At 61.6% G+C, this 56,432-nt stretch carries 51 protein-coding genes, 2 tRNA genes and 2 riboswitches (1 of these 55 running past the window's edge); of the genes, 24 read left to right on the top strand and 29 right to left on the bottom strand.

Features of this window, described 5'->3' with window-relative positions; all coding sequences use genetic code 11:
- Positions 1 to 125 precede the first annotated feature (125 nt).
- Positions 126 to 212, bottom strand: a tRNA-Leu gene (locus VWY60_RS18890).
- Between the two features lie 337 nt (positions 213 to 549).
- Between VWY60_RS18890 and VWY60_RS18895 the strand changes: the two genes are divergently transcribed.
- Complete coding sequence (locus tag VWY60_RS18895; RefSeq protein WP_416541434.1) at positions 550 to 1,539, top strand: complex I NDUFA9 subunit family protein; 990 nt, start codon at positions 550 to 552, stop codon at positions 1,537 to 1,539.
- An 87-nt stretch (positions 1,540 to 1,626) separates the two neighbouring features.
- Here VWY60_RS18895 and VWY60_RS18900 read toward each other — a convergent pair whose 3' ends face one another.
- Positions 1,627 to 2,433, bottom strand: a complete 807-nt coding sequence (locus tag VWY60_RS18900; protein ID WP_416541435.1) for an undecaprenyl-diphosphate phosphatase — start codon at positions 2,431 to 2,433, stop codon at positions 1,627 to 1,629.
- A 238-nt stretch (positions 2,434 to 2,671) separates the two neighbouring features.
- Here VWY60_RS18900 and VWY60_RS18905 point away from each other — a divergent pair, with 238 nt between their 5' ends.
- The 6 genes from VWY60_RS18905 to VWY60_RS18930 all read left to right on the top strand — a co-directional run bounded on the left by VWY60_RS18905 (position 2,672) and on the right by VWY60_RS18930 (position 13,586).
- Complete coding sequence (locus VWY60_RS18905) at positions 2,672 to 4,117, top strand: NAD(P)-dependent oxidoreductase (protein WP_416541436.1); 1,446 nt, start codon at positions 2,672 to 2,674, stop codon at positions 4,115 to 4,117.
- 61 nt (positions 4,118 to 4,178) lie between these two features.
- Positions 4,179 to 8,711 carry a glutamate synthase large subunit gene (gene gltB, locus VWY60_RS18910; protein WP_416541437.1) on the top strand — a complete coding sequence of 1,511 codons (4,533 nt, stop codon included), beginning with the start codon at positions 4,179 to 4,181 and terminating at the stop codon, positions 8,709 to 8,711.
- Positions 8,712 to 8,865: 154 nt separating this feature from the next.
- On the top strand, positions 8,866 to 9,636 hold the full coding sequence (gene mtgA, locus VWY60_RS18915) for a monofunctional biosynthetic peptidoglycan transglycosylase (protein ID WP_340547031.1): 771 nt from the start codon (positions 8,866 to 8,868) through the stop codon (positions 9,634 to 9,636).
- A 66-nt stretch (positions 9,637 to 9,702) separates the two neighbouring features.
- Positions 9,703 to 10,368, top strand: a complete 666-nt coding sequence (locus tag VWY60_RS18920) for a glutathione S-transferase family protein (protein ID WP_340547030.1) — start codon at positions 9,703 to 9,705, stop codon at positions 10,366 to 10,368.
- 80 nt (positions 10,369 to 10,448) lie between these two features.
- Positions 10,449 to 11,501, top strand: coding sequence for a tRNA epoxyqueuosine(34) reductase QueG (queG, locus tag VWY60_RS18925; RefSeq protein WP_416541438.1), 1,053 nt, complete (start codon positions 10,449 to 10,451; stop codon positions 11,499 to 11,501).
- A 78-nt stretch (positions 11,502 to 11,579) separates the two neighbouring features.
- Complete coding sequence (locus tag VWY60_RS18930) at positions 11,580 to 13,586, top strand: hydantoinase/oxoprolinase N-terminal domain-containing protein (RefSeq protein ID WP_416541439.1); 2,007 nt, start codon at positions 11,580 to 11,582, stop codon at positions 13,584 to 13,586.
- A gap of 87 nt (positions 13,587 to 13,673) precedes the next feature.
- Here VWY60_RS18930 and msrA read toward each other — a convergent pair whose 3' ends face one another.
- The 7 genes from msrA to VWY60_RS18965 form a co-directional block, all read right to left on the bottom strand.
- A complete protein-coding gene (gene msrA / locus VWY60_RS18935; RefSeq protein WP_416534398.1) occupies positions 13,674 to 14,195 on the bottom strand; it encodes a peptide-methionine (S)-S-oxide reductase MsrA in 522 nt (173 codons plus the stop codon).
- Positions 14,192 to 14,641, bottom strand: coding sequence for a peptide-methionine (R)-S-oxide reductase MsrB (msrB, locus tag VWY60_RS18940; protein ID WP_340547249.1), 450 nt, complete (start codon positions 14,639 to 14,641; stop codon positions 14,192 to 14,194). Before msrB ends, msrA begins: the two co-directional genes overlap by 4 nt.
- A 116-nt stretch (positions 14,642 to 14,757) precedes the next feature.
- The gene (locus tag VWY60_RS18945; protein ID WP_416534399.1) at positions 14,758 to 15,636 is read right to left on the bottom strand and encodes a DMT family transporter; all 879 of its coding nucleotides are present in this window, start codon (positions 15,634 to 15,636) and stop codon (positions 14,758 to 14,760) included.
- 197 nt (positions 15,637 to 15,833) lie between these two features.
- A complete protein-coding gene (locus VWY60_RS18950) occupies positions 15,834 to 16,121 on the bottom strand; it encodes an HU family DNA-binding protein (RefSeq protein ID WP_014876311.1) in 288 nt (95 codons plus the stop codon).
- Between the two features lie 141 nt (positions 16,122 to 16,262).
- Positions 16,263 to 17,744, bottom strand: coding sequence for an AMP nucleosidase (locus VWY60_RS18955; RefSeq protein ID WP_416541440.1), 1,482 nt, complete (start codon positions 17,742 to 17,744; stop codon positions 16,263 to 16,265).
- A gap of 96 nt (positions 17,745 to 17,840) precedes the next feature.
- Entirely contained in the window at positions 17,841 to 19,661 is a 1,821-nt protein-coding gene (gene ade / locus VWY60_RS18960) for an adenine deaminase (RefSeq protein ID WP_416541441.1), read from the bottom strand.
- Between the two features lie 108 nt (positions 19,662 to 19,769).
- Positions 19,770 to 20,714, bottom strand: a complete 945-nt coding sequence (locus tag VWY60_RS18965) for a GlxA family transcriptional regulator (protein ID WP_416541442.1) — start codon at positions 20,712 to 20,714, stop codon at positions 19,770 to 19,772.
- Between the two features lie 89 nt (positions 20,715 to 20,803).
- Between VWY60_RS18965 and VWY60_RS18970 the strand changes: the two genes are divergently transcribed.
- From VWY60_RS18970 to VWY60_RS18980, 3 genes are all read left to right on the top strand, one after another.
- Positions 20,804 to 21,967: an acyl-CoA dehydrogenase family protein gene (locus tag VWY60_RS18970; RefSeq protein ID WP_416541443.1), complete on the top strand. Its 1,164-nt coding sequence runs from the start codon at positions 20,804 to 20,806 to the stop codon at positions 21,965 to 21,967.
- A 285-nt stretch (positions 21,968 to 22,252) separates the two neighbouring features.
- Positions 22,253 to 24,313 (top strand): acetate--CoA ligase family protein, encoded by a 2,061-nt coding sequence (locus tag VWY60_RS18975; protein WP_416541444.1) that lies wholly within the window; start codon positions 22,253 to 22,255, stop codon positions 24,311 to 24,313.
- The gene (locus tag VWY60_RS18980) at positions 24,306 to 25,091 is read left to right on the top strand and encodes a carnitinyl-CoA dehydratase (RefSeq protein ID WP_416541445.1); all 786 of its coding nucleotides are present in this window, start codon (positions 24,306 to 24,308) and stop codon (positions 25,089 to 25,091) included. Before VWY60_RS18975 ends, VWY60_RS18980 begins: the two co-directional genes overlap by 8 nt.
- A gap of 171 nt (positions 25,092 to 25,262) precedes the next feature.
- Here VWY60_RS18980 and VWY60_RS18985 read toward each other — a convergent pair whose 3' ends face one another.
- Complete coding sequence (locus VWY60_RS18985; RefSeq protein WP_416541446.1) at positions 25,263 to 25,898, bottom strand: class I SAM-dependent DNA methyltransferase; 636 nt, start codon at positions 25,896 to 25,898, stop codon at positions 25,263 to 25,265.
- Positions 25,899 to 25,971: 73 nt separating this feature from the next.
- On the opposite strand from VWY60_RS18985, the gene VWY60_RS18990 reads away from it, so the two are divergent.
- On the top strand, positions 25,972 to 26,859 hold the full coding sequence (locus VWY60_RS18990) for an SDR family oxidoreductase (RefSeq protein WP_416537813.1): 888 nt from the start codon (positions 25,972 to 25,974) through the stop codon (positions 26,857 to 26,859).
- Here VWY60_RS18990 and dxs read toward each other — a convergent pair.
- The 6 genes from dxs to VWY60_RS19020 form a co-directional block, all read right to left on the bottom strand.
- A complete protein-coding gene (dxs, locus tag VWY60_RS18995) occupies positions 26,856 to 28,784 on the bottom strand; it encodes a 1-deoxy-D-xylulose-5-phosphate synthase (RefSeq protein WP_416541447.1) in 1,929 nt (642 codons plus the stop codon). The genes VWY60_RS18990 and dxs overlap by 4 nt on opposite strands.
- 59 nt (positions 28,785 to 28,843) lie before the next feature.
- Positions 28,844 to 29,728, bottom strand: coding sequence for a polyprenyl synthetase family protein (locus VWY60_RS19000; RefSeq protein ID WP_340547015.1), 885 nt, complete (start codon positions 29,726 to 29,728; stop codon positions 28,844 to 28,846).
- 3 nt (positions 29,729 to 29,731) lie between these two features.
- The gene (locus VWY60_RS19005) at positions 29,732 to 29,989 is read right to left on the bottom strand and encodes an exodeoxyribonuclease VII small subunit (protein WP_061050169.1); all 258 of its coding nucleotides are present in this window, start codon (positions 29,987 to 29,989) and stop codon (positions 29,732 to 29,734) included.
- Positions 29,986 to 30,912 (bottom strand): histone deacetylase family protein, encoded by a 927-nt coding sequence (locus VWY60_RS19010; RefSeq protein WP_416541448.1) that lies wholly within the window; start codon positions 30,910 to 30,912, stop codon positions 29,986 to 29,988. The genes VWY60_RS19005 and VWY60_RS19010 overlap by 4 nt, the downstream gene beginning before the upstream one ends.
- 79 nt (positions 30,913 to 30,991) lie before the next feature.
- Complete coding sequence (locus VWY60_RS19015) at positions 30,992 to 31,693, bottom strand: response regulator (RefSeq protein ID WP_260102750.1); 702 nt, start codon at positions 31,691 to 31,693, stop codon at positions 30,992 to 30,994.
- Positions 31,690 to 32,202 (bottom strand): MarR family winged helix-turn-helix transcriptional regulator, encoded by a 513-nt coding sequence (locus tag VWY60_RS19020; RefSeq protein WP_260102749.1) that lies wholly within the window; start codon positions 32,200 to 32,202, stop codon positions 31,690 to 31,692. Before VWY60_RS19020 ends, VWY60_RS19015 begins: the two co-directional genes overlap by 4 nt.
- Positions 32,203 to 32,361: 159 nt before the next feature.
- On the opposite strand from VWY60_RS19020, the gene VWY60_RS19025 reads away from it, so the two are divergent.
- The gene (locus VWY60_RS19025; RefSeq protein ID WP_260102748.1) at positions 32,362 to 33,228 is read left to right on the top strand and encodes a branched-chain amino acid aminotransferase; all 867 of its coding nucleotides are present in this window, start codon (positions 32,362 to 32,364) and stop codon (positions 33,226 to 33,228) included.
- A 107-nt stretch (positions 33,229 to 33,335) separates the two neighbouring features.
- Here VWY60_RS19025 and VWY60_RS19030 read toward each other — a convergent pair whose 3' ends face one another.
- Positions 33,336 to 33,764: an organic hydroperoxide resistance protein gene (locus VWY60_RS19030; RefSeq protein WP_416541449.1), complete on the bottom strand. Its 429-nt coding sequence runs from the start codon at positions 33,762 to 33,764 to the stop codon at positions 33,336 to 33,338.
- A gap of 119 nt (positions 33,765 to 33,883) precedes the next feature.
- Between VWY60_RS19030 and VWY60_RS19035 the strand changes: the two genes are divergently transcribed.
- Positions 33,884 to 34,330: a MarR family winged helix-turn-helix transcriptional regulator gene (locus VWY60_RS19035; protein WP_340547012.1), complete on the top strand. Its 447-nt coding sequence runs from the start codon at positions 33,884 to 33,886 to the stop codon at positions 34,328 to 34,330.
- A 9-nt stretch (positions 34,331 to 34,339) separates the two neighbouring features.
- Here the strand turns inward: VWY60_RS19035 and VWY60_RS19040 are convergent, their stop codons facing one another.
- A complete protein-coding gene (locus VWY60_RS19040; RefSeq protein WP_340547011.1) occupies positions 34,340 to 35,275 on the bottom strand; it encodes a DMT family transporter in 936 nt (311 codons plus the stop codon).
- A 116-nt stretch (positions 35,276 to 35,391) separates the two neighbouring features.
- On the opposite strand from VWY60_RS19040, the gene VWY60_RS19045 reads away from it, so the two are divergent.
- Positions 35,392 to 36,894 (top strand): malonate--CoA ligase, encoded by a 1,503-nt coding sequence (locus VWY60_RS19045; protein ID WP_416541450.1) that lies wholly within the window; start codon positions 35,392 to 35,394, stop codon positions 36,892 to 36,894.
- Between the two features lie 54 nt (positions 36,895 to 36,948).
- Here VWY60_RS19045 and aroC read toward each other — a convergent pair whose 3' ends face one another.
- The gene (aroC, locus tag VWY60_RS19050; RefSeq protein WP_416541451.1) at positions 36,949 to 38,055 is read right to left on the bottom strand and encodes a chorismate synthase; all 1,107 of its coding nucleotides are present in this window, start codon (positions 38,053 to 38,055) and stop codon (positions 36,949 to 36,951) included.
- Positions 38,056 to 38,335: 280 nt separating this feature from the next.
- A riboswitch (TPP riboswitch) is annotated at positions 38,336 to 38,428 on the top strand.
- A 43-nt stretch (positions 38,429 to 38,471) separates the two neighbouring features.
- Between aroC and thiB the strand changes: the two genes are divergently transcribed.
- Genes thiB through VWY60_RS19065 form a run of 3 tightly spaced genes read left to right on the top strand, consistent with a single transcriptional unit; the run spans position 38,472 to position 41,660 of the window.
- Entirely contained in the window at positions 38,472 to 39,449 is a 978-nt protein-coding gene (gene thiB, locus VWY60_RS19055) for a thiamine ABC transporter substrate binding subunit (protein WP_416534411.1), read from the top strand.
- Entirely contained in the window at positions 39,425 to 40,981 is a 1,557-nt protein-coding gene (locus VWY60_RS19060; RefSeq protein WP_416541452.1) for a thiamine/thiamine pyrophosphate ABC transporter permease ThiP, read from the top strand. The genes thiB and VWY60_RS19060 overlap by 25 nt, the downstream gene beginning before the upstream one ends.
- Positions 40,968 to 41,660, top strand: a complete 693-nt coding sequence (locus tag VWY60_RS19065) for an ATP-binding cassette domain-containing protein (protein ID WP_416534413.1) — start codon at positions 40,968 to 40,970, stop codon at positions 41,658 to 41,660. Before VWY60_RS19060 ends, VWY60_RS19065 begins: the two co-directional genes overlap by 14 nt.
- Positions 41,661 to 41,710: 50 nt before the next feature.
- Here VWY60_RS19065 and VWY60_RS19070 read toward each other — a convergent pair whose 3' ends face one another.
- Entirely contained in the window at positions 41,711 to 42,148 is a 438-nt protein-coding gene (locus tag VWY60_RS19070) for a 6,7-dimethyl-8-ribityllumazine synthase (RefSeq protein WP_340547005.1), read from the bottom strand.
- Between the two features lie 79 nt (positions 42,149 to 42,227).
- Positions 42,228 to 42,435, bottom strand: a riboswitch (FMN riboswitch).
- A 170-nt stretch (positions 42,436 to 42,605) separates the two neighbouring features.
- Here VWY60_RS19070 and VWY60_RS19075 point away from each other — a divergent pair.
- From VWY60_RS19075 to VWY60_RS19090, 4 genes are all read left to right on the top strand, one after another.
- Entirely contained in the window at positions 42,606 to 43,208 is a 603-nt protein-coding gene (locus tag VWY60_RS19075) for a glutathione S-transferase (RefSeq protein ID WP_416537707.1), read from the top strand.
- A 225-nt stretch (positions 43,209 to 43,433) separates the two neighbouring features.
- Entirely contained in the window at positions 43,434 to 43,994 is a 561-nt protein-coding gene (gene petA / locus VWY60_RS19080; RefSeq protein WP_340547003.1) for a ubiquinol-cytochrome c reductase iron-sulfur subunit, read from the top strand.
- 11 nt (positions 43,995 to 44,005) lie between these two features.
- Complete coding sequence (petB, locus tag VWY60_RS19085) at positions 44,006 to 45,340, top strand: cytochrome b (RefSeq protein ID WP_416541453.1); 1,335 nt, start codon at positions 44,006 to 44,008, stop codon at positions 45,338 to 45,340.
- Positions 45,341 to 45,358: 18 nt separating this feature from the next.
- Positions 45,359 to 46,150 (top strand): cytochrome c1, encoded by a 792-nt coding sequence (locus tag VWY60_RS19090; protein ID WP_340547001.1) that lies wholly within the window; start codon positions 45,359 to 45,361, stop codon positions 46,148 to 46,150.
- Positions 46,151 to 46,298: 148 nt separating this feature from the next.
- Here VWY60_RS19090 and VWY60_RS19095 read toward each other — a convergent pair whose 3' ends face one another.
- From VWY60_RS19095 to dapF, 3 genes are all read right to left on the bottom strand, one after another.
- Positions 46,299 to 46,820 carry a chloramphenicol phosphotransferase CPT family protein gene (locus tag VWY60_RS19095; protein WP_416541454.1) on the bottom strand — a complete coding sequence of 174 codons (522 nt, stop codon included), beginning with the start codon at positions 46,818 to 46,820 and terminating at the stop codon, positions 46,299 to 46,301.
- 108 nt (positions 46,821 to 46,928) lie between these two features.
- Entirely contained in the window at positions 46,929 to 48,191 is a 1,263-nt protein-coding gene (mtaB, locus tag VWY60_RS19100; RefSeq protein ID WP_416541455.1) for a tRNA (N(6)-L-threonylcarbamoyladenosine(37)-C(2))-methylthiotransferase MtaB, read from the bottom strand.
- Positions 48,188 to 49,033: a diaminopimelate epimerase gene (gene dapF / locus VWY60_RS19105; RefSeq protein ID WP_416534418.1), complete on the bottom strand. Its 846-nt coding sequence runs from the start codon at positions 49,031 to 49,033 to the stop codon at positions 48,188 to 48,190. Before dapF ends, mtaB begins: the two co-directional genes overlap by 4 nt.
- 211 nt (positions 49,034 to 49,244) lie before the next feature.
- Here dapF and VWY60_RS19110 point away from each other — a divergent pair.
- Positions 49,245 to 49,320 (top strand) — tRNA-Lys (locus tag VWY60_RS19110).
- Positions 49,321 to 49,609: 289 nt separating this feature from the next.
- On the opposite strand, the gene VWY60_RS19115 is transcribed toward VWY60_RS19110, so the two are convergent.
- From VWY60_RS19115 to gstA, 4 genes are all read right to left on the bottom strand, one after another.
- On the bottom strand, positions 49,610 to 51,640 hold the full coding sequence (locus tag VWY60_RS19115) for a M10 family metallopeptidase (RefSeq protein WP_416541456.1): 2,031 nt from the start codon (positions 51,638 to 51,640) through the stop codon (positions 49,610 to 49,612).
- A 346-nt stretch (positions 51,641 to 51,986) separates the two neighbouring features.
- On the bottom strand, positions 51,987 to 52,208 hold the full coding sequence (locus VWY60_RS19120; protein ID WP_416541457.1) for a tautomerase family protein: 222 nt from the start codon (positions 52,206 to 52,208) through the stop codon (positions 51,987 to 51,989).
- Between the two features lie 3 nt (positions 52,209 to 52,211).
- Positions 52,212 to 52,592, bottom strand: a complete 381-nt coding sequence (locus VWY60_RS19125) for a nuclear transport factor 2 family protein (RefSeq protein WP_416541458.1) — start codon at positions 52,590 to 52,592, stop codon at positions 52,212 to 52,214.
- A complete protein-coding gene (gene gstA / locus VWY60_RS19130; RefSeq protein WP_416541459.1) occupies positions 52,589 to 53,200 on the bottom strand; it encodes a glutathione transferase GstA in 612 nt (203 codons plus the stop codon). Before gstA ends, VWY60_RS19125 begins: the two co-directional genes overlap by 4 nt.
- 108 nt (positions 53,201 to 53,308) lie before the next feature.
- Between gstA and VWY60_RS19135 the strand changes: the two genes are divergently transcribed.
- Both VWY60_RS19135 and VWY60_RS19140 read left to right on the top strand, forming a co-directional pair.
- A complete protein-coding gene (locus VWY60_RS19135; protein ID WP_416541460.1) occupies positions 53,309 to 54,226 on the top strand; it encodes a LysR family transcriptional regulator in 918 nt (305 codons plus the stop codon).
- 72 nt (positions 54,227 to 54,298) lie between these two features.
- Positions 54,299 to 54,901 (top strand): exopolysaccharide biosynthesis protein, encoded by a 603-nt coding sequence (locus VWY60_RS19140; RefSeq protein ID WP_416541461.1) that lies wholly within the window; start codon positions 54,299 to 54,301, stop codon positions 54,899 to 54,901.
- A 169-nt stretch (positions 54,902 to 55,070) separates the two neighbouring features.
- Here the strand turns inward: VWY60_RS19140 and VWY60_RS19145 are convergent, their stop codons facing one another.
- Entirely contained in the window at positions 55,071 to 55,805 is a 735-nt protein-coding gene (locus VWY60_RS19145; protein WP_340546992.1) for an ATP-binding cassette domain-containing protein, read from the bottom strand.
- Positions 55,802 to 56,432, bottom strand: the 3' portion of a protein-coding gene (locus VWY60_RS19150; protein ID WP_416541462.1) for an alanine racemase. The gene runs 587 nt beyond the window's last position; the window shows 631 of its 1,218 coding nt (coding positions 588–1,218); its start codon lies off the right edge, out of view; its stop codon occupies positions 55,802 to 55,804. The genes VWY60_RS19145 and VWY60_RS19150 overlap by 4 nt, the downstream gene beginning before the upstream one ends.

A 56,432-nucleotide genomic window follows, 5' to 3' on the forward strand; every position in this document is an offset into this window, starting at 1 on the left:
TTACGGCTGGCGGTTTTTCGGGTCTGGCGCGTGGTGTATGAAACCGGTCGGCAGCCGACAATCGACATATCGCGCCTGGAGTGTGGCTCCCTATGGGGGCCTTATTTTATTCACTGTCGGGGATATGGTGCCCAGGAGAGGACTCGAACCTCCACGTCCATACGGACACTAGCACCTGAAGCTAGCGCGTCTACCAATTCCGCCACCTGGGCAGGTGTCGTGAGGGGCGTATAAGCAGAAGCGACGGGGCCGTCAAACGGAAAATTCACTGCTGCGATATGTTCTGTTCTGACGATGGTATTCACAGAATACAGCTACCTGTGCAGAGCTTCTGTGTCGTCATGATCTGCGCTCTCCGATCTGATTTGGAAATCACCGATACGATCCGCTGGCGTCGCCAAAGCATCATAGCAAGGGAGATCAAATCGGGCGTTAAGCAACGATATCTTGCAGCGTTGCACCTATTGCCTCGACTTTGGTCGATTTGCGCCTTGTTCCAAAGGGCGCGGGGCGGTAAATCGAAGCAGCAGCTAAGGTAGGAGCCAAAAGATGTCCAAACTGGTCACGATCTATGGCGGGTCCGGTTTTGTCGGCCGTTACATTGCGCGCCGCATGGCCAAGGAAGGTTGGCGTGTGCGGGTGGCCGTGCGTCGGCCGAACGAAGCCATGTATGTCAAACCCTACGGTGTCCCGGGGCAGGTTGAGCCTGTGTTGTGCAATATTCGCGACGATGCGTCTGTTGCGGCGGTGATGCAGGGGGCAGATGCAGTGGTGAACTGCGTTGGCATCCTGAACGAACTGGGCAAGAACACCTTTGATGCGGTTCAGGCCGATGGCGCTGGTCGAATCGCGCGGATCGCTGCTGCACAGGGCGTCGGAGCCATGGTGCATGTCTCGGCCATCGGTGCGGATGAAGACAGCGACAGCGATTATGCCCAGTCCAAAGCGGCCGGGGAGCGGGCTGTTCTGGAGCATATGCCCGAGGCCGTGATTTTGCGGCCGTCGATCATCTTCGGGGCTGAGGATCAGTTCTTCAACCGTTTTGCCGCGATGGCACGCCTGTCGCCGGTGCTGCCGATTGCCCATGCCGACACAGAATTCCAGCCGGTGTACGTCGACGATGTTGCCAAGGCTGCCGTAGCCGCGGTTGTCGGGAGGGCAAAGCCTGGCGTGTATGAGCTTGGCGGCCCCGAGGTGAAGAGCTTCGGCGCACTGATGCAGCAGATGCTCGATGTGATTGACCGTCGGCGCCTTGTGCTGTCGCTGCCGGGCCCGATTGCGAAGCTGGTCGCGCTTGGCTTCGATATTCTGCAGTTCGTCAGCTTTCAGCTGTTCGAGAACAAGATGCTGACCCGTGACCAGCTGAAGAACCTCGAGAACGACAATGTGGTTGCCGAGGGTGCAAACGGGTTCGAGGCGCTGGGCATCCACCCGGTTTCATTGGCGTCTGTGCTGCCGGACTACCTGTGGAAGTTCCGCCCGGCTGGTCAGTACAGTGAGTTGATGGATTCAGCCCGCAACTTGCGCAACGACCTCTGAATTCGCTTAGATGTCAAGGTCGGCTAAGATTTGAAAGGCGCGGGTTTGACCCGCGCTTTTTTGGTTCTGATGGCCGGATCCGGTCGATCAGGCCTGATAGGCGATCATCAGGAGAATCGCGCCCAGAACGACGCGATAGATCACATAGGGTGTGAAGCTGACCGAGCGCAGCATGCGCATCATCAGCGACAGGGCAGCAAGGGCGGCCAGCATTGAGAGCGCCGCAGCGATAGCTGCATCGCGAATGAGTGCCGGATTTGCCTCGACGGCGACTTCGGCACCCAGCAAAACACCAGAGGCCACGATTGTTGGGATCGACATTAGCATTGACAGCCGTGCTGCGTCGATCCGGGCGTAGCCCAGCTGGCGGGCGCCCGTAATAGTGATGCCCGAACGGGAAGTGCCGGGGATTAGCGCCAGCATTTGCCACAGCCCCATGATCAGCGCATCTCGTGGCCCCCAGTTCGCGCTTTCCTTGTCGGTTGGGCCAAACCGATCTGCCACATAGAGTACCAAGCCAAAACCAAGCATCGTCCAGCCGATGACTTTCATCGACCTGAGTGCGTCACTCCATCCGCTGAAATGCAGAAAGGCGCCAAGCAGGATTGTAGGGATGGTCGCGATGATCAGCCCCATCGCCAGCCGTGCCCCGGGTGTATCGAGGCGTCCTATGAGGGCGCGCGGCAGACCGATCAGCCCCACCCGCACCTCTTTCCAGAAGAACAGGACCACGGCGACCAGTGTTCCGACGTGAACGGCGACGTCGATAACCTGCCCCTGATCGTCGAGCCCGGTCAGCCCTGGCAAAAGGATCAGGTGCCCGGATGAAGAGACGGGCAGGAATTCCGTGATGCCCTGAATCAGGGCGATAAGGATCAGCTGAAAAAGCGGCATGATATAGGTCCGATTGGGGTTCCGCAGGGATGGCAAAGAACGGTCTGGGTGTAAATCCGTTGATTTCATTGGCGGGATTGCGTTAATGGTCCGTATCGGACCTAAAATGTCTGTACATTTCTGCTGGAGAAGGTATCAGGACATAACTTCTGACATATTAGGTCAGCAAAGTTGACTTTTAATTCGCTCCGCTCCGATGGATCATTTATCGCAGCCAGCCCAACATGGAGTCCGCCCCGTGGCCAAGCAACCGATGCTCAAATTCGTGCAGATCGACCGCGACATGCCCAGCAAACGGGCCGCAGAAGATCGCCGGGAAGATTTCGACGAAATCTACGCAGAATTCGCGGCCGCCAAGGCCGAGGAACAGGCCAGCCGTTGCAGTCAATGCGGTGTACCTTATTGCCAGTCGCATTGCCCCCTGCACAACAACATTCCCGATTGGCTCCGCCTGACTGCCACGGGCCGCTTGCACGAGGCCTATGAGATCAGCCAGGCGACCAATACCTTCCCCGAAATCTGTGGTCGTATCTGTCCGCAGGATCGCCTCTGCGAAGGGAATTGCGTCATTGAGCAGTCCGGCCACGGTACTGTCACCATCGGTGCCGTCGAGAAATACATTACCGATACCGCCTGGGACAAAGGTTGGGTGCAGCCCATCGCCCCGGCGCAGGAACGCGGCGAGTCCGTGGGGATCATCGGGGCGGGTCCGGGCGGCCTGGCCGCAGCCGACATGCTGCGTCGCGCAGGCGTGAAGGTCACCATCTACGACCGCTATGATCGTGCCGGTGGCCTGCTGACCTATGGTATTCCGGGTTTCAAGCTGGAAAAGGACGTCGTGATGCGCCGCAACCAGCTGCTGGCGGATGGCGGTGTTGAATTCGTGATGAATTGCAACGTGGGTCAGGACATCTCCTTTGACGACATCCGCGCCAAACATGATGCGGTGATTATCGCCACCGGCGTTTACAAATCCCGTGATCTGGAAATGCCGGGGTCAGGTTCTGGTGGCATCGTAAAGGCGATCGACTTCCTGACCGTGTCCAACAAAGCGTCGAATTTCGGCGACAGCATCGAGGAATTCGACAACGGCACCCTGAACGCCAAAGGCAAGCGTGTCGTTGTCATCGGCGGGGGCGATACGGCTATGGACTGCGTGCGGACCTCGATCCGTCAGGGTGCAACATCGGTCAAATGTCTCTACCGCCGTGACCGTGCCAATATGCCCGGTTCGCAGCGCGAAACCAAGAACGCCGAGGAAGAAGGCGTGGTCTTTGAATGGCTGTCCGCGCCCAAGGGTTTCACCGATGAGGGCGGCAAGGTCGCTGGCGTGATGGTACAGAAGATGCGTCTCGGCCAGCCTGACGCCTCGGGCCGCCAGGCTCCCGAGGTCATCGAGGGCGCCGATTACATCGAGCCTGCCGAGCTGGTGATCAAGGCGCTTGGCTTTGAGCCGGAAGATCTGCCGACGCTCTGGGATCAGCCGGAACTGCCGGTCACCCGCTGGGGCACCGTAAAGGCTGCATTCCAGACCGGCGCGACCGATCTCGATGGCGTCTACGCCGTTGGTGACATCGTGCGCGGCGCGTCTCTGGTGGTCTGGGCCATCAAGGACGGGCGCGATTGCGCTGAGGCGATCCTCGACCGTTTCAACACCGCCGCCAGCAGCCTGGCCGCCGAGTAAACAGATTTCTACCGGGCAGGTGCCGCCCTTAGGGGGCCGCCCACCGGAACGGGAGCATGACATGACAAAATATGATGCAGAATGGGTTCGCGCCGAAGAGGCAAAGCGTCAATGGATGGCCGAGAACGGTCTTTATGCCGAGGAGGAAGAGCATTCCTCCTGCGGTGTTGGCCTTGTTGTCTCGGTCAACGGCAAGCGCAGCCGCAAGGTGGTTGAGGCCGGCATCAACGCGCTGAAAGCGATCTGGCACCGAGGTGCGGTTGATGCGGACGGAATGACCGGCGATGGCGCCGGTATCCACGTTCAGATTCCGGCACCGTTCTTCTATGATCAGGTGCGCCGCACCGGCCACGAGCCGCGCGAAGATCAGCTGATGGCGGTAGGCCAGGTCTTCCTGCCACGCACGGACTTTGGCGCTCAGGAACGCTGCCGGACCATCGTGGAAAGCGAAGTTCTGCGGATGGGCTACTACATCTACGGCTGGCGCCATGTGCCGGTGGATGTCACCTGCCTCGGCGAGAAGGCCAACGCCACCCGCCCTGAGATTGAGCAGATCCTGATCTCCAACTCAAAGGGTGTGGACGAGGAAACATTCGAGCGCGAGCTCTATGTTATTCGCCGCCGCATCGAAAAAGCCGCTGCCGCTGCGCAGGTCGGCCAGCTCTATATCGCGTCGCTGTCCTGCCGCTCGATCATCTACAAGGGCATGATGCTGGCCGAGCAGGTTGCCGTGTTCTACCCCGACCTGATGGACGAACGGTTTGAAAGCGCCTTTGCAATCTATCATCAGCGCTATTCCACCAACACGTTCCCGCAGTGGTGGCTGGCCCAGCCCTTCCGCATGCTCGCCCATAACGGCGAGATCAACACGCTGAAAGGCAACATGAACTGGATGAAGAGCCACGAGATCCGTATGGCCTCTTCGACCTTTGGTGACTATGCCGAGGATATCAAACCCATCGTCGCCAGCGGGTCCTCCGACTCCGCGGCACTGGACTCGGTGTTTGAAGTTCTGGTCCGCGCCGGTCGTTCGGCGCCGATGGCAAAGACCATGCTGGTTCCCGAAAGCTGGTCCAAGCAGGCGGTGGAGCTGCCGCAGGCCTGGCGCGATATGTATTCCTATTGCAACTCCGTGATGGAGCCTTGGGATGGCCCGGCCGCGCTGGCGATGACCGATGGCCGCTGGGTTTGCGCCGGTCTGGACCGCAACGGCCTGCGCCCGATGCGCTACGTGGTCACCGGCGATGGTCTGGTGATCGCAGGCTCCGAGGCGGGCATGGTTCCGATTGACGAGGCCACCGTGGTTGAAAAGGGTGCGCTTGGTCCGGGTCAGATGCTGGCTGTCGACATGAAGAAGGGCAAGCTGTTCCACGACACCGCGATCAAGAACAAACTGGCCTCCGCGCTGCCGTTTGGCGATTGGGTGAAGAAGATCAACGATCTGGACAGCACCCTGGCCACCGTTACCGAAAAGCCGTTGTTCAGCGGGGACGCACTGCGCCGCCGCCAGATTGCCGCTGGCTATACCATTGAGGAACTGGAACAGATTCTTGCGCCGATGGCCGAGGACGGCAAGGAAACTCTGGCCTCAATGGGGGATGATACGCCGTCGGCAGTGCTGTCGAAAATGTACCGCCCGCTGAGCCATTTCTTCCGCCAGAACTTCTCTCAGGTGACCAACCCGCCGATCGATAGCCTGCGCGAATACCGTGTGATGTCGTTGAAGACCCGGTTTGGTAACCTCAAGAACGTGCTGGATGAAGACAGCTCCCAGACCGAGATCATCGTGCTGGAAAGCCCCTTTATCGGCAATTCCCAATGGGACGAGCTGGTCAAGAACCTGAACGCGCCGCTGGCTGAAATCGACTGTAGCTTTGCCCCCGGCCAGGGGTCTCTCAATGCGGCGCTGGCCCGTGTCCGCGCCGAAGCGGAGGAGGCTGTCAGCTCCGGAGCCGGTCACATTGTCCTGACCGATCAGCATTCGGGCGAGGGCCGCGTGGCGATGCCGATGATCCTGGCGACCTCCGCCGTGCATTCGCATCTGACCCGCAAGGGCCTGCGGACCTTTTGTTCGCTGAATGTGCGCTCGGCCGAATGTATCGACCCGCATTACTTTGCGGTGCTGATCGGCTGTGGTGCCACCGTTGTAAACGCCTATCTGGCCGAGGATTCGCTGGCTGACCGTATTGAGCGGGGCCTGCTGGATGGCAGTCTGACCGAGAATGTCGCCCGTTACCGTGAAGCCATCGACCAGGGTCTTTTGAAGATCATGGCGAAAATGGGCATCTCGGTGATCTCCTCCTATCGTGGTGGTCTCAACTTCGAGGCGGTGGGCCTCAGCCGTGCGATGTGTGCGGAATATTTCCCCGGTATGGTTTCCCGGATTTCTGGTATCGGTGTCACCGGCATTCAGACCAAGCTGGAAGAAATCCACGCCAAGGCATGGTCGGGCGGTCAGGATGTCCTGCCCATCGGTGGCTTCTACAAGGCGCGCAAATCCGGCGAAACCCACGCCTGGGAAGCGACCTCGATGCATATGATGCAGATGGCCTGCAACCGGGCCTCGTTTGAGCTGTGGAAGCAATATTCGGCAAAGATGCAGTCGAACCCGCCGATTCACCTGCGCGATCTGCTGGACATCAAGCCTCTGGGCAAGCCGGTGCCGATTGAAGAGGTCGAGAGCATCACCTCGATCCGCAAGCGCTTTGTCACGCCGGGGATGAGCTTGGGCGCGCTGTCGCCTGAGGCGCATAAGACTCTGAACGTCGCAATGAACCGCATCGGTGCCAAGTCCGACTCCGGCGAGGGCGGCGAAGATCCCGCACATTTCGTGCCGGAGCCGAACGGCGACAACCCGTCGGCAAAGATCAAGCAGGTGGCGTCGGGCCGCTTTGGTGTGACCGCTGAATATCTGAACCAGTGCGAAGAGCTGGAAATCAAGGTGGCCCAGGGCGCCAAGCCCGGCGAGGGCGGCCAGCTGCCGGGGATGAAGGTCACCGACCTGATTGCCCGCCTGCGCCACTCGACCAAAGGTGTGACCCTGATTTCGCCGCCGCCGCACCACGATATCTACTCGATCGAGGATCTGGCGCAGCTGATCTACGACCTGAAGCAGATCAACCCGCGCTGCAAGGTGACGGTGAAACTGGTCGCGTCCTCGGGCGTTGGCACCATCGCGGCCGGCGTGGCCAAGGCAAAGGCAGACATCATCCTGATCTCCGGCCATAACGGTGGCACCGGGGCCTCGCCTGCGACCTCGATCAAATATGCTGGCCTCCCGTGGGAGATGGGCCTGACCGAGGCGCATCAGGTGCTGAGCATGAACAACCTGCGTGACCGGGTGACGCTGCGCACCGATGGCGGTCTGCGCACCGGCCGCGACATCGTCATGGCGGCCATGCTGGGCGCCGAGGAATATGGTATCGGCACCGCTGCGCTGATCGCCATGGGCTGCATCATGGTGCGCCAGTGCCAGTCCAACACCTGCCCGGTGGGCGTGTGTACTCAGGATGAGGCCCTGCGCGGCAAGTTCACCGGCAATGCCGACAAGGTGGTAAACCTCATCACCTTCTATGCGCAGGAAGTACGGGAAATTCTGGCTTCCATTGGCGCGCGGTCGCTGGAGGATGTCATTGGCCGGGCCGATCTTCTAGCGCAGGTGTCGCGTGGCTCTGCCCATCTGGACGACCTCGACCTGAACCCGCTTCTGATCACGGTCGATGGCTCTGCCAATATCGTCTACAACCGCGATAAGGAGCGCAACCCGGTGCCGGATACGCTGGATGCGGAGATCGTACGCGATGCCGCCCGCTTCCTGCAGGACGGTGAGAAGATGCAGCTGTCCTATGCGGTGCAGAACACCCACCGGACCGTGGGCACCCGCACCTCCAGCCATATCGTCCGCAACTTCGGTATGCGCAACACGCTGCAGTCAGACCACCTGACGGTGAAGCTGCAAGGCTCCGCCGGGCAGTCGCTCGGTGCCTTTGCGGCCCCCGGTCTGAAGCTTGAGGTCTCCGGGGATGCCAATGACTATGTGGGCAAGGGTCTCTCCGGTGGAACCATCGTGGTGCGCCCGCCGATGGCATCGCCGCTGAACGCCAGCGAAAACACCATCGTCGGCAATACCGTTCTCTATGGTGCGACGGCTGGCTATCTCTTCGCAGCCGGGCGTGCCGGCGAGCGGTTCGCGGTTCGTAACTCAGGGGCGAGCGTGGTTGTCGAGGGCTGCGGTGCCTGTGGCTGTGAATACATGACCGGCGGGATCGCGGTGATCCTGGGCAAGATCGGCGCCAACTTCGGCGCGGGTATGACCGGTGGTATGGCCTACATCTACGATCCCGAAGGCAAGGCAGAAACCCTGATGAACATGGAGTCACTGGTGACCTGTCCGGTGACCGTGGCGCATTGGGAAGATCAGCTGAAAGGTCTGATCGAGCGCCATCTGGAGGAAACCGGCAGCCGCAAGGCCGCTGAGATCCTGCAGCATTGGGAAAATGAGAAGGGCAATTTCCTGCAAATCTGCCCGAAGGAAATGCTGAACAAACTGCCCCAGCCTTTGGCGATCGAGGCAGCAGCCGTTCCGGCGGAATAGGCCCCGCCACTTCCTCTGCATGTGCCTTGGATGGGCTCCGGTCGCTGCTGCGGTCGGGGCCTTTTCACCTCCGGGCGCTTGCTCTGGGCAATCTCTTGCGGGCCAAGGGATTTCGCGGTTGGAGCGGGCCCGTTCTGTGCCGTATAGAGACCCTATGGCGAAGGCAGGAAAATCAACCGGGGCATCCAAGGCTCCCCCCAAGGGCAAAGCCCGCAGCAAGGCAGCAGCCAAGGGTAAACCCCGCGCAAAGCTGTCACCGCGTCGTCTCCTGCGTCGCTGGCTGGGACGGGCTGCGCTGGTCTTTGTTGCGCTGACCCTGCTGCCGATCCTGCTGTTTTCCGTGATCAACCCGCCGATCACCCATACCATCTGGTCTGAATATCGCCGTCTTGGTGATATTGACCGCGAATGGGTTCCCATCGAACATATCGCTCCGGCCTTGGGGCGTTCGGTTGTCGCCGCCGAAGATGCCCGGTTCTGCCAGCATTGGGGCCTTGATGCGGAGGCCATCCGCGCGGCAATCGCCGAAGGCGGCCAGCGTGGAGGGTCGACCATCTCTCAGCAGGTGGTGAAGAATGTCTTTCTGTGGCAGGGGCGCAGCTGGTTCCGCAAGGCGCTGGAAACACTGATGACGCCGATGGTTGAGGCGGTCTGGAGCAAACGGCGCATTCTGGAAGTCTACCTGAATGTCGCTGAAATGGGCGAAGGTGTGTTTGGCGCCGAGGCGGCCGCGCGGCATTATTTCGGTGTCGGTCCGGATGAGCTGAGCCGCAGGCAGGCTGCCCTTCTGGCCACCGTTCTGCCCAATCCCAAAGAGCGTTCGGCAGCAAAACCCACTGCGTTCATGCGCAAGCGGGCGGCGCAGATCATGGATGGGGCGGCCACCATTCGCGCAGATGGCAGGGCGGCCTGTTTCGAGGATTGAAACTTCTGGCGCTTTTGGGCATTGCTGTCTGATCCCAGCCACCCGCAACAGGAGATCCGCTGTCCCATGGCCCGCCTCTATCATGTGCCCCTCTCCCCCTTCTGCCGTAAAGTGCGCCTGTCCCTGGCCGAAAAGCGGATCGAGGTCGAGCTGGTCGAGGAACGCTACTGGGAGCAGGAGGCCGATTTCCTGCGCCGCAATCCGGCGGCGAAGGTTCCGGTGATCCGCCTGGATGGCAAGCTGATGGCCGAAAGTGCCGCGATCTGCGAATACCTTGAGGAAACCCGCCCGGAACCCTCGTTGATGCCCAGCGATCCCGATGGTCGCTACGAGGTGCGCCGTCTGGTCAGCTGGTTCGATGATAAATTTCACCATGAGGTCACCTCAAAGCTGCTCTATGAGCGGGTGAACAAGAAGGTGACCGGGCAGGGCTACCCCGACAGTGGCAACGTCAAGGCGGGTGCGCGTGCGATCAAATATCACCTCGACTATCTGGCCTGGCTGCTGGACCATCGCCGCTGGCTGGCTGGCGATCAAATGACCCTCGCAGATTTCGCCGCCGCCGCGCATCTGTCGTCGTTGGACTATATCTCCGATGTTGATTGGAACCGGTCCGCCGTGGTGAAGGACTGGTACGCAAAGATCAAGTCACGCCCGGCGTTCCGGTCGATCCTTGCCGATCAGATCCCCGGTTTCAGCCCACCGGCCCATTACGCCGATCTGGATTTCTGATAGACACGGGCAGAAGGGGGCTGTCTGCCCCCTCTTGAGTCCCTTGGACTCAATTCATCCCCGAGGATATTTCTAGCCAGATGATAGCGACACACGGCATCAAGGACAGGTTGGTGAAACAGGCCCTTGCCGAGGGGTTTGTGGCCTGTCGGATCTGTCGTCCCTGGGATGTGCCGCAGGTGCCCGCTCGGCTTCAGGCGTTTCTTGAAGCGGGATATCACGGTCAGATGGGCTGGATGGAGGAACGCAGCCACTGGCGCGGCGATCCAGCCCAGCTCTGGCCTGAGGCGCGCTCTGTGATCATGCTTGCTGAAAGCTACACGCCAGAGGTGGATCCGATGGCTGTTGTGGGGCAGGCAGAGCGCGGCGCGATTTCCGTCTATGCGCGCAACAAGGATTATCATGATCTTGTGAAGAAGCGTTTGAAACGGCTGGCACGCTGGCTGATCGCGGAAGCCGCGCGGGCGGATGAGCCTGCCGAGGTCAAGGTATTTGTCGACACCGCGCCGGTTCCGGAGAAGCCGCTGGGCCAGGCGGCGGGCCTTGGGTGGCAGGGCAAACACACCAATCTGGTCAGCCGGGACTGGGGCAACTGGGCCTTCATAGGCTCTGTTTTCACAACATTGGACCTGCCTGCCGACCCGGCAGAGCGCGACCATTGCGGATCGTGCCGGTCCTGTCTGGCGGCCTGCCCGACAGATGCGTTCCCCGCCCCGTATCAGCTGGATGCGCGGCGTTGCATTTCTTACCTCACCATCGAGCACAAGGGCCCGGTCGATGAGGAGCTGCGCGCCAAGCTGGGCAACCGGATCTACGGCTGTGATGATTGCCTGGCGGCCTGCCCCTGGAACAAATTTGCAGTCGCCGCCAGCGATATGCGCTATGCGGCGCGACCCGAGTTCGAGGCTCCGCAGCTGGCGGAGCTGGCTCGGCTGGACGATGCCGGGTTCCGGGCGTTGTTTTCCGGATCCCCCATCAAGCGGATCGGGCGAGATCGCTTTGTGCGCAATGTGCTTTATGCCGTCGGTAACTCCGGCCTGTCGGCCCTGCGGCCCGTGGCCGAGGCTCTGGTCGCGGATTCTGACCCGACTGTGGCGGATGCGGCCCGCTGGGCGGTTCAGCGACTGAGGTGACGCAAACAGGATGGATCGTCGCGGCAGCTTCGCTAAACCGATGACCAGGATCAAGATTAAGGCGAACGGAGGACGGGCATGGCGCTTTTGCTTGGGGTGGACACGGGCGGAACCTATACCGACGCGGTATTGATCCGGGATGATCGCGATGTGCTGGCAAAGGCCAAGGCGCTGACGACGCGGCAGGATCTGGCCATCGGAGTTGGGGAAGCCGTCGCTGCCGTACTTGCGCAGGCGCAGGTAGCACCGTCAGAGATCGCGCTTGCAGCTTTGTCCACGACGCTTGCGACCAATGCGCTGGTCGAAGGGCAGGGGGGCCGCGTTGCGCTGATCTATATCGGGTTCGGCGAGGCGGATCTGGATCGTCACGGCCTGCGCGAGGCGTTGAAGGGCGACCCGGCGCTGGTGCTGGAGGGGGGGCACAGCCATTCCGGTAGCGAGGCGGCGCCCTTGGACCGGGAGACGCTGCGCGCGTTTCTCCAGCGCGAGGCCGTATCGGTCAGCGGTTTTGCCATTGCCGGCCAGTTTGCGACGCGCAATCCAGCGCACGAGCTGGAAGTTGCCCGGATCATCGCAGAAGAAACCGGCGTTCCGGTGACCTGTTCGCACCAGCTGTCGGCGCGGCTCAACGGGCCGAAGCGGGCGTTGACGGCTGTGCTGAACGCGCGGCTCATCGGAATGATCGACCGGTTGATCGGGCGCGCCGAATCCCGCCTGAGCGAGCTCGGCGTGACTGCTCAGATGATGGTTGTGAGGGGTGATGGCGCCTTGATGTCGTCACAGCAGGCCCGCGCCCGTCCGATTGAAACCATCCTGAGCGGCCCGGCTGCATCGCTGGTCGGTGCCCGCTGGCTGACCGGCGTCGAGACTGCGCTTGTCAGTGATATCGGCGGCACCACCACCGATGTCGCATTGATCGAGAACGGCAAGCCCAAGATTGATCCGGCCGGCGCCGAGGTTGGCGGCTATCGCACCATGGTTGAGGCCGTGGCCATGCGCACCAGCGGCCTGGGCGGTGACAGTCAGGTGCATCCGATCGCTGCCGGTATGAGTGGCGGTGTGACCCTTGGCCCGCGTCGCGTGCTGCCGATTTCCCTGATCGCCAATATGTCCCCTGAGGTGGTTCATGCAACGCTCGACAGTCAGCTGCGCGCAGTGACTGTCGGCGAATATGACGGGCAGTTTGTTCGCGCGATTCCGGGACAGACACCAGTCGGGTTGAGCGACCGGGAGGCCCGGGTTCTGGACCGGATCGGGACGCAGACACATCCGCTGGGCGCCGTGCTGCACACCCGGATTGAGCAGGGCGCGCTGATGCGGCTGGTGGATCGCGGCCTGGTGCAGATCGCCGGGGTCACCCCGTCCGATGCCAGCCATGTCCTTGGACGGCTTAGCAGCTGGGATGGCGATGCAGCGCAGAAGGCGCTGACGCTTTTTGCCCGCCGCCGCGTGGGGTCGGGGGACCGGCTGGCACCGGATGCTGTGACATTGGCACGGATGATCGTAGATCAGATGACGGAACAGACGTCGCTCACCCTGTTAGAGACTGCTATTGCCGAAGATGCTCCGGCCTTTGGAACCTCGCCGGATCAGCTTGCCCGCCATGTTCTGATGCAGCGCGGGCTATCCCGACATCAGGGGCTGGTCGCTCTCAGCGCTGGCCTCAATGTCGATGTCGTCGGGCTTGGAGCCTCGGCGCCCAGCTACTATCCGGCGGTCGGGACCCGGCTTCATTGCCGTATGATCCTACCGGAACACGCAGGCGTGGCAAATGCCATTGGCGCGGTGGTGGGCCGTATCACCATGCGGCGCAGCGGCACGGTTACCGCACCTGAGGAAGGCCGGTTTCGCGTCCATCTGGAGAATGGCCCGGAGGATTTCACCGGTTCGCAGGAGGCTCTTGAGCGGTTGGAAGCCGAGCTGCGGGCCGAAGCCCGTGCCGCCGCAGAGGCCGCAGGCGCGCAGGATATTTCCATCCAGGTGGACAGGGATATCCGCATCGCCGAAGTCGAGGCGCGGGAGGTTTTTGTCGAGGCCTTTCTGACGGTGGAGGCGAGCGGTCGTCCGCGCATTGCCCACGGCTGACCGGCAGAACATGCGCAAGGCAGCAAAAGGCCCCGCCGATTGGCGGGGCCTTTTATCTAGAATGCCGGATATCGCATGGTCAGCCGATTACTCGGCAGCGGTCTCGTTCCGGCGGGGCAGAACCCAATCCGGGCGCGCAAAGTGGCAGGTGTAGCCGTTTGGCTGCCGTTCCAGGTAATCCTGATGCTCCGGTTCGGCCTCCCAGAAATCGCCAACGGGTTCGACCTCGGTCATCACCTTGCCGGGCCAGAGACCTGACGCATCGACATCCGCAATGGTGTCTTCGGCAATTTCTTTCTGGCGGTCGTCAACATAGTAGATCGCAGAGCGGTAGCTCATGCCCAGATCATTGCCCTGCTGATTGACCGTGGTTGGATCATGGATCTGAAAGAAGAACTCCAGCAGCGTGCGATAGCTGGTCTGGCTCGGGTCAAAAATCACCTCGATCGCCTCGGCATGGGTGCCGTGGTTCTTATAGGTCGCATTGGGCACATCGCCGCCGGAATATCCAACCCGGGTGCTGATGATACCGGGGCGCTTGCGGATCAGGTCCTGCATGCCCCAGAAACACCCACCGGCCAGGACGGCGCGTTCTGTTGTGCTGCTCATCTAATATCCTCCACTTGATCGATATAGTCGCCGTAGCCTTCTGCCTGCATATCGTCCAGATGGACGAACCGAAGGGAGGCCGAATTGATGCAATAGCGCAGACCGCCGCGATCTGCCGGGCCGTCCGGGAACACATGGCCCAGATGGCTGTCTCCATGGGTCGAGCGGACTTCGGTGCGGATCATCCCCAGGCTCCGGTCTTCCAGCTCCTGAACATGGGCGGTTTCGATGGGTTTGGTAAAGCTGGGCCAGCCGCAGCCGGACTCATATTTGTCTGACGAGGCAAACAATGGCTCACCGGAGACGATATCCACATAGATACCCGGCTCCTTGTTGCCCAGCAGCTTGCCGGTGCCGGGGCGTTCGGTGCCGGATTGCTGGGTGACGTAATATTCTTCTTCCGAGAGGGCCGCAATGGCGTCCGGGTCTTTGGAATAACTGCGCATCATGTCCTCCGATCTTGGCTGTTCAGCTGTAAATGGTGTCCTTCGGGGCAAAAGCAAAGCTGTATTTCATCCGCTCGCGTTTGTGTGTGACGAAAGAGGCAGGGCACGTGTCATCCTCAGGGGCGCTGCTGCGCCGATTGCCGCGCCAGCTGGACCGCCAGAATGCCAAAGGTGACGATACCGACGCCGATCAGGTCCAGCAGCCCCAACTTTTCGCCCAGCAGCAGACTGGCAACAGCCACACCGAAGACTGGGTTGAGAAAATGGAAGGTGGCGGCCCGCACGGCACCGATCCTGTTCAGCAGCAGAACCCAGATGAAGGTCGCCGTCAGCCCCGGCACCAGGGTGGTGTAGAGAAAGGCCAGCGCCAGCGGCCAGCTGGGGTTCAGCCGGAAGGTTTCCACCATCGGTGCAACTGCGAACAGCACGGCAGAGCCGACCAGCATCTGCAACCCCACCACCATCATGAAGTTGCCACCCGAGGTTGCCCCCCGCAGTGCCAGGGTGGCCAGCGTCAGGGCCAGAACACCGATCCCGCAGAGCGTGACGCCAAAGAGGTCGACACCCGCGCTGATGCGGGTTCCCATGATCAGGGCAACCCCCACCACCCCGGCCAGCAGCCCGGCAACACCCAGCCGGGGCAGCCGCTCACCATAGGCCAGCCAGAGCGCGATGGCGACCAGCATCGGCATGGTCGATGCGATGATCGCGGCCAGCGAGGCTTCGATGGTTTCCATGGCGACGAAGTTGAGGCCCAGATAGAGCGCGTTCTGGCAGATGCCAAAGACGATGGTGGCGCGCAGCTGGCCGCGTGTCAGACGCCAGCTCTGGCCCATGTAGCGGGCAACAGCGACACCGATTAGGCCGGAAATAAGAAAGCGGAAAGCAAGCGAGTATAGCGGCGAAGCATCGGCGACAATGATCCGCGCCGAAGTAAAGGCAGACGACCACATAAAGGCAAAGGCCAGCCCCATCGCCAAAGCGCGCAGATCCATCGACATATCCCCCTGCCGGTCCGGTGCCGCAGCCCGTTCGGGTGTGGTCGCGATATGTTTAGCAAGGCAAGCATTCGCTGGGAACCGAATTCGGCTGGCCGGTTGGGGATCTTGATTTTTCGGGAGCTGCGCTGTTCAGGCACAAAAAAGGGCCGCCCGAAAGGCGACCCGAAACACGGTCAACCGTGCCTTGACCCTTAGCCGTTCACGCTGTCTTTCAGCGCTTTGGCGATGGTCATCTTGACCACTTTATCGGCCTCTTTGGTGAATTTCTCACCGGTGGCCGGGTTGCGCACTTCGCGCTCGGGGCGCTCGCGGCAGTAGATCTTGCCAACGCCGGGCAGAGTCACGGCACCACCGCCGGAAACTTCGCGGGTGATCAGCGCGCAAACGGCGTCAAGCGCAGCGCCTGCCGCTTTTTTGTCGCTGTCCATCTCTTCAGCCAGTGCGGCAACAAGCTGGGTCTTGGTCATCGGTTTGGACATTCTTAGGTCTCCTTGTCACTGCCCGAGTTATGGGGCCTCATCGCGTAACTCTAGCGTTATGTTGTGGCCGAACACAACGAGTAGTGTTGTCAAAAACCCCATAAAATAGGGGTTTTTGAAGAATTAGCGGGAAAATCACCCTCAGAGAAAGGCTGTTTCGTCAAAGGAACGCAGTTTTCGGCTGTGCAAACGTTCCAATGGCATGCCACGCAACTGCTCCATCGCCTTTATCCCGATCTGCAAATGGCGGGCAACCTGGGTGTGATAAAACTCAGATGCCATCCCCGGTAGCTTCAGTTCGCCATGCAGCGGCTTGTCCGACACACAGAGCAGCGTTCCATAGGGCACCCGGAAACGATAGCCATTGGCGGCGATGGTGGCGCTTTCCATATCCAGCGCGATGGCACGGGATTGCGACAGCCTCTGCACGGGGCCGGATTGATCGCGCAGTTCCCAATTGCGGTTGTCGATGGTGGCAACGGTGCCGGTCCGCATGATCCGCTTCAGGTCGTAGCCTTCCAGCTCCGTCACCTCGGCCACCGCATCCTCAAGCGCGACCTGGATTTCCGCCAGTGCCGGAATCGGGGTCCAGATCGGCAGATCGTCGTCCAGAACGTGATCCTCGCGCAGATAGCCGTGCCCCAGCACAAAATCGCCCAGCGTCTGAGTGTTGCGCAGCCCGGCACAGTGACCGACCATCAGCCAGGCGTGCGGGCGCAATACCGCGATATGGTCGGTGGCGGTCTTGGCGTTCGACGGGCCGACGCCGATATTGACCAGCGTGATGCCCGAGCCATCCTGCCGTTTCAGGTGATAGGTCGGCATCTGCGGCAGCTTCGCAATCGGCGGGATCTCCGCGTCCGCGCTGGTGATTTCATGATCGCCGGTGCTGACAAAGCTGCTGTAGCCAGAGGCCGGATTCGCCAGCTGCGCCCGGGCGTAGGCTTCGAATTCGGCGACATAGAACTGGTAGTTGGTGAACAGCACGTGATTTTGAAAATGCTGCGGGTCGGTCGCCGTGTAATGCGACAGCCGGGCCAGCGAATAATCAATGCGCTGCGCGGTAAAGAGCGACAGCGGACCAATATTGTCCGGCGACTGATAGGTGCCGTTTACAATGTCGTCATTGGTGGTGGCCAGGTCCGGCACGTCAAAGACATCGCGCAGCGTGAAACCGGCAGCGCCTTCCTGTGGGACCGTCAGGCTGGGATCGGCCGCCACGGCAAAATGCACCGGGATTGGCGTATCTGAGACAGCGATGGTCACCGGCTGTCCGTGGTTGCGGATCAGCAGGCCGATTTGCTGGGTCAGGTAATGCCGGAACAGATCCGGGCGGGTCACAGTGGTTGCATAGGTGCCGGGGGCCGACACATGCCCATAGCTCAGCCGGCTGTCGACCTGTGCAAAAGACGACGTGGTAAAGCGGATCTCAGGGTAGAATGCGCGGATACGCGGGGTGGTCCCGGTGCTGCCGACGGAGGGACCATCGGCCAGGATGCGCGAAAACTCGGCGCATAGAAACTGCGTCGCCTCACGGTACAGCTGCTCCAACCGGGCAACGGCCGCCGCGGCATCTGTAAACTCTTCTGCTGCCGGAAGCTGCGGGATCTTAACTGTTGTCATGATTATGCTCGATCACTGAAAAACGGGGGCACTCTGCCATCGGATGACGGGGTGGCTCTGGAAAGGACACGGGGGCCGGCCGACACGCGCCGGGGGTCAGGACGGCCCGGCGCTTGCGATCACTGGTATCTTCTCGAAGCTGCGCACATCCACCAGCCCCAGATCGGAAATTCGCAATTCGGGGATCACCACCAGCGCCAGCAGGGAATGCTGCATATAGGCGTTGTTGAGCTTGCAGCCGCAGGTCTCCATCGCCTCGACCATCTTCTGCGCCTTGGCGGCAACCTCCGTCGCGGGGCTGTCGGACATCAGCCCGGCGATGGGCAGCTCAACCAGAGCCAGCTCCTGTCCTTCGCGGAAGATGGTGATGCCGCCGCCCACCTCGGCCAGACGATTGGCCGCCAGCGCCATCTGCGCGCGGTCAGTGCCGACCACGATCATATGGTGGCTGTCATGCGCCACGGTGGAGGCCATCGCCATCTTGCCGCTGTAGCCAAAGCCGGAGACAAAGGCGTTTGTGACGCCACCCGTCGCCCGGTGGCGTTCCACCAATGCAATCTGGCAGATGTCGCCCGCCTCGGCCAATGTGGCCTCGACCAGCCCGTCCTGTACCGGCAGCTCTGCCTGTAGCGCTTTGGTCGGGGCCTGGTTCTCAACCACACCGATGACATTGGCGGTGATCACATTTGCGCCCTCAGGCGCGACGATCTCAAAATCCTCAGCACCCAGCTGATGGCCCAGATGCACCGTGTCACGCGCGGTTTCGGGCCAGTCCAGATGCGGGCAATCCACGGTGATCTCGCCATCCTTGGCTACGATCTCGCCACGGGCAATCACCAGCTCGACCGGCAGGGTCTTCAGATCGGAGGTCAGGATCACATCCGCGCGCCGACCCGGGGTGATAGAGCCGATGTCACGCTCCAGCCCGAAATGCGTCGCGGTGTTGATCGTGGCCATCTGCAAGGCAATCAAAGGGTCACAGCCGCATTCAATCGCGTGGCGCACCACCCGGTTCATATGGCCGTCATTGACCAGCGTGCCGGAGTGGCAATCGTCGGTGCAGAGAATGAAGTTGCGCGGATCCAGCCCCTTTTCGGTGATCGCGGTGATCTGCGCCTCAACGTCATACCAGGCCGAGCCGAGCCGCACCATCGCGCGCATCCCCTGTCGCATCCGGGCAATCGCGTCCGCCTCGCAGGTGCCTTCGTGATCATCCGCCGGACCGCCGGCCACATAGGCTGCGAAATCCGGCCCCAGATCGGGCGAGGCATAATGCCCGCCAACGGTCTTGCCCGCGCGCTGGGTTGCGGCGATCTCTGCCAGCATCTTGGGATCGCCCGCTGCCACACCGGGAAAATTCATCATCTCGCCCAGCCCGATGATGCCTGGCCAGCTCATCGCCTCGGCCACATCCTCGGGCGAAATCTCATATCCGGTGGTTTCCAGCCCGGGCGCTGAGGGCGCGCAGCTCGGCATCTGGGTAAAGATATTGACCGGCTGCATCAGCGCCTCGTCATGCATCAGGCGCACGCCTTCCAGACCCAGCACATTGGCGATCTCATGCGGGTCGGTGAACATCGAGGTGGTACCATGTGGGATCACCGCACGGGCGAATTCTGCGGGGGTCAGCATCCCGCTTTCGATATGCATATGCGCATCACAGAGGCCGGGGATCATATAGCGCCCGTTGGCCTCGATCACCTCGGTGTCGGGGCCGGTGCAATAGCTGGCATCGGGGCCGACATAGGCGATGCGCCCGGCCACGATGGCGATGTCATGATCGGGCAGTTGTTCGCGGGTGTGAACATTGACCCAGACCCCCTGGCGGATCACCGTGTCCGCAGGGCGGCGACCTGCCGCAACTTCAATCAATTGGGGGGCTACATCGGGCCAGCTTGGGAATGCGATATCTGTCATGGCCCAATTGTTCTGATAACCCGCGCAAGCGCAAGACCCCTTGCGCGCTAGCGCAAACAATAGCTGCTTTTTGCAAATCAAGAAAACCACCAGCCTGCGTTGCGGCTGCTATCTCCGGGTGCGGCGCAGGTCTCTTGGCGTTGTGGCAAAGACGCTGCGAAAGGCGCGGGTCAACGCGCTGGGGTTCTCATAGCCGCAGCGCAGGGCGATCTCCGAGATGCTGAAATCCGTCTCTAACACAAGCCGTCTTGCCTGTTTCAATCGCAGATGCCGATATAGCGTCTGCGGCGTTGTGCCCAATTCACCCTGCGTGCGACGTGCCAGATCTCGCAGGCTCCGCCCAACCCGTCGCGCGACTTCGCCCAGCGGGAGCGGGGTTTCCAGATTGGCCTCCATCACCGCAATTGCACGCCCGACAGAGGCGCTGCGCACGGGTCTGGATGTCCCGGTCCCCCCTGGCTCGCCGCTCAGGAACAGGGTGGCAACATCCAGTCGCAGGGCCTGCCCGTGCTGTCGCGCGATCATGTCGAGGATCCCGTCAAATGCCGCCATCGCGCCTGAGCATGTCAGCCGGTCCCGGTCCCACAGAAACCGGTGCATCTCGGCCTGAACGGTCGGAAACGCCTCGGCAAAGGCGCCGATCTCCGCGCTGTGGATGGTGGCGCGGTAGCCATCCAGAAGCCCGGCCTCAGCCAGCAGCCAGGCACCGGTATCGAATCCCGCCAATACGCCATAGCGCCGCTGCGCCGCCCGCAACCCGCGCGATGTGGCTTCGGTTGCATGGCGCAGATAGCGGTAGCTCGGCATGGCGATCAGCATATCGCCCTCAGCTTTGCTCAGCGGCGCCTGCGCGCTGACCTCCATCGCCGCCGATGACATCGCGGTATTGCCATCAAGCGTCACGAACCGCCAGGAGTACAGCGGTCGGCCTGCAAACGTGTTGGCGGCCCGCAGCGGCTCCACCGTATTGGCAAGGCAATGGCCAGAGAACTGATCGAACAGCAATAGGTCGATCTGCTGCGTTGCAGCGTGTGGTTTCTTCCAGTTTGGCACGAAAATGTCCGATGCTGCACGATACTGACCGTATCCAGCCCTAGGGTCAGGTCAACGTCAACAGGGATCCCATCACGGGGGAGCAAGACATGCAATTTGGTCTGTCTGAAGAGCAGGCGATGATCGTGGAAACCACGCGCGCCTTTGTCACCAGGGAGCTCTATCCTCACGAGCTGGAGGTCGAACGCAGTGGCCATCTGCCGATGGAACGGGTCCGCGACATCCAGGCCAAGGCGATAGAGGCCGGGCTATACGCCGCCAACATGCCCGAAGAGGCGGGGGGTGCCGGCCTCGATACGCTGACCTGGCTGCTCTATGAAAAGGAGCTGGGCCGCGCCAATTACGCCCTGCACTGGACCTGCGTCGCACGCCCCTCGAATATCCTTCTGGCCGGCACGCCGGAGCAGAAAGAGAGATACCTCTACCCCTGCATTCGCGGTGAAAAATGGGACTGTCTTGCGATGACCGAACCGGGGGCTGGCTCTGACCTGCGCGGTATGACCGCGACAGCGCGCCCGGACGGCGATGACTTCGTTCTGAACGGGACCAAGCATTTCATTAGCCACGCGGATATCGCGGATTTTGCCATCGTTTTCATGGCCACGGGAGAAGACGACACAGCGCGCGGCCCGAAAAAGCGGATCACCGCCTTTTTCGTCGACAAGGGCACGCCGGGGTTCACTGTCCGTGCCGGCTATCGCAACGTAAGCCACCGCGGCTATACCAATGCAGTGCTGGAGTTTGACGACTGTCGCCTGCCAAAAACCGCAGTGCTGGGCGAGGTCGACAAGGGTTTTGATCTCGCCAACACCTGGCTTGGCGCCACCCGTCTTCAGGTGGCTGCGACCTGTCTGGGCCGGGCCGAGCGCGCCTTTGATCACGCGGTGTCCTACGCCGCAGAGCGTCGCCAGTTCGGCCAGCAGATTGGCAAGTTTCAGGGCATTTCCTTCAAACTTGCGGATATGGCAACAGAGCTGAAGGCTGCCAACCTGCTGACCTGGGAAGCCGCTTGGAAATTCGACCAGGGCAGCGTGACCGAGGCCGACATGTCGATGGCCAAGCTGAAAGCAACTGAAATGCTGGCGATGGTCGCGGATGAGGCGATCCAGATCCATGGCGGTATGGGGCTGATGGATGAACTGCCGCTGGAGCGCATCTGGCGGGATGCTCGGGTGGAGCGCATCTGGGAAGGCACCAGCGAAATCCAGCGTCACATTATCAGCCGGGAGCTGTTGCGTCCGCATGGTGGTTGAAAGCATGGCGGCGAACGGTCTCAGGCTCTACCCGGACGCGTCGGGCGGGCGGGTCAGTTTTCGCCTTCGGCGAGGATATTTAAGGCCAGAAGATGCAGAAAGGGTCAAGCCCCCGGAAGGGCGCTGCCGCAACCGGGGGCCATCTCCTGGCGCGGTCATCGGCGTCCCCGCCTGTACCGCCTGTCGAGGCTCGTCGATTCTGGTTAATGAAACCCTACCTATCTTCTGGCTCCAAATATCCTCGCCGAAGGCATCGGGGCCTCTGTTCAGGCGGGAGCCGTGGCAATGATACGTGACTTCAGCACTTTGTTTCGGCCCTCTTCCATCGCGGTGATCGGTGGCGGTGCCTGGTGTCGTCAGGTGATCGAACAATTGCAGAAGATCGGGTTTTCCGGCCAGATCTGGCCGGTGCATCCGAAGGCTGCGGAGGTCTGCGGCTTGACTGCGTTTGCATCGGTGGATGATCTGCCCGCCGCGCCCGATGCCAGCTTTATCGGCGTCAACAGACACGCCACCGTCGAAGCGGTGGCGGCGCTCTCTCGCCGGGGGGCTGGGGGGGCGGTCTGTTTTGCCTCCGGTTTTCGCGAGGCCCAGAGGGAGGCCGGTGATGGGGCCGACCTGCAGAACCATCTTTTGCAAGCGGCGGGAGAGATGCCCATCCTCGGCCCTAACTGCTATGGGTTCATCAACTATCTGGATCAGGTATTGCTATGGCCGGATCAGCACGGTGGCGTGCCGGTGGAGCGCGGCGTGGCAATCCTCACCCAGAGCTCCAATATCGCGATCAATCTAACCATGCAGGCGCGTGGGCTGCCGATTGCTTATGTGGTTACCGTTGGCAATCAGGCGCAAAGCGATATCGCACAGATCGCGCGCGGCCTGCTGGAGGATCCGCGCGTAACCGCCATTGGCCTGCATATCGAAGGTGTCCGCGACCTGCGTGCCTTTGAAACGCTGGCGCATCAGGCGGCCGCCTGTGGAAAACCGATCGTGGCGCTGAAGGTCGGACGCTCGGATCAGGCGCAGGCGGCGACGCTGTCCCATACGGCGTCGCTTACCGGTCAGGAGGCCGGCGCCGATGCGCTGTTGCGTCGCTGTGGTGTGGCACGGGTGGATGATTTGCCGGTATTTCTGGAAGCGCTGAAGGTTCTGCATGTGCTTGGCCCGCGCGCCGGATGCCGGGTTGCGACGATCAGCTGCTCCGGGGGTGAAGCGAGCCTTGCTGCCGATCTCGGGCAGGCGCAGTCTGTGGTCTTTCCGCCGTTGTCCGACGGCCAGCATCAGGCGCTGCGCGCAGCCCTGGGCCCGATGGTCGCGCTGGCCAATCCTCTAGACTACCATACCTATATCTGGCGGGATGTGCCTGCGATGACCCGGGCGTTCAGCGCCATGGTGCATCCTGATCTGGATATGGTGATGCTCATCGTGGATTTCCCACGAGCAGACCGGTGTTCGGCCGAAGACTGGGCCTGCACGGTTGAGGCCGCAATAGCAACGCGGGCGCAAACCGGTGCGCCAATGGCCATGGTCGCCAGTTTGCCAGAACTGATGCCCGAAGAGACCGCGCAGCGGCTTCTGGCGGCGGGCGTGGTGCCACTCTGCGGCCTGCGAGAGGCCATGGGCGCGGCGGCGGCGGCCAGTCGTATCGCGGTGCCATCTGATTTGCCCCTGGCCCTTCCAGGTCCGGACTCAGGGGATGGCGACGCCAGTTTGATCCCCGAAGGCCTCGCGAAACAGCGTCTTGCGGCGGCCGGTCTGCGGGTTCCCCGAAGCCACAGGCTAAGCCGTGATGCGCTGGCAGAGAGCCTGCATGACATCGCGTCTGGGGTGGGGTTTCCGCTGGTGCTGAAGGGCGAAGGTTTCGCGCATAAGAGCGAGGCCGGGGCAGTGCGGTTGGACCTCCACTCGCCTGAGGCGGTCATGGAGGCGGCGCAGGAGATTGGCGCGGAACAATTGCTGCTGGAGGAGATGATCACCGGGACCGTGGCCGAGCTGCTGGTGGGGGTCATCAGGGATCCGGCCCATGGGTTCGTGCTGACGCTGGGTGCCGGTGGGGTGCTGAGCGAAGTGTTGCAGGACAGCCTGTCGATGTTGCTGCCGGTGCATGAGGACATGCTGGAAGAGGCGCTGGATCAGCTGCGCATTGCCCCGCTGCTTGGCGGGTATCGCGGCGGCCCTGCGGCGGATCGTGCCGCAATTCTGCGCGCGATCCGCGCGGTTGAAGGCTATGTGCTTGCCCATCTGGACAGGCTGGAAGAACTTGAAATCAATCCGCTGATCTGTACGACCAGCGATGCCATAGCAGTGGATGCACTGCTGCGAGAGAGGGAAACCACCGATGACTGACACCCCCATTCGGACCCGCCGCGATGGCGCCATTCTGGAGATCACGCTGGACCGTCCAAAGGCCAACGCCATTGATCTGAAAACCAGCGTGGCCATGGGCGAGGTGTTTCGGGATTTTCGCGATGACCCCGACCTGCGCGTGGCAATTGTGACCGGGGGAGGCGAGAAATTCTTCTGCCCCGGCTGGGATCTGAAGGCCGCCGCCGACGGAGATGCGGTGGATGGCGACTATGGTGTCGGCGGCTTTGGGGGCCTGCAGGAGCTGCGCGATATGAACAAGCCGGTGATTGCGGCGGTGAATGGCATCGCCTGTGGCGGTGGTCTGGAATTGGCGCTGTCGGCGGATATGATTCTGGCCGCAGATCACGCGACATTTGCCCTGCCAGAGATCCGGTCGGGCACGGTGGCCGATGCCGCATCAATCAAACTGCCCAAGCGCATTCCCTATCACATTGCCATGGAACTCCTGCTGACCGGACGCTGGTTTGACGCCGAGGAGGCGCACCGCTGGGGGCTGGTGAACGAAATCCTGACTTCAGATCAGCTGATGGATCGGGCCTGGGAGCTGGCGCGGCTGCTCGCCTCCGGCCCGCCATTGGTCTATGCCGCGATCAAGGAGATTGTCCGCGACGCCGAGGATGCGAAGTTTCAGGATGCGATGAACCGGATCACCAAACGCCAGCTGCGCAGCGTTGATATTCTCTATGACAGCGAGGACCAGATGGAGGGCGCGCGCGCCTTTGCTGAGAAACGCGATCCGGTGTGGAAGGGCAGATAAGGCGCCGATGCGGCAGATGACCCCGCTGTTGTCCTGCGATTAACCTCAGCGCAGCCTAGACCCGGTAGGCGCTATTAAGTGTGGGCCCCGGCCCACAGCGAAGGTCAGCATGGCTGTGTCGCATCGGAGCCTGCATAGCCTCGGCGCTGCGCTGCACAATGCAGGCTGCTCCTAGACCTTGGTAAACACCGCAATCAGCGCCTTGTCCGTGCTGTGGGCGCCGGTGGCTTTGGGACCGTAGATGGCCACCTCCGGCAGGGTCAGCCCACGGATCCAGCCGCCCTTCTCAAGACGTTTGAGAGCCGCAGCAAAGCCGCAGCGGGCGGAAAAACGGGCATTGATGGCAAGCGCAAACACCGACCTCGGTCGGGCAAGGCGCAGGATACCCGGCAGAACCTCTGGTCCGACATGGCCGTGGGTGAAGGTTCCAGAGGAGACGACACCGGCATATGTGCCGCGTGGCACCGGGACGCCGGTGGTCAGATCCGCTTCGATGATATCGCGGTAGACATCCTTGCGCAGTGCCTGTGCCAGCATTTCAGGGCTGATATCGGTCGCATCTATCGGAGCAATGCCCTGCCGCTCCAGCGCGACGCCGCAGAGCCCGGTTCCTGCGCCGACATCCAGAACAGGGCCGCGCCCGTCGGCCGCAGCGAACAGGCGGGCCACCTGATCCGGCAGGATGTAATCCGATCCTGCGGCAAAGCTGCTGTCGTAGCTCTCGGCCCAATCGGCATAGAGCTGCCGGGAGTGCTGCGGCGTCTCCAGCCCGTAGGCGGCGGCCAGCGTGATCTGTTTTTGCGCCATGGCCACAGGAAATGCGGTTTTGACGCTTGAATCAAGTCTTGCACCCGCACAGGCTCGCGCGCATCTATGGCACATGACAAAAACGCTTCTCTGTCTTGGCCTTGGCTATTCCGCCCGCGCATTGGTCCCGCAGCTGCTTCGGGCCGGTTGGCGGGTCATAGGCACCACCCGATCCGCCGAGGATGCGGAACCTCTTGCAGGCGTTGAACTGATCACCTGGCCCGGTGCCCCCCTCTCGCTGGATGGGGTGACGCATATCCTGTCGTCCATCGGGCCGACCACTGACGGCGATCCTGTGCTGAACGAACTGGCCGGTGCTCTGGCAGAGGCGGCGCAGGGCGATACCCTGGAATGGGTGGGGTATCTCTCCACCACTGCTGTCTACGGCGACCATGACGGTGCCTGGGTGGATGAGAAGACGCCTGTAACCCCTTCCAGCCAGCGTGGCCGCTGGCGTGCCGCGGCCGAGACAGGCTGGCAGGCCATCCCCGATCTGCCGCTTCATATCTTTCGCCTCGCTGGGATCTACGGCCCCGGACGCGGCCCCTTTGCCAAGCTGATGGCCGGAAAGGCGCGCCGTATCGTGAAACCCGGTCAGGTGTTCTCGCGCATCCATGTGGACGATATCGCACAGGTTATCGCCGCTTCCATCGCACAGCCTGATCCCGGTGCGATCTACAACCTCTGTGATGATGATCCAGCCCCGCCACAGGATGTGCTGGGCTTTGCCGCCGAGCTGCTGGGCCTGCCGATCCCTGCCGAAGTCCCCTTCGATGAGGCCGGTATGACCCCGATGGCGCGCAGTTTCTACGGCGAGAACAAGCGCGTTAGAAACCAGCGTATCAAGGATGATCTGGGGGTAGAGCTGCTTTACCCCACCTATCGAGAGGGCCTGCGCGCGGTCCGCGCCGCCGAGGACCTCGAGACCTTCGTCCCGCCGCAGGAAACGACGGGGGTTTAGGCCCGCTTCTCTCCAATCGTCGCCACGCCCAACACGTCCAGAACCTTGGCTTCGATCTGTGGCGCGTTCATGGCGGCGACATTGTACATATCCGCCGGGCTGGCCTGGTCGATGAAGGTGTCGGGCAACACCATGGAGCGGAATTTCAGCCCGCTGTCAAAGACGCCTTCCTCCGCCAGAAGCTGCGCCACATGGGAGCCGAAACCGCCCACTGCGCCTTCTTCGATGGTGATCAGCGCCTCGTGATCAGCGGCCAGCTGCAGGATCATGTCGCGGTCCAGCGGCTTGGCAAAACGTGCATCCGCAATTGTCGGGGTGATGCCTCTGGCGGCAAGCGCCTCGGCGGCCTTTTTCACCTCACCCAGCCGGGTGCCAAAGGACAGGATCGCCACGCGTTTGCCCGCCTGGATCATCCGGCCTTTGCCGATCTCCAGCACCTCCGGCACCTCGGGCATATCAACACCTTCGCCCTCACCCCGGGGGTAGCGGAAGGCAATCGGGCCGTCATCATAGGCGGCAGCGGTGGCTGTCATATGGGCCAGCTCGGCCTCATCAGCGGCGGCCATCACCACCATGCCCGGCAGGTTGGCCATATAGGCAATGTCGAAACTGCCCGCATGGGTCGCCCCGTCCGCACCGACCAGACCGGCGCGGTCGATGGCAAAGCGTACGGGCAGGCGCTGGATCGCCACGTCATGCACCACCTGATCATAACCGCGCTGCAAAAACGTGGAATACATCGCACAGAAGGGCTTCATCCCGCCGGCGGCCAGCGCGGCGGCAAAGGTCACGCCGTGCTGCTCGGCTATGCCGACGTCAAAGCAGCGCGAAGGGTAGCGTTCGGCCATCAGGCTCAATCCGGTGCCATCGGGCATCGCCGCCGTGACGGCGCAGATCTTGTCATCCTCAGCCGCCAGCCGCACCAGCTCCTTGCCAAAGACCGAGGTATAGGAGGGCGCGTTGGAGGGCGCTTTCTTCTGTTCGCCGGTCACCAAGTCGAATTTTGCGGTGGCGTGGCCCTTGTCGCGGGCGCGTTCCGCCGGGGCATAACCTTTGCCCTTCTTCGTCAGCACATGGATCAGGATCGGACCGGTGGCGCGCGCCTTCACGGTGCGCAGGACCGGCAACAGCTGGTCCATATCGTGACCATCAATCGGCCCAAGGTAAGAAAAGCCCAGGCTTTCAAACAAGGTGCCGCCCACCGCCATGCCTTTCAGCATATCCTTGGCGCGCTTGGCGCCCTCGCGGAACGGTTCAGGCAGCAGGGATGCGGCCCCCTTTGCCACCGCTTTCAGTTCCTGAAAGGGTTCTTCGGCATATAGGCGCGACAGATAGGACGACAGCGCGCCAACCGGCGGCGCAATCGACATTTCATTGTCGTTCAGAATGACAATCAGCCGCTTGCCCAGATGGCCTGCGTTGTTCATCGCCTCAAACGCCATGCCGGCCGACATCGACCCATCGCCGATGACGGCAATTGCATCGCCGCTGCCTTCGGGAATGACACCGCCCAGATCCCGTGCCACGGCAAAACCAAGCGCGGCGCTGATCGAGGTGGAGCTATGGGCCGCGCCAAAGGGATCAAAGGGTGATTCCGAACGTTTGGTGAAACCGCTCAGCCCGTCCTTCATCCGCAATGTGCGAATGCGGTCGCGGCGACCAGTCAGGATTTTATGCGGATAGCACTGGTGCGAGACGTCCCAGATGATCTTGTCGCGGGGCGTGTCAAACACCGCATGAAGCGCGGTAGTCAGCTCGACAACACCCAGACCTGCGCCCAGATGGCCACCGGTGACGGAAACGGCGGAAATGGTTTCCTGCCGCAGTTCCTGTGCGACCTGCGTCAGCTGTGCATCGCTCAAGGATTTCAGATCCGCCGGGCGGGTGATCTGATCCAGAAGAGGGGTCTGGGGCCGGTCTGACATGGCAGCTCCTTGAGCGTTTGGCGGGCGTTTGGCTCTGACGAGGCGCGGTCTCTTGCGGCTCAGCTATCGCGCGAGATAACGAAGCGCGCGGTTTCCTTCAAGGTTTCGGCGGCATGACCATAGGGGGTCAGCGCCTCACAGGCCTGTTCCATCAGGGTTCTGGCGCGATCCTTCGCCGCGTCCAGCCCCAGAAGAGACACAAACGTGGCCTTGCCCGCTTCCGCATCCTTGCGCACGGCCTTGCCCACCTTGGCAGCATCGCCTTCCACATCCAAAATGTCATCGGCAATCTGAAAAGCAAGGCCAAGCGCATCGGCATAGCGTCGCAGCGGGCTGTCATCCGCCCCGGCCATGACCGCGCCAGCGGTCGCGGACCAGGCAATCAGGCAGCCGGTCTTGCGGTTCTGCAACTGGGTGATCTGATCCAGATCCAGCGGCCGCGCAGCGGTTTCAGCAGCGATATCCAGCATCTGACCGGAGACCATACCATCCTTGCCGGAGGATTGCGCCAGCCCGCGGATCAGGGTCAGCGCATGGGGTCCGATCTTGGGATCGGCAAGCAGCTCAAACGCAAATGTCTGTAAACTGTCCCCGGCCAGAACCGCCATCGCCTCATCCCATTTCCTGTGAACGGTGGGCTGGCCCCGGCGCAGATCATCGTCATCCATGCAGGGCAGATCGTCATGCACCAGCGAATAGGCGTGAATACATTCGATCGCCAGCGCCGCTTCAAGCGCGGCCTGTTCGGCAACCCCATGCAGGCGCGCGCTTTCCAGAACCAGAAACCCGCGCAGCATCTTGCCGCCGGTGATGGCATAGCGCATGGCCGCATGCAGCGGATCATTGCCGCCCAGCCGGGCCTCCATATGGGCGGTGATCCGGGTCTGGGCTTCTTTCAGCGCCTGAGCAAAGGGCCGGCTCTGCGTGTCTGCGGCGGCGCTCATGACTCAGCCGGCATCCAGCGGCTGGGTCCCGGTCGGCGTGCCCGCGGCATCTAGCGTGATTGCCGCCACCTTTTCCTCGGCCCGCTTCAGCTCGTCCTCGCAGCGCTTCTTCAGCGCGGCACCGCGCTCATAAAGCGCAATGGACGCATCCAGCGCCACATCGCCGCGCTCCAGCTGATCCACCACGGTTTCAAGCGCGCGCATCGCCTGCTCAAAACTCAGCTCGTCAACGGGTGTTTCTGGACTGGTGGTGTCGGTCATCTGCCTGCCTCTATCAATTCTTCCACATGGGCTTTGGCCGCTGCGGCCAGCGCGTTCAGATCATATCCACCTTCCAAAGTCGAGACGATACGCCCCGCGCAGATCTCCGCCGCCAGCGCGCAGAGTTCGCGGCTGAGCCAGCGGAAATCCTCGGTGCTCCAATTGAGTTCGGCCAGCGGATCATCCTGATGCGCGTCAAAGCCGGCGGAGATGACGATCAGCTCCGGCTTGAAGGTCCGCAGCCGCGGAAACACCTGATCGACATAGGCCGACCTCATGTGCACGCCCCCTGATCCGGGTGGCAGCGGCAGGTTCAGGATCTGGCCGTGCGCGCCGTCTTCCTCGGGGCGACCGGATCCCGGCCAGAGCGGCATCTGCTGGCTTGAGATGAACAGCGCCCGCGGCTCGTCCCACAACAAATCCTGCGTGCCATTGCCGTGATGCACGTCGAAATCCACCACCGCCACACGCGCCAGCCCATGGTGATCCAGCGCATGTTTGGCCGCCAGTGCGGCATTGCCAAAGAAGCAGAACCCCATCGCGGTCTCTGTCTCGGCATGGTGGCCGGGCGGGCGCACCGCGGCAAAGGCGTTCTGAACCTCGCCCGTCAGGACCATATCGACCGCGCGTACAGCTGCCCCCGCCGCGCGAAAGGCGGCATCCAGCGATCCGGGCGACAGGAATGTATCGCCATCAATGCGACCAAATCCCTCCTGCGGCAGGCTGCGGCGCAGCTCCTCCAGATAGCTCTTTGGGTGAATGCGCAGGATATCGTCTTCCGCCGCCATCGGCGCGGTGACCCTGTGCAGGTCCAGCCCCGCCAGCGCATGCAGCACATGCTCCAGCCTCGCCACCCGCTCGGGATGGCCCTCGGGCGTCACATGCAGCAGGCAATCTGCGTGGGTTAACAAAGCGGTCGCCATGGCGCGTCCTTTTCTTCTGGCCGGAAATATCCCCGCCGGAGGCATGAAATCGCCGCGCAGCGGCTCCGGAACTCTGGGCCTAATCCGGTGCCAGCATATATCCTGCGCCGCGCACCGTCTGCAGATATTGCGGCTGCTTCGGGTTGGGCTCGATCTTGCGCCGCAGCCGGGTGATCTGCACATCCACGGCGCGTTCCTGCGCCTGACCACGGTCGCGGCCCAGATCCTCGACCAGTTTGGTGCGGCTCACCGGCTCGCCCGGACAGGCGGAGAAGATCTTCATCAGCTGGTTTTCGGTGCCGGTCAGTCGGATCAACTCCTCACCCTGCCACATCTCGCCGCGCTCAATATCATAGCGGATCGGTCCCAGATGCAGCACTTTGGGCGCGGCATCCTGGGCCGTGGGCTCAGGCATCCGCCGCAGGATTGCATTGATCCGCAACAACAGTTCTTTTGGCTCGAACGGTTTGGACAGATAGTCATCCGCGCCAGCTTCCAGCCCCTCGATCCGGTCATCCGTTTCGCCCTTGGCGGTCAGCAGCAGGATCGGGGTACTCAGGGTTTCGCGCAGCGACCGGGTGAGCGAGACCCCATCCTCGCCCGGCATCATCACATCAAGGACGATCAGGTCGAAATCCAGCCCCGACAATACCCGCCGCGCATGAGCGGCATCGCGGGCGGCGGTGACCAGAAACCCGGCGCGCATCAGGAACTTCTTCAGCAGGCCGCGAATGCGCTCATCATCATCGACAATCAGCAAATGGGAATCGAACCGGGTCATGTGCCACTCTCCCGCAGCTTGGCATAGGCGCGCCGCATGTCGGCGTCCATCATCGCTTCCAGCACGCGCTTGAAGCCCTGCACCGCTTCCGGGCCGGCATCCTTGTAGGCGGTGCGCATCCGGGCGCGCTGCGCATCCGAAAGCTTGGCCTCCAGCGCACGCCCCTTGTCGGTCAGAAACAGATGCCGCTCGCGCTTGTCGGTGACCCCGACCCGGCTTTCCACCAGACCATCACCGATCAGGGCCCGCAGCACCCGGTTCAGCGACTGTTTGGTCACCCCCAGAATGCTCAGCAGATTATTGACCGTCGTGCCCGGTGCTCGATTGATAAAATGGATCGCCCGGTGATGTGCCCGACCATAGGCCATCTCAGCCAGAATACGATCCGGGTCTGCGGTAAATCCGCGATAGGCAAAGAACATCGCCTCAATGCCTTGCCGCAACTGCTCATCCGTCAGAAACAGCAGGCTTTCGCCGCCAAATCCCTGCCCCGGTCGCCCTTCTGCCATGGGTCTCTCCCCTGTTGTGTTGAGGCCATTTTAAGTCAGCGTTGTTGACATTCCAAGTCTGAAGATGTATCGAATCGCAGGTTTAGCGCAACATTATGTCCGAACCGGTCATATAATGCGCAACTTCTGGAAATTGGGCGAGGCATTAGGAGGTGCGCCATGGCGGGTTATGATGATCGGGACGGTTTGATCTGGATGGACGGGGAAATGGTCGACTGGCGCGATGCCAAGGTCCATATCCTCAGCCACGCGATGCATTATGCCTCCTCCGTCTTCGAGGGTGAGCGCGCCTACAATGGCAAGATCTTCAAGAGCCGCGAGCATTCGGAGCGTCTGGTCGCCAGCGCAGAAGCGCTGGATATGCCGATGCCCTATACCGTGGATCAGATCGAAGCCGCGAAGCAGGAAACCCTGAAAGCCAGCGGATTGCAGGATGCCTATGTGCGGGCCGTTGTCTGGCGCGGCTCGGGCGAAGACATGGGTGTCGCTTCGGCAAAGAACCCGGTGCGCATGGCCATCGCGGTTTGGGGCTGGGGCGCCTATTATGGCGATGCCAAGATGCAGGGCGCCAAACTGGATATCGCGGAATGGAAACGACCAAGCCCGGAAACCATCCCGGTCCACGCCAAGGCGGCAGGTCTCTACATGATCTGCACCATCTCCAAGCACAAGGCCGAGGCCAAGGGCTGCTCGGATGCGTTGTTCATGGATTACCGTGGCTATGTGGCGGAGGCGACCGGCGCCAATATCTTCTTCGTGAAGGATGGCGAAGTGCATACGCCGAAACCTGACTGTTTCCTGAACGGCATCACCCGACAGACCGTAATCGGTATGCTGAAGGATCGCGGTATCACCGTGCATGAGCGCCACATCATGCCGGAGGAACTGGACGGGTTCGAACAGTGCTGGCTGACCGGCACCGCCGCCGAAGTCACCCCGGTTGGCCAGATCGGTCCGCACAGCTTCGAGGTGGGCGAGATGACACGTGAGATCGCCAAAGCCTATGAGGAGCTGGTGCGCAGCTGACCCTGCGCCCGGAACGCCAGATCGCTGTTACAATGCAAAAGCGCGGGGAAAACCCCGCGCTTTTTCCGTATCAGCCCCCTTTGGGGGCCGTGGGCATGGTGCCGGGATCAGACCAGCTCGGTGGTGACGGTCACATTGCCGCGCACCGCGTTGGAGTAGGGGCAGATCTTGTGGCCTGCCTCGGTCACCGCCTTTGCCTCCTCGGGGGAGAGGCCGGGCAGGGCCACCTTCAGTGCAACGGTGAGACCAAAGCCGCCTTCGTCGCGCGGGCCAATGCCGACCTCGGCGTGGACCGACACGTCATTCGGTACCTTGGCGAGGCTGTCGTCCTGAGTGGTCGCGAATTTCATCGCGCCGATGTAGCAGGCCGCATAGCCGGCAGCGAACAGCTGCTCGGGGTTGCTGCCCTTGCCGCCGCCACCCATTTCCTTGGGCGGATCCAGTTCAAAGCTGAGGTCGCTGTCGTGGATGCTGGCTTTGCCATCGCGGCCACCGGTTGCGGTTGCTGCGGCTGTGTAGACGGGAGAAACACTCATGATGGGATCCTTTCCTGTGTCACTGTCGAAGTAAATTACATCGTGTGCGATATAAATGGATCCTCCGGCGCAAAGGTCAAGTCCTTGAAGAAGGATCGTGCACGATTTAAATTGCACCCATGACCAATACGCCAACATCCCCCATACCAGATACGCCGGATCTCCTGTGCTTTGCGATTTATTCGGCAAACCACGCGCTGACTCGGCTCTATCGCCCGTTGCTGGCGCCGCTGGGGCTGACCTATCCTCAGTATCTGGTGTTGATCTCGCTTTATCACACCGATGGACAGACCGTCGGCGCGTTGGGCCAGCAGCTGGACCTGGAAACCAATACGCTGACACCACTGTTGAAGCGGATGGAGGCTGCGGGGCTGCTGGCACGTGTGGCCAACCCCGAGGATGATCGCAGCCGTCTGGTGCAGCTTACAGCGCGGGGGCGGGATCTGGCGGATAACGCAGGCGAGATCACCTCCTGTATCCTGAAGGAACTGGGGGGCGACCTGCAGGATCTGCTGGACCTGCGGGACCGCATCAACGGGTTGCGCGCCCGTCTGGAGGCGGACTAGCCGCCAGCCTCAACCCTTGGGATCGGTAACCGACCGCGCCTTGCCGCGTTCCAAGCCCAGACGGCTCTCGCGCCAAATCACCAGCACATTGCCCGCGATCACCAGCCCGGCACCGATCAGCATCACCAGCGTCGGCAGCTCATTGAACCAGATATAGCCCAGCAGAATGGCAAACAGCATGGAGGAATAATCGTAGGGCGCCAGCATAGACGCCGGGGCAAACCGATACGAGGAGGTGACCAGAATCTGCGCCACCCCGCCAACCAGCCCGGCGCCGATCAGCAGCGCCAGCGTAACGGGGTCAGGCCAGACCCAGCCAAAGGGCAGCGTGCATAGCGACAGGATCGAGGCGGTCAGCGAGAAGTAGAACACGATGGCGGCCGTGTGTTCCGTCATCACCATACGGCGGATATGGATCTGTACCAGCCCGCGCGCCACCGTCGCGATCAGGATCAGGATGGCCCCCAGGGTCGCGGTATCGCCCAGATCTCCGCCCCCCAGTCGCGGCCAGAGCATCACCAGAACACCGATCAGACCGATGATCACCGCGCTGATCCGGATCAGCCGGATCCGCTCCCCAAGCAGAAGTGCGGCCAGAATCAGCGTGAAGATCGGCGTTGCATAACCAATCGCGGTGACTTCGGGCAGTGGCAGCATCCCCAGCCCCATGAAGGTCATCCCCATCGCCGTCGTTCCCAGGATGCCACGCAGGAAATGCCCTCCGGGCCGCGATGTTTTCAAACCACGCGGCAGCTGGCCGCGCAGGGTCAGCCAGATCAAGATCACCGGAATGGCAAAAAACGATCGGAAGAACACCGCCTCACCAGCGGGCACCACATCGGATGTTGCCTTGATGATCGCCGACAGCCCGGTGAACAGGGCAATGGCCGCCAGTTTCAGCGCAATGGCACGGCCCGGTTGATGCGATGTTAAGGATGTCACCATGCGCAGACCCTGCGCCTGCGGATCAAAAAGTGCAACGGGTTGATTTTACCACCCGGCTTTGTCCAAGGTCGCGCAGGGTCATGAAACCCAACCGCACCGCCGCAAGGAGCCCCTGAATGTATGACGCAAATCCCCTGATCCACCGTCTGCGCGCCGCCTCTCTTGGTCGCGAGGATGCCGTATTCGCCACCCGTCCCGGTGCCGATCCGCTGCGCTATGGGGATCTCTTCGCCGGGGCTGAGCGTATGGCGGCGGCGCTTGTTTCACGTGGAGTCCAGCCGGGGGATCGTGTCGCGGCGCAGGTGGAGAAATCCCTTGCCGCGATTGAGCTGTATCTGGGCACGGTGATGGCCGGGGCGGTGTTTCTGCCGCTTAACCCTGCCTATACCGATGCGGAGGTGACCTATTTCATCGGTGATGCAACGCCGCGCGTCTTTGTCTGCGATCCGGCGCGGCGTGAGAGTTTGCGCGCGGTCGCGGGCGAGGCAGCCGTGCTGACGCTGGATGGCGATGGGCAGGGCAGCCTTATGGAGCTGGCAGCGGGGCAGGCCGGGTTCGATCCGGTGGCGCGGATCCCATCGGATCTGGCGGCGATCCTCTACACGTCCGGCACCACGGGCCGGTCAAAGGGGGCGATGCTTAGCCATGAAAACCTGTATTCCAATTCACTGACCCTGCGGGATCACTGGCGCTTCACCGCTGAGGATGTGCTGATTCATGCGCTGCCGATATTCCACACGCACGGGCTGTTCGTGGCGACCAATGTGGCGCTTCTGGCGGGGGCCCAGGTGGTGTTTCTGCCCCGGTTCGATGCCGAGGCCATTCTTGCAGCTCTGCCGACATCGACCGCGCTGATGGGGGTGCCGACCTTCTACACGCGGCTGTTGGCGCAGGCGCAGCTGACCCCAGATCTGGCGGCCAATATGCGCCTGTTCATTTCCGGCTCGGCGCCGCTCCTGGTGGAGACCCACGAACAGTGGGAGGCGCGCACAGGTCATCGCATTCTGGAACGCTATGGGATGACGGAAACCAATATGAGCACCTCAAACCCCTATGATGGCGCACGCATCGCAGGCACCGTCGGCCAACCGCTGCCGGGGGTGGAGGCGCGGGTGATGCTGGAGGGACAAGAGCTGCCGCAGGGCGAAATCGGCGTGCTGGAAGTGCGCGGTCCGAATGTGTTCCAGGGTTACTGGCAGATGCCGGAGAAAACTGCCGAGGAACTGCGCCCGGATGGCTGGTTCATCACCGGAGATCTCGCGAAGATTGACGACAGCGGCTATGTCACCATCGTCGGCCGGGAAAAGGATCTGGTGATCTCCGGTGGCTTCAACGTCTACCCAAAGGAGGTTGAGACCCTGATCGACGATCTGCCGGGGGTGTTGGAAAGTGCGGTGATCGGCGTGCCGCATCCCGATTTCGGCGAGGCCGTGGTGGCGGTGGTGGTCCCGACAGAGGAAGGCACCGATGCTGCGGCCATTCAGGCGGCTTTGTCCGGGCAGCTGGCAAAGTTCAAACAGCCCAAACATGTCGCGCTGATGCAGGAGCTGCCGCGCAACACGATGGGCAAGGTACAGAAGAAAGCGCTGCGCGAGCGCTTTGCCGGGCTTTTCACCTGATTTGGCCGTCACCCCCGTCTCGCGTCTGATCTTGGCGGCGAGACGGAAACAGGATCAGCCACCGATGCGGCCCTGGTTTTCCCCCACCTGACCGCGATGCAGCAGCAGGTGATCGAGGATCACACAGGCCATCATCGCCTCCGCCACCGGCACCGCACGGATGCCGACGCAGGGATCGTGACGGCCCTTGGTGATGACTTCGGCGGCGCTGCCATCCTTGCGGATCGACTGGCGCGGCGTAAGGATTGATGACGTGGGTTTCACCGCAAACCGGACGACAACATCCTGCCCGGTGGAAATCCCGCCCAGAATGCCGCCGGAATGGTTCGACGAATAGATCGGCTGACCATCATTGCCGAGGAAGATCTCATCGGCGTTTTCCGAGCCTTTCAGACGCGCGGCGTTCATGCCTTCGCCGATCTCGACGGCTTTGACAGCGTTGATCGACATCATTGCGGCGGCCAGATCGGTGTCCAGCTTGCCATAGATCGGCGCGCCAATGCCTGCGGGTACGCCACGGGCGACAACCTCAATCACCGCGCCAACTGAATCGTGTTCCTTGCGCAGCCCCTGAAGGTAGTCTTCCCAGTCCTGCACTGCGCCCGCATCTGGGATCCAGAAGTCATTCTGGTCGATGGCGTCCCAGTCGAACCGGCTGCGGTCGATCTCCATCTCGCCCATGCGGGTCATGTAGCCTTTGATCTCCAGCCCTGGCACCAGCGATTTGATCGCCTCCCGAGCAACACCGCCAGCGGCCACGCGGGCCGCCGTTTCGCGGGCTGAAGACCGGCCACCGCCGCGATAGTCGCGGTTGCCGTATTTCTGAAAATAGGTGATGTCGGCATGGCCCGGGCGGAAGGTCTGGGCGATATCGCCATAGTCCTTGGAGCGCTGATCGGTGTTTTCGATCATCAGCTGGATCGGTGTGCCTGTCGATTTGCCCTCGAACACACCGGAGAGGATTTTCACCGCATCGGGTTCGTTGCGCTGGGTCATGTTCTTGTTCTGACCGGGGCGGCGTTTGTCGAGCCACTGCTGCAGCATCCCGGCGTCAACCGGGACATTGGGGGGGCAGCCGTCAACCGTCGCACCCAGAGCGGGTCCGTGGCTTTCGCCCCAGGTGGTGACGCGGAACAGATGGCCAAAGCTGTTGATCGACATGGGCGCGGTCTCCTTTGCGAAAGTGCTTAGCGGGGGTGGGCGGCACCCTCAAGGGGTTTCCTGTTTCGCAGCGCAGGGCGGGGGCGCTGCCCCCGCCGCCCATAGGGCGGCTCCCCCGGGATATTTCCAGCCAGAAGATGGGGTGGGTTAACCTTGCAGAAAGGACAGCCAGACTCCCCCAATGTTTCGCGTGCGAAACAATTGGTCAGCCTTGCTGTCATTCTAGTGAGGGGTGTGGGCCCGCTATCGCTTGTCTTTCAGCTGTCCGGCCCCTAGGGTGCGCGCCACCTCGGGGTGCGTCATCGACGCTGAGATCACACCCGTAGAACCTGAACCGGCTAGAACCGGCGGAGGGAAGGTATGGAATGGCTCCACCCTTGCCCCACGTCGCATTGGAGGCCGCATTGGAGGATGCCATGAAACATCTTGTACTTGCAGCGGGACTGCTGGGCGCAACGGCAGCCTATGCCGAAACGCCTGAACTTATTGTCTACACCTACGACAGCTTTGTCTCTGACTGGGGGCCCGGGCCGGCGGTGGAGAAAGCCTTTGAGGCGACCTGCGGCTGTGACCTGAAACTGGTCGGCGCAGGTGACGGCGCGGCGCTGCTCGCACGGGTGAAGCTGGAAGGGGCGCGGTCCGATGCGGATGTGGTGCTGGGGCTCGACACCAATCTGACCGCAGCGGCGAAGGCGACCGGTCTTTTTGCCGAGCACAGCATCAGCGCCGATTATGCACTGCCGTTCGAGTGGGAAGACACAACCTTTGCGCCCTATGACTGGGGGTATTTTGCCTTTGTGCATAATGCGGATGCCACGGCACCGAAGAGTTTTACCGAGCTGGCTGAGAGCGATCTGAAGATCGTGATTCAGGATCCGCGTTCCTCCACCCCCGGCCTTGGCCTCTTGATGTGGGTGAAGGCTGCCTATGGCGACAAGGCCCCCGAGGTCTGGGAGGGGCTGGCCGACAATGTGCTGACCGTGACCAAGGGCTGGTCGGAGGCCTATGGGCTGTTCCTGGAGGGCGAGGCGGATATGGTGCTCTCCTATACCACCTCGCCGGCCTATCACCTGATCGCCGAGGATGACGCCAGCAAGGCGGCGGCGGTCTTCGATGAAGGTCACTACATGCAGGTTGAGGTTGCCGGCAAGCTGGCGGCCAGCGACCAGCCGGAACTGGCGGATCAGTTCCTGGCCTTCATGGTCAGCGATGCGTTCCAGTCAATCATTCCGACCACCAACTGGATGTATCCGGCGGTGACGCCGACAGCTGGCCTGCCGCAAGGGTTTGAGACCCTCGTTGCGCCGGAGAAATCGCTGTTGCTGGGTGCAGAGGAAGCGGCGGCGCTGCGTGATGCGGCGCTGGAAGAATGGCTGACCGCGCTCAGCCGCTGAGATCCCGCTGGGGTCTGGGCGTCGCGGCCCTGGTCGCGACGTTCATCCTTGGGGCCTTGGCCGCTGTTATCCTGCGGGCCGAGGTCGGGCGCGGTCTTGGGGTCGCCGATTGGGCCGCGATCCGCTTTACCATCTGGCAGGCGGTTCTGTCGGCGGTTGTGAGCGTGACGCTGGCGGTGCCGGTGGCGCGCGCGCTGGCGCGGCGACGGTTTCGCGGGCGGCGGCTGCTGATCGCCCTGATGGGGGCGCCGTTCATCCTGCCGGTGATTGTTGCTATCCTTGGCATTCTGGCGGTGTTTGGCCGGTCGGGCTGGTTGAGCGATCTGCTGGGGGTTTTCGGGCTTGGACCGCTGCAGATCTATGGTTTGCACGGCGTTGTGCTGGCTCATGTGTTTTTCAATCTGCCGCTGGCGACACGGCTGATCCTGCAAGGCTGGCAGGAAATCCCGGCGGAGCGCTTTCGCCTTGCGGCGCAGCTCAATGCCGGACCATTGGCAATGTGGCGGCTGCTGGAGGCACCGATGCTGCGGCAGGTGGTGCCCGGTGCGCTGGCGGTGGTCTTTGCGATCTGCCTTTCCAGCTTTGCGGTGGCGCTGACGCTGGGGGGCGGACCACGTGCCACCACCATCGAACTGGCGATTTATCAGGCGTTCCGCTTCGATTTCGATCTGGGGCGGGCGGCGATGCTGTCGGGTGTTCAGCTGCTGCTGACCGGGGCGGCGGCGCTGGTGGCGCTGCGCGTTGCCAGCGGCGAAGGATTCGGAGCCGGGCTGGACCGGCCCGTGCGGCGCTGGGATGGCGAGGGGCGCTGGGCGCGGGGGCTGGATGCGATCTATCTGTCGGGGGCGGCGCTGTTCCTGGTGTTGCCGCTGAGCGCCATCGTCATCGCGGGGCTGCCGGGGCTTCTGTCGATGGGGGCGTCGGTCTGGATGGCGGCGGCGACGTCGGCGTTGATTGCCGGGCTGAGTACGCTGGTTCTGCTGCTGATCGCCCTGCCGATGGCAATTGCCGTGGCGCTGGGCCGGGGGGCGGCGGTGGAGGTTGCCGGGCTGCTTGGTCTGGCGGTGTCACCGCTGGTGATCGGCACCGGGCTGTTTATTCTGATCTACCCGGTTGCCGATCCCTTTGCGCTGGCGCTGCCGGTCACGGCATTGGTCAATGCGCTGATGGCGCTGCCGTTTGCGCTGCGCATTCTGATCCCCAGAGTGCGCGAGATCCTGGCGCGCTATGGCCGTTTGTCGCTCTCTTTGGACATGCGCGGCGGGGTGTTCCTGCGCCGGGTGCTGTTGCCACGGCTGCGTCCTCAGCTTGGCTTTGCCGCGGGACTGGCGGCCGCGCTGTCGATGGGCGATCTCGGAGTCATTGCGCTGTTTGCCGATTCTGAAACCGCAACGCTGCCCTTGCAGGTCTATCGCCTGATGGGAGCTTACCGGATGGAGGCAGCCTCGGGCGGGGCGCTGTTACTGCTGTGCCTGTCGATGGGGGCGTTTTACATATGCGACCGGGGAGGTCGGCGTCATGCTGAAACTTGATCACTGCAAAATGGATAACGGCGGCTTTATCGTGCGTGCGGATCTGTCGGTTGCGGCGGGTGAGCGGGTGGCGGTGATCGGTCCCTCCGGCGCGGGCAAGACAACGCTGATCGAGGCGATTGCCGGTTTTGTGCCGATCATCTCAGGGGGGCTGTCGTGGCAGGGGCGCGCTTTGACGGATGTGAGACCGGGTGCACGGCCGATTGCGATGTTGTTTCAGGACGGCAATCTGTTTCCGCATCTGAGCGTGGCGCAGAATGTCGCGCTGGGCATTCGCCCGAACCTGCGGCTGAGCCGCGAAGAGCAGGACAGGGTGCGCGCAGCGATTGCCCGGGTCGGACTGGCCGGAATGGAAGAGCGCAAGCCCGCCGCCCTGTCCGGTGGTCAGCAAAGCCGGGTGGCGCTGGGACGGGTGCTGGTGCAGGGCCGCGATCTGCTGCTGCTGGACGAGCCGTTTGCGGCGCTGGGGCCCGCGCTGAAGGCCGAGATGCTGGATCTGGTGGCGGAGCTGGCTCAGGAGACCGGGGCAACGGTTCTGATGGTCAGCCATGACCCGGCGGATGCGCGGCGGATTGCGGATCAGGTGATACTGGTGGCGGATGGCGTGGCGCATCCGCCGATGGCGACGGCGGAGCTACTGGACAATCCGCCGCCGGCGCTGAAGGCCTATCTGGGGTGATCGCTTGGCCGGGCCTGTAGCGGCCCGACCCGCGCTGCGTCGTGCCCCGTTTAGGCGCCAAGCGCCTCCTGCCGGGTTCTGACGATCATCAGCGCAGCATTGGCGGCCTCGCGTCCCTTGTCGACAAAATGGGCGCGGTAGATGGCGTTGTGGTGATCGGTTTCCTGATAGTGGTGCGGCGTCAGCGAGACGGACAGGACGGGCACGCCAGTCTCCATGCCTGCCTGCATCAGGCCATCCACCACAGCCTGTGCCACGAAGTCATGGCGGTAGATGCCGCCATCCACCACAAAGGCGGCGCAGGCGATGGCGTCGTATTTTCCGGTCTTGGCGAGATCCTTGGCCAGCAGCGGCATTTCAAAGGCGCCGGGCACATCAAACACGTCGATCTGCTCCGCCGGGATCAGCTGCTGAAAGCCCTCCAATGCGCGATCAACGATATCGGAATGCCAATGTGCCTTGATGAAGGCAAAGCGGGTGTGTGTCATTGTGGTATCTCCTATAGGTTTGACACGTCACCCAAGGCGATCACGAGTGATGAGGGCACACGTCCCCCGTGGCCCTGTCACACGTTCTCTTTCATCCGGACTATGACCGTCGGCTCTGGAGTTACACCAGATCTGCTGGACATCATTTCCAGCGCGTTCACAGCCCGAAAAGTGGGAACCGGTTGTCGGTTCAAGCTGTGACGGCACTCAAAATGACCGCTCGCGGGCTTACGGGGACATGCCCGCTTACCGCCGGTGGGGAATTTCGCCCCGCCCTGAGAACAGCGCGAACATGGCCGCTCGATATGGCAAAGGCAAGAGGAAGCGTGACCGAAGATGCCGAAGGGGGTGGTCCTGCCGTGAGGCCAGGCTAGAGTGTGCGCAGCCGCGCCCCATGTAAGACATGGTATCATCGTCGTGGATCTGTCTCCAAACCCCGTTCAGAAGGATTTCCGCAATGAAACTCTATCACGCGCCCACCTCCCCCTATGTGCGTAAGGTCATGGTGGTGCTGCATGAAACGGATCAGCTGGCGGATGTCGAGCTGATCCCGGTGGCCACCACGCCGATTGCCCCGGCGAGCGACCTGAAGGCCGCCAACCCGCTGGCCAAGATCCCGGCGCTGGAACGCGCGGAGGGCGCGACGCTGTATGACAGCCGGGTGATCTGCGCCTATCTGGCAGAGCGTGCGGGTGGGGCGCTTTATGAGGGCGGCTGGGACACGCGGGTGCTGGAGGCCACGGCGGATGGCATCATGGAGGCGGCAGTGCTGCTGTCGTATGAAAAGCGCCTGCGCCCCGCAGACAAGCAATGGCCAGAGTGGATCGAAGGGCAGAGCGGCAAGGTGCTGGGCGGCTGCGCGGCGCTGAACGCGCGCTGGATGGCGCATCTGAAAGGATCGCTGCGGATCGGGCAGATCGCTGTGGCCTGTGCATTGTCCTATGTGGATTTCCGGCACCCGGACATGGGCTGGCGCAAGGGGAACGAGGCGCTGGCGGATTGGTTCGCCGAATTCGATTCGCGTCCGTCGATGCAGGCGACGCGACCACCGGAAAGCTGAGATCTGGCGCGGGCGCTCCCCTTGAAATACGGCGTGCCCGCGCAAATATGTGAGGCTGTTTGCAACAGTTGCGCATAATTACTTGCGTGTGCGTCCATCTGCGCGCCTATGACCGCTGGACGAAAGCCCTTCTCCCCGCTAGATACCCGCGATGAGTCACTGCGTTCATTGCGCGGTGTATGCGCATGTTTGCCCTAAACGGGCGCTGGAATTGGAGAAAACCTCGTGTCCCACGCAGAAGACAACGAAGGAACCCGGAGAGATTTCCTCTACTACGCCACTGCCGGCGCCGGGGCAGTGACTGCGGGCGCCGCTATTTGGCCCCTGGTCAACCAGATGAACCCCTCGGCTGACGTTCAGGCTCTGTCCTCGATTATCGTTGACGTGGCAGGTGTGGAAGTCGGGACCCAGATCTCGGTTATGTTCCTTGGCAAGCCGGTGTTCATCCGCCGCCGCACCCAGGAAGAGATCGAAGCGGCACGTGCTGTTGATCTGGCCGACCTGCCCGATCCGGTTGCCCGGAACGTCAACGCAGGCGATGTGCCGGCCACCGACGAAAACCGCACCATGGACGAAGCTGGCGAATGGCTGGTCATGATGGGTGTCTGTACCCACCTCGGCTGTGTGCCGCTGGGTGATGGCGCTGGCGAGTTCAATGGCTGGTTCTGCCCCTGCCACGGGTCGCACTACGACACTGCCGGTCGTATCCGCAAAGGTCCCGCGCCCGAGAACCTGCCGGTTCCGACGGCCGTGTTCCTTGATGAAACTACGATCCAACTGGGATAAGGGAGACATTCATGTCCGGCATTCCGCACGATCATTATGAGCCGAAAACCGGTGGCGAGAAGTGGCTGCACAGCCGCCTGCCCATCGTTGGCCTGATCTATGACACCATTATGATCCCCACGCCCAAGAACCTGAACTGGTTGTGGATCTGGGGTATCGTCCTGGCATTCTGCCTGGTCCTGCAAATCGTCACCGGTATCATCCTGGTGATGCATTACACACCACATGTCGATCTGGCGTTTGCCTCCGTTGAGCACATCATGCGCAACGTGAACGGCGGCCATATGATCCGCTATCTGCATATGAACGGTGCATCGCTGTTCTTTGTCGCGGTCTACATCCACATTTTCCGGGGGCTCTACTACGGGTCCTACAAGGCACCGCGCGAGATCACATGGATCATCGGCATGCTGATCTACCTGATGATGATGGGCACCGCCTTCATGGGCTATGTACTGCCCTGGGGTCAGATGTCCTTCTGGGGAGCGACCGTGATCACCGGCCTGTTCGGCGCCATTCCCTTTGTTGGTGAAGCGCTGCAGACATGGCTGCTGGGCGGGCCTGCCGTGGACAACGCCACGCTGAACCGCTTCTTCTCGCTGCACTATCTGCTGCCTTTCGTGATCGCGGCGCTGGTCATCGTGCACATCTGGGCCTTCCACACCACCGGCAACAACAACCCGACCGGTGTTGAAGTGCGTCGTGGCTCCAAGGAAGAAGCCAAGAAAGACACGCTGCCGTTCTGGCCCTATTTCGTGATCAAGGATTTCGTAGGTCTGGCGGTTGTGCTGGTTGTGTTCTGGGCGATCGTCGGCTTCATGCCGAACTACCTGGGCCACCCCGATAACTACATCGAAGCCAACCCGCTGGTGACCCCTGCACACATCGTTCCCGAATGGTACTTCCTGCCGTTCTACGCGATCCTGCGGGCCTTCACCTCGGAAGTCTGGGTTGTGCAGATTGCCTCCTTTGTGACCGGTGGCATCATCGACGCCAAGTTCTTTGGCGTGCTGGCGATGTTTGGTGCGATTGCCGTCATGGCGCTGGCGCCCTGGCTGGACACCAGCCGCGTGCGCTCGGGCCGGTACCGCCCGCAGTTCAAGTGGTGGTTCCTGCTGCTGGTCATCGACTTCTTTGCCCTGATGTGGCTGGGTGCGATGCCTGCGGAAGAACCCTATGCGTCGTTCTCCCTGATCGCTTCGGCCTATTGGTTCGCCTACTTCCTGGTGATCCTGCCGCTGCTGGGCGTCATCGAGAAGCCGCTGGCGATTCCCGAGACCATCGAAGCGGATTTTGATGCCCATTACGGCAACAAGTCTGGCGCTGACGCCACGCCGGCCGAGTAATTGAGAAGGACAGCAACCATGTTGAAAAAACTAGCCATTGGTGCCGCCTTCGCACTGTCCCTGGCGCCTGCCGCATCCTTTGCGGCGGGAGGCTCGGGCCATGTCGAGGACTATGACTTCTCGTTCGAAGGCCCGTTTGGCACCTACGACACCAACCAGCTGCAGCGCGGTCTGCAGATCTACACCGAAGTCTGCGCAGCCTGTCACGGGCTGAAGCTGGTGCCGTTGCGCACCCTGGCCGATGAAGGTGGCCCGAACCTGCCAGAAGAGCAGGTCCGCGCCTATGCGGCCGAGAACTTCTCGGTTTACGATCCGGTGGAGGATGAAGATCGTCCGGCCAAGCCGACCGATAACTTCCCGGAAAACAACAACGCAGGCGCGCCTGACCTCAGCATGATGGCCAAGGCACGTGCGGGTTTCCACGGCCCCTACGGTCTGGGTCTGAACCAGCTGTTCAAAGGCATGGGCGGTGCGGAATATATCGCCTCGCTGCTGGCGGGTTACACCGGTGAGACCAAGGAAGAAGCAGGCACCACCTTCTATGGCAACACTGCCTTCCCTGGTGGCTGGATCTCCATGGCGCCGCCGCTGTCGGATGAGCAGGTTGAGTTCGTCGATGGCCACGCCAACGATGTGGAAGCCATGTCGCAGGACGTCGCGGCCTTCCTGATGTGGACGGCGGAGCCGAAAATGATGGCGCGCAAGCAGGCCGGTTTTGTCGGCGTGCTGTTCCTGACGCTGCTGTCGGTGTTGCTGTATCTCACCAACAAGCGTCTGTGGGCGCCGCACAAAGGCAAGAAAACCAGCTAAGCCGGTTTTCCTGAGCAATTACGAACCCCCGCATGGTGTGACCCTGCGGGGGTTTTTCGTATTGGGGGCGCTGCCCCTCTGCCCTGCGGGCATTCACCCCGGAGTATTTCGGGAAAGATGATAGCGGGCGGTGCGTCCTGATGTGCGGCTAGCGGAAAAATCCGGAGGCGGGCAGCGGCTGGTTGATGCGAGTGAGGATGTCGCGCGCAAGCTGTTCGGTGTCGCGGGTGCCGTCGCACTCCAGATCATACCGCATCCCGGCATGGACACGAGCGGCATCCGCCGCGGCGCTGCCCGGCGGCCTGTCACCCCGGCGCTGCTCGCGCTGGTGCAGCGCGGCGAGAGAGGGGCGCAATCCGACGAACAGCATTTGGTGGCCCGCCAGCAGGTCCTGCAACTGGCTGTGCCAGCCGGGTGTGTCGAGGATATGTTCGATGATCAGATCATTACCGGCGTCGGCAAAGCCTGTAACTGCGCGATGGAACCCGTCAAAGAAGGCGGGGCGGGCCGTTTGCCAGTCGGGATAATCGACCTGGCGCCATGCGCCGCTGCTGCGCAGGTGATCAATGGAGAGGTGCAGGAAGGGCCGGGGTGACTGGCGGCGCAGTTCTGCTGCCAGCGTGGATTTGCCGCTGCTGGAGGGGCCGTGAAGGAAGAGGATGAGGCTCATGATCCGCCATCCTCCGGCATCGATGCGGGAGGGGCAAGACTGTCTTCGCAGTAGGAGTGGCACCCGGAGTGCTGCCTGTGTGCGGCTCCAATGCGTCGACGCGCGGCCTCAGGCAGTGAGCTGGGTTCCCCTGATGCCGGTGGTGGTGGTGGTGACGATCTCGCCCTCCACCTGCGGGGTTGCAAAGCTGACCTCGGTGAATTGCTCGGTGCGGCCCATGTGCGGGTTTTCCATCAGGATGCGATGCCTGCGGCCGATCTGCGCGGTGAGATGGGCCTGTACCTGCATGTCACCGGCGACGCGCAGACGGGCAGCTCGCTCCTTGATCACCGTGCCATTCACCTGATTGGGGATCTTGGCGGCCGGGGTGCCCTCGCGCTTGGAATAGGGGAAGACGTGCAGCCAGGTGAGATCGCAGTCGGTAACCAGTTTCAGCGAGTTCTCGAAATGGGCGTCCGACTCGGTCGGAAAGCCTGCAATGATATCGGCACCAAAGGTCATCTCCGGGCGCAGGCGGCGGGCGTCTTCGCAGAATTTGATCGCGTCATCGCGCAGGTGCCGGCGGGCCATCCGTTTCAGGATCAGATCATCGCCGTGTTGCAGCGACAGGTGCAGGTGCGGCATCAGCCGCGGCTCTGTGGCGATGGCCTGCATCAGGTTCTCGTCCACCTCGATCGAATCGATGGAGGAAATGCGCAGGCGCGGCAGGTCCGGCACCAGTTTCAGGATCCGCATCACCAGATCGCCCAGACGGGGCGTGGCGGGCAGGTCGGCGCCCCAGGAGGTGAGATCGACGCCGGTCAGGACAACCTCATTATAGCCTCTGTCCACCAGCCGCTTGATCTGATCGACCACCACACCGGCAGGGACGGAGCGGGAATTGCCGCGACCATAGGGGATGATGCAGAAAGTGCAGCGGTGGTCACAGCCGTTCTGGACCTGCACATAGGCGCGGCTGCGGGTGCCGAAACCGTCAATGAGATGGCCTGCGGTCTCGGTCACCGACATGATATCGTCGACCTGCACCTTTTCCGTGGTGCCGATGAAGTCCGGTCCCTTGGCGATCTGCTGCCAGGTTTTGGCCTGCATCTTTTCGGTGTTGCCGATGACGCGGGTGACCTCTTCCATTGCGGCAAAGGTCTCCGGTTCGGTCTGGGCGGCGCAACCGGTGACGATGATCGGCGCCTCCGGGTTTTCACGGCGCAGGCGGCGGATCTCCTGCCGTGCCTTGCGCACGGCCTCGGCGGTGACGGCACAGGTGTTGACCACCACGGCGTTGCTGAGCCCTGCCTGCTGGCTGAGCTCTTTCATCGCTTCGGTTTCATAGGCGTTTAGGCGGCAGCCGAGCGTGGTGAATTTGGGCGCGCTCATGTTGAGAGGCTTTCCAGAAAGTCGCGGGTGAAGCTGCCGTCGAACACGTGGCAGGTCGGGCCGGTCATCCAGACGCCATCGTCGCGCCAGTCAATCCAGAGCGTGCCGCCATCCAGATCTATCTGCACATGGCGACCGGTCAGCCCGCGTCGCGCTGCGGCCACTGCGGTGGCGCAGGACGAGGAGCCCGAGGCCAGGGTGATGCCGACGCCGCGTTCCCAGACGCGCATGCGGATGTGATCTGTGCCGACCAGATGGGCGACCTGCACATTGGTGCGTTCAGGGTAAAGCGGATGATGCTCGTAGCGCGCGCCAAATTCGGCGAGAGGGATCAGCTCGGCGTTTTCGACAAAAAAGGTGCAATGCGGATTGCCCATGCCGGTGGCGGTTGGCGCCCCCTCAATCGGCAGCTCCAGCGTGTCCATCTGCTCTGCCAGCGGGATATCCTGCCAGTCCAGCTGTGGCTGGCCCATGTTGACGGCGGTCAGCCCGTTTCCTGCATCTCTTGCATGAAGCAGGCCGCGATCGGTGGTCAGACGCAGGGCCTCGCGTCCGGTCTGCTGCATCAGGTAGCGGGCCACGCAGCGGGTGGCGTTGCCGCAGGCGGCCGAGGTGGATCCATCGGCGTTGTAGAAGGTCAGATGTGCGTCTTCCTCGCCGTGGGTGATGACGGTGAGCTGGTCGAATCCCACGCCCATCTGCCTGTGCGCGATTCCGGCGGCCATGGCCGGTGTGATGGGCCACGACATGTCACGGGCATCCACAACAACGAAGTCGTTGCCGAGGCCGTGCATCTTCATGAAGGGCAAGCGGGTGTCTGATCCTGTGGTCATTTCGCGCATATAGACCTCCGTCGAAGATGAATCCAGCCTTGTGGCAAGAAAGTTGAAAAAAGGGGTTGACCGTCTCAGCCCTTACCCCTAGATACGCCGCCTATCGGGACAGCATGACTGACACGGTCGCGCCGCTCCGAAGCAAATTAAGTGCTTGATCCTTTTGGATTATGTCCTTAAAGAGCGACCAGGGAACAACACGATGTTCCGAAGAAGAAGTGGGCCGTTAGCTCAGTTGGTAGAGCAACTGACTTTTAATCAGTGGGTCGCAGGTTCGAATCCTGCACGGCTCACCACTTCCTCCAATAAGATCAATCCACTGAACATTCGTATTTGTACTATGCCGGTAGATCTCGGCCAGAGTGCCGAGTGAATACTGTATTGAAGATCCGCCTCCTTTGATTGCTCGGAAGCAGCACGTTTCCCATACTGCTATAGCTACATTGCCTGTCCTCAGACGGGACGCCAGCCGCCTTAGCACAGTCGAGCCCTCCTTGGCTGTGACATCTAGTCCGAAAGCCTGGAAGCAGAGGGCGGGCTATGCGGTTGCCCGCGCAGCCCGCCTGCGGTCGATCAGTGAACCTACTAGGTGAAGACGATATTGCTATGCAGGTCCTGTAGCTGCAGATTCAACAGGGTTAGGCTGTCACCATCACCGAAGTCGAAAATCACGTTCCCTGACACGTCATTTGCATAGCCAAGCGCATCCTGCTCAGTAGAGAAACCGAACCCGCTCAGCAAAAGCGTGTCATTGCCGAGGCCAAAATCGGTGATCCGGTCGGCGTCTTCTCCCTTCGTGAATACAAATGTGTCGGCACCGTTGCCGCCGGTCAGAGTATCGTCGCCGGAACCGCCGTAAAGCGTGTCCCGGCCGCTCTTGCCATTCAGCACGTCGTCGTCCTGATTTCCCAGCAACTTGTCGTTGCCAGTGCCACCAAAGACTGTGTCGTTGCCCTTGCCACCCAGCACTCGGTCATCACCATCTTGACCGCTGATATGGTCATTTCCGGTATTGCCATAGACAGTGTCATTTCCGTCACCACCTGTCATGACGTCATTGCCGCCCTCACCACGCAGAATATTGGCGCCAGTGTTGCCGGAAATCGAGTTGTCCGCCTCATTGCCAGTGCCATTGATGTTGGCACTTCCGGTGAGGGTCAGGTCTTCGATATGTGCGCTGTGAGCAGTCAGATCGAAAGTTACTGAGCTATTGACCCGGTCCTGACCTGCGCCCGCATTTTCGGCCACCTGGTCTGCGGCATCGTCCACCCAGTAGGTATCGTTGCCTGTGCCTCCTGACATACTGTCGGCGCCGGTACCTCCATTCAGAGTGTCATTGCCGGAACCGCCGTAAAGCGTGTCCGCACCTTCTTTGCCATTCAGCACGTCGTCGTCCTGATTTCCCAGCAACTCGTCGTTGCCAGTGCCGCCAAAGACTGTGTCGTTGCCCTTGCCACCCAGCATCCGGTCATCACCATCTTGACCGCTGATATGGTCATTTCCGGTATTGCCAAAGACGGTATCATTACCTGCACCGCCTGTGATGGTGTCGTTGCCACCCTCACCACGCAGTAAATTGGAGCCGATGTTGCCCGCGATTACGTCGTTGCCAGTGCCACCTATGGCATTTTCGATCAGCGAACGCCTGTCACCATTATGGAGAAGTGCATTGTAGATATTGCCGCTAGCGTTATATCCATATCCCAGATGGGCCGTCTGTTCAGCGCTGAAGCGTGAGGATTCGCCGGGGTTCAGATCAATGTTTAGATTCTCGGCGTAGGCTGAAAGATCATAGGTGTCGACGCCGCCCCCATCCCAGATGGTGGCGAAAATCCGGTTGCCGAGCGCATCGATTGCAATTTCACCATTGACCAAAGTGTCGCCTGAATTGGGGGACCACTTGTAGACTGTATCGTTGCTGTTGGTGGTGTAATCGGCACCATACATATGCTGCAGGGCCGCGATATCCAGCATCATGTAGGTTTGTGCAAAGCTCGAGGGTTCATTTCTATATCCACCTAGCGGGCTATTTTCGTAGCTCAGATAGCTCATGATCGTGTATTCCATGTGGTCGTACTCAGATGGAACAACACCGAATCCGTTAATGTTTTCATGGGAATGCGTCAGTCCCAGAGCATGTCCGGTTTCATGCAGCACAGTATGCCAGGCGTAGTTGCCCGCTGCCGGGGATCGGTAAACCGTGTTTCCAAACCAGACGTCCCCTGCGGTTGGACTGTTTTGCGGGTAATATCCATGAGCACCGAGAACATCGGGTGAGGACGTGTTGCCGTACCGAATAGCCTCCGGGCTGGTCGTATCCGGTGTTGCGTCATGCTCAATATTCAGCTTTGTAATACCTTCAACAGAAAAGCCCCTTGCTGCGGCGGGGCCGAGATCAGAGTCCAAAGCGAATTTGATCGCAGATTTCTGCAGATCGGAAACCTCTGAAAACGCAGCTGCCTCATTATAAGAAGCTGAATAATTATAGACACCGGGCTCAGACGGGTAGGCATAGTGAATAGTATCATCGCTCCATTTTTGCCCAAAAAACAAGCCGTCGACTCTTTGATCTCCGATCTGGAGAAATGATGAGACAGAGTTCAAACCTTTAGCCATGAAATTTTCCTTCAAGGGGAATTGCGTCAGTAAATGAGTTGTCGCGTCGGAAAACGGGTCAGCCTTCCCGTGACTATGTCGATGAATGAATAAATATAGATAGACATGTCGTGACATTAAAATTCACAGATGAAAGCAACCAGAAGGAGACAGCGTGCCCGGCGGCTCAGCTCTAATATCGTCAGGCGTTAGGGCGCGCAATACAAACAACGCCCGGCCATGAGCCCGGTTCTGCAACGCCTGGCGGCAATTGAGACAGCGCTGGCCGGTACGCCCTCCACCGCAAAAGTCATCGGCGCCCGGGGCACTGGATAGGTCGCCCTCAGCGCTTCTGTCCGCTGCGTCTTTATTGCGCCTGCTTGCGGTACTGTTGAACCGGCAGGCCGCCGACGCCCCAGTCTTCCAGCGGAACCTCGTCGATCACTACAAATGTGGTTGCCGGGGTCTTGCCCAGAATATCCTGCAGCAGCCCCGTCACCCCGGCGATCAGCTGCGCCTTCTGGTCTGCGCTTGGGCCGGTGCCTTCGGGGCCGCCCTCGCGGGTGACTTTGATATTCACATAAGGCATCGGTTAGTCCTTTCGCGGAACATAGGAAAACACTTTGGCCACGATACGCCATTCGGCAGCGTAGCGGACAAGGGTCAGCAGGTCGTGGAAATCCCGCCCCATCATGGTCATCCGGGCGCTGACACGGGCCAGCCGGTCGCTGGCAAAGGCGATCTCCAGAATCTCCTCCTCGCGCGCCTCACCGCGTTTGGTCGGCGGCTCTCGGCTATCGACGCGGGTCATGTAGGTCTCAAGATCCAGAAAAAGTTCATCGCCTTCGGTGGCGCAGACATAGGCCAGCTGCGGGTGAAAAACCTTGCGCAGCAGGGCGCTGTCGGCTTGATGGAGGCCCTCGAAATAAGCCTCAATCAGTGCACCGACCTCATTGTGTGCGGCAGGCGTCATTGGATCAGCCCCTCTGCGCGCATTGCCGCCTGGGCCGACGGGCGGGCAGCACTGCGGCTGACAAAGGCGGCCAGATTGGGCCAGCGGGCCAGATCGATGCCGGTGAAGTTCGCCCAGTTCGAGACCACGAACAGATAGGCATCGGCCACCGAGAACCGGTTTTCGACCAGCCACTCCCGGCCATCCGTCAGCTGGACCTCTATGAAATCGAACTTGCCCGCAACCGCGCTGCGCGCGTCGTCCTTGCCGGCTTCGGACGTGGCCTCGCGGAACAGCGGAGTAAAGGCCTTGTGCAGCTCGGTCCCGATCCAGTTGAGCTGTTCCTGCATCCGGGCCCGGCCCAAGGTGCCCGCCGCCGGCGCCAGACCTGCCTCCGGATGGCTGTCCGCGATATACTGTAAAACCGCCGCCCCTTCAGTGAGGACGCTGCCATCGTCCAGACCCAGGGCCGGAACATAGCCTTTAGGGTTGATCGCACGATAATCCGCGCCGCTTTCGGTCTGCCCCGTCGCGGTGTCGACCGCTTCGATGTCAAACGGGCGGCCGGTTTCATAGAGGGCGATATGGCTGGCCAGCGGGCAGGCGCCGGTTTTGTAGTAGAGTTTCATGACAGTCTCCTGTGGTGGTGATGCCCTCTTTCTACCTTCTGATATGATTGATTGATAATATTGTGTTTTCAGCATAACGATTAGGCAATCTGATCATGTTGGAAGCCGATGAAACACGACCAGCTCCTTGCCCTCGACGCCATTGTCGCAACCGGCACCTTCCGCGGCGCGGCGGAGCGTCTGAATAAATCCCAGTCGGCCATCAGCCATGCAATCCGCCTGCTGGAAGAGGAATTGGAGCTGGAGCTGTTCAGCCGCGAAGCCTACCGGCCGTCTCTGACCCCGGCGGGCGAAATCTTCTATCGTGAGGCTTCGCGGGTGCTGCGGCAGATGCAGGGGCTTCGATCCACCGCCGCCCGGCTGCGCGCCCGCGAAGAACCGGAACTGACGCTTGCCGTCAGTGCCACCATGGATCTGGACCCTTTGCTGCCGGCGCTTGCCGACACCGGACGGCGCCACCCTGCGACCCACCTCCGGCTGCGCATGGAAATGATGGGCGGCCCGATTGCCCGGTTGATGGAGGGCAAGGCGGATATCGCGCTTGCGTCGCTTGACGGGGTGCCGCTGGACGACGTGGAGGCAGAGCCGGTTGCCGAGGTCACGATCCGGCCGGTGGCCAGCCCCGCCTTGAACCTGCCCGTCGGCCCCCACGCCTTGTCGGCATCCGAAATGCAAAGTCATGTGCAGGTGGTCGCCGCCGGCACCGGCGGCGCGGCGCATGACCAAAGCCGCGATCTCTTGTCCGGGAGCCTGAAATGGACGGTGTCCGATCTCGCGGCCAAGAAAAAGGTGATCCTCGCCGGGCTTGGCTGGGGCGGTCTGCCAGATCACATGACAGAGGAGGAGCGGCGTTCCGGGGCTTTGCTGTCCCTGAACCTGGACGGGTTCCCGCTGCGACGGACAGTGATATTCAAGATGCGGCGCAGGGACCAGCCCATTGGGGTTGTTGCCGAGGAACTCTGGAACAGGGTCGGTGCGGCTGTCTCAGCTGCGAAGCCGGTTGCCGCAGACACAGCAAGGCGCTAAGCAGGAGGCAGGCACGGTCCGAGTTGCGAGGCGAATGTGAAAGCTGTTTCTGGATGTCCCGGTGCTATAGGCTTGATCAGGAAGCGCTCTCTCTCCTTCACGCTGCTGCGCGTGATCCGCTACCATCAAAACTCCGATCATATCGCGCTTGGCACCTTTCTGGAGCAGCTTGGCGACAGGTCCTTCGGATGGGCAATCTTGCTGTCGTGCCTGATCAATCTTCTTCCTTTGCCTCCAGGGTCAACCCTTGTCACCGCTTTGCCGCTCTTGTTTTTCTGCGCGCAGATGGGACTGGGATTTTCCAGCGTCCGGCTGCCGCGACGTATCGCGCGGATCCGTTTTTCCGGCACAGGCATGCGCCGTATCGTGCTGCGCTTGCGCCCAGTGTCGCGGCGGCTGGAGCGGATTGCCCGACCGCGCCTGCGGGCGGTGTTTCAGCCACGAAGAGAACAGCTGACCGGAGGCCTGCTGTTTCTGGTTTCCCTGGCGCTGTTCGTGCCGCTGCCGCTCAGCGGTTGGTTTCCAGCAATTGCCCTGTTTGTTGCCAGCATCGGGCTGCTGGAACGGGATGGGATCATCGTGCTGGCGGGTGTCTGCGCCGGGATGTTGTCGATTGCCTTGACGGTGTTTGTGGGCGCTTCGATCCTGATCGGGGCGAACAGTCTGATACACTAACGTTTTTCTGATGAGCAATCGAATGCTGTTGCGCTGATAGGTGCGATCGCAGCGGTAGCGCAACGCCTTCCGTGTTCACGACATTTGCAAGACCTGCCTCAAGGGAATGATCTTTGGTCGCCCGATCCTTAGGCGCGCTGTCTTTGGCGAGTGCGACCGCCAGCCTGTTTCATTTTGAGACGCCGGTGATCATCGAGACGATTTCATTCTTGTCCGTCTTGTCTGTCTCGCGGATCCCGATCTGCTCGCCGCGGCGCAGGACACAGATACGGTCCGACAGGCGGAAGACCTGATCGAGACTATGGGAGACGATGAAGATTGCGAGGTTGCGTGCTTTCAGCGATTCAACTGTTGCTTCGACCCGGGCGGTTTCAGCGACGCCAAGCGCGGCAGTGGGTTCGTCGAGCAGGATTAGTTTCCTTGCCCAATGCGTTGCGCGTGCGATTGCGACACCCTGGCGTTGTCCCCCTGAAAGGTCGCGAATCGTAGCGGATGCGGACGGGATGCGCACATCCAGTTCACGAACAAGCGCGTCCGTTTCGGCGATCATCCTCTTGCGATCAAGCAGCCGCAGCGGCCCCTTCACGGGTTCACGACCAAGAAAGAGGTTCATGTAGACAGTCTGTTGATCGGCCAGTGCCAGATCCTGATAGACAACCTCTACCCCCCGTTCCCGAGCAACTGAAGCGTCAGGAAAGTTTGCTGGCTTTCCATCCAGAAGCATCTCGCCTGAACTGGGTGTGTAGACACCTGAGATCATCTTGATGAGAGTTGATTTGCCGGCGCCGTTGTCGCCGACAAGGGCCACGACTTCACCTGCGAGCATGTCGAGCGAGAAATCCTGGATCGCCGTGACTCCGCCAAAGGATTTGCGGATATTTCTGAGTTGAAGAACCGGGGTCATCTTGTCGCATTCCGGATTCTGGGCCAGGGTTCTGCCTGCCCGTAGCTGTTTTCGATCGACACCACGCGCGGCTTGCCCTTCGATACGCCCTCGATGCCGACCGAGTGGGCGCGGGTGACGAAGGCCTGGCCGCGGAAGCCGAAAACGACCGTGTCACCGGGTGCGGGAGCGTTGGCGCCTGTGGCGTCGATCATCCCGTAATAGTCAATCGCAGATGGCGGCGGGATCTCGACGCATCTCAAATCAGTAGTGTCTACGCTGGGGGATGTGGTGACCAATGCCTTGATGTCATAGTCGGGAAAGACCGGATCGACATATAGACCTCCGCCGAAGCAATAGGCGCGGCCGCCATGAAGGTGGCTGACCTCGCTGAGGTAGAGAACAGCTGGCATCTCGGGCAGATCCTCGACGGCATGGAGAGGTGTCGTGCCGTGCAGCCCGTTGCCGGGTTCGACCTGGGTTGCTCCGGCTTCAGCAAGCGCCTCAAGTGTGACAAGAGATGTCGTGCCGGGTGCGTTGATTTCGATCTTGTCAAAGCCCGCGCGCTGCAGAGCATCAGCGGTCCGCTTCAGGGTGCCAAGGTTTGGTGTATGTCTAATCTTGCCTGTGGTGTGGTCATAGAGCTGC

The sequence above is a fragment of the Phaeobacter sp. JH20_26 genome, from assembly GCF_048056275.1.
GTDB lineage: Bacteria > Pseudomonadota > Alphaproteobacteria > Rhodobacterales > Rhodobacteraceae > Phaeobacter > Phaeobacter bryozoorum.

Bases quoted from the DNA above. Each gene is read 5' to 3' on its own strand.
- VWY60_RS18895 (WP_416541434.1), top strand. From the start codon at position 550: ATGTCCAAACTGGTCACGATCTATGGCGGGTCCGGTTTTGTCGGCCGT.
- VWY60_RS18900 (WP_416541435.1), bottom strand. From the start codon at position 2,433: ATGCCGCTTTTTCAGCTGATCCTTATCGCCCTGATTCAGGGCATCACG.
- gltB (WP_416541437.1), top strand. From the start codon at position 4,179: ATGACAAAATATGATGCAGAATGGGTTCGCGCCGAAGAGGCAAAGCGT.
- mtgA (WP_340547031.1), top strand. From the start codon at position 8,866: ATGGCGAAGGCAGGAAAATCAACCGGGGCATCCAAGGCTCCCCCCAAG.
- VWY60_RS18920 (WP_340547030.1), top strand. From the start codon at position 9,703: ATGGCCCGCCTCTATCATGTGCCCCTCTCCCCCTTCTGCCGTAAAGTG.
- queG (WP_416541438.1), top strand. From the start codon at position 10,449: ATGATAGCGACACACGGCATCAAGGACAGGTTGGTGAAACAGGCCCTT.
- VWY60_RS18930 (WP_416541439.1), top strand. From the start codon at position 11,580: ATGGCGCTTTTGCTTGGGGTGGACACGGGCGGAACCTATACCGACGCG.
- msrA (WP_416534398.1), bottom strand. From the start codon at position 14,195: ATGAGCAGCACAACAGAACGCGCCGTCCTGGCCGGTGGGTGTTTCTGG.
- msrB (WP_340547249.1), bottom strand. From the start codon at position 14,641: ATGCGCAGTTATTCCAAAGACCCGGACGCCATTGCGGCCCTCTCGGAA.
- VWY60_RS18945 (WP_416534399.1), bottom strand. From the start codon at position 15,636: ATGGATCTGCGCGCTTTGGCGATGGGGCTGGCCTTTGCCTTTATGTGG.
- VWY60_RS18950 (WP_014876311.1), bottom strand. From the start codon at position 16,121: ATGTCCAAACCGATGACCAAGACCCAGCTTGTTGCCGCACTGGCTGAA.
- VWY60_RS18955 (WP_416541440.1), bottom strand. From the start codon at position 17,744: ATGACAACAGTTAAGATCCCGCAGCTTCCGGCAGCAGAAGAGTTTACA.
- ade (WP_416541441.1), bottom strand. From the start codon at position 19,661: ATGACAGATATCGCATTCCCAAGCTGGCCCGATGTAGCCCCCCAATTG.
- VWY60_RS18970 (WP_416541443.1), top strand. From the start codon at position 20,804: ATGCAATTTGGTCTGTCTGAAGAGCAGGCGATGATCGTGGAAACCACG.
- VWY60_RS18975 (WP_416541444.1), top strand. From the start codon at position 22,253: ATGATACGTGACTTCAGCACTTTGTTTCGGCCCTCTTCCATCGCGGTG.
- VWY60_RS18980 (WP_416541445.1), top strand. From the start codon at position 24,306: ATGACTGACACCCCCATTCGGACCCGCCGCGATGGCGCCATTCTGGAG.
- VWY60_RS18985 (WP_416541446.1), bottom strand. From the start codon at position 25,898: ATGGCGCAAAAACAGATCACGCTGGCCGCCGCCTACGGGCTGGAGACG.
- VWY60_RS18990 (WP_416537813.1), top strand. From the start codon at position 25,972: ATGACAAAAACGCTTCTCTGTCTTGGCCTTGGCTATTCCGCCCGCGCA.
- dxs (WP_416541447.1), bottom strand. From the start codon at position 28,784: ATGTCAGACCGGCCCCAGACCCCTCTTCTGGATCAGATCACCCGCCCG.
- VWY60_RS19000 (WP_340547015.1), bottom strand. From the start codon at position 29,728: ATGAGCGCCGCCGCAGACACGCAGAGCCGGCCCTTTGCTCAGGCGCTG.
- VWY60_RS19005 (WP_061050169.1), bottom strand. From the start codon at position 29,989: ATGACCGACACCACCAGTCCAGAAACACCCGTTGACGAGCTGAGTTTT.
- VWY60_RS19010 (WP_416541448.1), bottom strand. From the start codon at position 30,912: ATGGCGACCGCTTTGTTAACCCACGCAGATTGCCTGCTGCATGTGACG.
- VWY60_RS19015 (WP_260102750.1), bottom strand. From the start codon at position 31,693: ATGACCCGGTTCGATTCCCATTTGCTGATTGTCGATGATGATGAGCGC.
- VWY60_RS19020 (WP_260102749.1), bottom strand. From the start codon at position 32,202: ATGGCAGAAGGGCGACCGGGGCAGGGATTTGGCGGCGAAAGCCTGCTG.
- VWY60_RS19025 (WP_260102748.1), top strand. From the start codon at position 32,362: ATGGCGGGTTATGATGATCGGGACGGTTTGATCTGGATGGACGGGGAA.
- VWY60_RS19030 (WP_416541449.1), bottom strand. From the start codon at position 33,764: ATGAGTGTTTCTCCCGTCTACACAGCCGCAGCAACCGCAACCGGTGGC.
- VWY60_RS19035 (WP_340547012.1), top strand. From the start codon at position 33,884: ATGACCAATACGCCAACATCCCCCATACCAGATACGCCGGATCTCCTG.
- VWY60_RS19040 (WP_340547011.1), bottom strand. From the start codon at position 35,275: ATGGTGACATCCTTAACATCGCATCAACCGGGCCGTGCCATTGCGCTG.
- VWY60_RS19045 (WP_416541450.1), top strand. From the start codon at position 35,392: ATGTATGACGCAAATCCCCTGATCCACCGTCTGCGCGCCGCCTCTCTT.
- aroC (WP_416541451.1), bottom strand. From the start codon at position 38,055: ATGTCGATCAACAGCTTTGGCCATCTGTTCCGCGTCACCACCTGGGGC.
- thiB (WP_416534411.1), top strand. From the start codon at position 38,472: ATGAAACATCTTGTACTTGCAGCGGGACTGCTGGGCGCAACGGCAGCC.
- VWY60_RS19060 (WP_416541452.1), top strand. From the start codon at position 39,425: ATGGCTGACCGCGCTCAGCCGCTGAGATCCCGCTGGGGTCTGGGCGTC.
- VWY60_RS19065 (WP_416534413.1), top strand. From the start codon at position 40,968: ATGCTGAAACTTGATCACTGCAAAATGGATAACGGCGGCTTTATCGTG.
- VWY60_RS19070 (WP_340547005.1), bottom strand. From the start codon at position 42,148: ATGACACACACCCGCTTTGCCTTCATCAAGGCACATTGGCATTCCGAT.
- VWY60_RS19075 (WP_416537707.1), top strand. From the start codon at position 42,606: ATGAAACTCTATCACGCGCCCACCTCCCCCTATGTGCGTAAGGTCATG.
- petB (WP_416541453.1), top strand. From the start codon at position 44,006: ATGTCCGGCATTCCGCACGATCATTATGAGCCGAAAACCGGTGGCGAG.
- VWY60_RS19090 (WP_340547001.1), top strand. From the start codon at position 45,359: ATGTTGAAAAAACTAGCCATTGGTGCCGCCTTCGCACTGTCCCTGGCG.
- VWY60_RS19095 (WP_416541454.1), bottom strand. From the start codon at position 46,820: ATGAGCCTCATCCTCTTCCTTCACGGCCCCTCCAGCAGCGGCAAATCC.
- mtaB (WP_416541455.1), bottom strand. From the start codon at position 48,191: ATGAGCGCGCCCAAATTCACCACGCTCGGCTGCCGCCTAAACGCCTAT.
- dapF (WP_416534418.1), bottom strand. From the start codon at position 49,033: ATGCGCGAAATGACCACAGGATCAGACACCCGCTTGCCCTTCATGAAG.
- VWY60_RS19115 (WP_416541456.1), bottom strand. From the start codon at position 51,640: ATGGCTAAAGGTTTGAACTCTGTCTCATCATTTCTCCAGATCGGAGAT.
- VWY60_RS19120 (WP_416541457.1), bottom strand. From the start codon at position 52,208: ATGCCTTATGTGAATATCAAAGTCACCCGCGAGGGCGGCCCCGAAGGC.
- VWY60_RS19125 (WP_416541458.1), bottom strand. From the start codon at position 52,592: ATGACGCCTGCCGCACACAATGAGGTCGGTGCACTGATTGAGGCTTAT.
- gstA (WP_416541459.1), bottom strand. From the start codon at position 53,200: ATGAAACTCTACTACAAAACCGGCGCCTGCCCGCTGGCCAGCCATATC.
- VWY60_RS19135 (WP_416541460.1), top strand. From the start codon at position 53,309: ATGAAACACGACCAGCTCCTTGCCCTCGACGCCATTGTCGCAACCGGC.
- VWY60_RS19145 (WP_340546992.1), bottom strand. From the start codon at position 55,805: ATGACCCCGGTTCTTCAACTCAGAAATATCCGCAAATCCTTTGGCGGA.